The organism is Neisseria sp. DTU_2020_1000833_1_SI_GRL_NUU_006 (assembly GCA_032388755.1).
Lineage (GTDB): Bacteria > Pseudomonadota > Gammaproteobacteria > Burkholderiales > Neisseriaceae > Neisseria > Neisseria sicca_C.
Window position 1 is genome coordinate 1,381,744 of sequence record CP135593.1, and the last position, 57,671, is coordinate 1,439,414.

53 protein-coding genes, 1 tRNA gene and 2 pseudogenes (2 of these 56 only partly in view) are annotated in these 57,671 nt (G+C 51.9%); 23 read left to right on the forward strand and 33 right to left on the reverse strand.

The window, feature by feature from the left end; genetic code table 11:
- The 8 genes from RSJ68_06715 to sodC all read right to left on the reverse strand — a co-directional run.
- Nucleotides 1-1,757 carry the 5' portion of a 2-oxoglutarate dehydrogenase E1 component gene (locus RSJ68_06715; GenBank protein ID WNU96166.1) on the reverse strand. 1,072 nt of this gene lie to the left of the window's left edge, so 1,757 of the gene's 2,829 nt are visible here — the first part of the coding sequence; it begins with the start codon at nt 1,755-1,757; its stop codon lies beyond the left edge, outside the window.
- 207 nt (nt 1,758-1,964) lie between these two features.
- A complete protein-coding gene (gene gltA, locus RSJ68_06720; protein ID WNU96167.1) occupies nt 1,965-3,248 on the reverse strand; it encodes a citrate synthase in 1,284 nt (427 codons plus the stop codon).
- Nucleotides 3,249-3,365: 117 nt separating this feature from the next.
- Nucleotides 3,366-3,614, reverse strand: coding sequence for a succinate dehydrogenase assembly factor 2 (locus RSJ68_06725; protein ID WNU96168.1), 249 nt, complete (start codon nt 3,612-3,614; stop codon nt 3,366-3,368).
- A 3-nt stretch (nt 3,615-3,617) separates the two neighbouring features.
- The gene (locus RSJ68_06730; GenBank protein ID WNU96169.1) at nt 3,618-4,325 is read right to left on the reverse strand and encodes a succinate dehydrogenase iron-sulfur subunit; all 708 of its coding nucleotides are present in this window, start codon (nt 4,323-4,325) and stop codon (nt 3,618-3,620) included.
- Nucleotides 4,326-4,449: 124 nt separating this feature from the next.
- Nucleotides 4,450-6,213: a succinate dehydrogenase flavoprotein subunit gene (gene sdhA / locus RSJ68_06735; GenBank protein ID WNU96170.1), complete on the reverse strand. Its 1,764-nt coding sequence runs from the start codon at nt 6,211-6,213 to the stop codon at nt 4,450-4,452.
- A gap of 2 nt (nt 6,214-6,215) precedes the next feature.
- Nucleotides 6,216-6,557, reverse strand: coding sequence for a succinate dehydrogenase, hydrophobic membrane anchor protein (gene sdhD, locus RSJ68_06740; protein WNU96171.1), 342 nt, complete (start codon nt 6,555-6,557; stop codon nt 6,216-6,218).
- Nucleotides 6,551-6,928 carry a succinate dehydrogenase, cytochrome b556 subunit gene (gene sdhC, locus RSJ68_06745; protein ID WNU96172.1) on the reverse strand — a complete coding sequence of 126 codons (378 nt, stop codon included), beginning with the start codon at nt 6,926-6,928 and terminating at the stop codon, nt 6,551-6,553. The genes sdhD and sdhC overlap by 7 nt, the downstream gene beginning before the upstream one ends.
- Before the next feature lie 653 nt (nt 6,929-7,581).
- Complete coding sequence (sodC, locus tag RSJ68_06750; protein WNU96173.1) at nt 7,582-8,151, reverse strand: superoxide dismutase [Cu-Zn] SodC; 570 nt, start codon at nt 8,149-8,151, stop codon at nt 7,582-7,584.
- 295 nt (nt 8,152-8,446) lie between these two features.
- Between sodC and RSJ68_06755 the strand changes: the two genes are divergently transcribed.
- Nucleotides 8,447-8,845 carry a YkvA family protein gene (locus RSJ68_06755; protein WNU96174.1) on the forward strand — a complete coding sequence of 133 codons (399 nt, stop codon included), beginning with the start codon at nt 8,447-8,449 and terminating at the stop codon, nt 8,843-8,845.
- Between the two features lie 67 nt (nt 8,846-8,912).
- Here RSJ68_06755 and RSJ68_06760 read toward each other — a convergent pair whose 3' ends face one another.
- The 8 genes from RSJ68_06760 to RSJ68_06795 all read right to left on the reverse strand — a co-directional run bounded on the left by RSJ68_06760 (nt 8,913) and on the right by RSJ68_06795 (nt 15,934).
- Nucleotides 8,913-9,425, reverse strand: coding sequence for a prokaryotic membrane lipolipid attachment site family protein (locus tag RSJ68_06760; GenBank protein ID WNU96175.1), 513 nt, complete (start codon nt 9,423-9,425; stop codon nt 8,913-8,915).
- 201 nt (nt 9,426-9,626) lie between these two features.
- On the reverse strand, nt 9,627-10,559 hold the full coding sequence (cysK, locus tag RSJ68_06765) for a cysteine synthase A (protein ID WNU96176.1): 933 nt from the start codon (nt 10,557-10,559) through the stop codon (nt 9,627-9,629).
- A 114-nt stretch (nt 10,560-10,673) separates the two neighbouring features.
- Nucleotides 10,674-11,282 carry a hypothetical protein gene (locus tag RSJ68_06770; protein ID WNU96177.1) on the reverse strand — a complete coding sequence of 203 codons (609 nt, stop codon included), beginning with the start codon at nt 11,280-11,282 and terminating at the stop codon, nt 10,674-10,676.
- The gene (gene dapF / locus RSJ68_06775) at nt 11,279-12,130 is read right to left on the reverse strand and encodes a diaminopimelate epimerase (GenBank protein WNU96178.1); all 852 of its coding nucleotides are present in this window, start codon (nt 12,128-12,130) and stop codon (nt 11,279-11,281) included. The genes RSJ68_06770 and dapF overlap by 4 nt, the downstream gene beginning before the upstream one ends.
- A gap of 122 nt (nt 12,131-12,252) precedes the next feature.
- A complete protein-coding gene (locus RSJ68_06780) occupies nt 12,253-12,915 on the reverse strand; it encodes a TetR/AcrR family transcriptional regulator (protein ID WNU96179.1) in 663 nt (220 codons plus the stop codon).
- A gap of 11 nt (nt 12,916-12,926) precedes the next feature.
- Nucleotides 12,927-13,967: a UDP-N-acetylmuramate dehydrogenase gene (gene murB, locus RSJ68_06785; GenBank protein WNU96180.1), complete on the reverse strand. Its 1,041-nt coding sequence runs from the start codon at nt 13,965-13,967 to the stop codon at nt 12,927-12,929.
- 76 nt (nt 13,968-14,043) lie between these two features.
- On the reverse strand, nt 14,044-15,423 hold the full coding sequence (norM, locus tag RSJ68_06790; protein WNU96181.1) for a multidrug efflux MATE transporter NorM: 1,380 nt from the start codon (nt 15,421-15,423) through the stop codon (nt 14,044-14,046).
- 172 nt (nt 15,424-15,595) lie between these two features.
- Nucleotides 15,596-15,934 (reverse strand): P-II family nitrogen regulator, encoded by a 339-nt coding sequence (locus tag RSJ68_06795; protein ID WNU96182.1) that lies wholly within the window; start codon nt 15,932-15,934, stop codon nt 15,596-15,598.
- Between the two features lie 349 nt (nt 15,935-16,283).
- Here RSJ68_06795 and purL point away from each other — a divergent pair, with 349 nt between their 5' ends.
- The 3 genes and pseudogenes from purL to RSJ68_06810 all read left to right on the forward strand — a co-directional run bounded on the left by purL (nt 16,284) and on the right by RSJ68_06810 (nt 21,594).
- Entirely contained in the window at nt 16,284-20,210 is a 3,927-nt protein-coding gene (purL, locus tag RSJ68_06800) for a phosphoribosylformylglycinamidine synthase (protein WNU96183.1), read from the forward strand.
- 303 nt (nt 20,211-20,513) lie between these two features.
- Nucleotides 20,514-21,320 carry an HNH endonuclease gene (locus tag RSJ68_06805; protein ID WNU96184.1) on the forward strand — a complete coding sequence of 269 codons (807 nt, stop codon included), beginning with the start codon at nt 20,514-20,516 and terminating at the stop codon, nt 21,318-21,320.
- 160 nt (nt 21,321-21,480) lie between these two features.
- Nucleotides 21,481-21,594, forward strand: a pseudogene (locus tag RSJ68_06810) (IS5/IS1182 family transposase).
- A gap of 147 nt (nt 21,595-21,741) precedes the next feature.
- Here the strand turns inward: RSJ68_06810 and pyrC are convergent.
- From pyrC to RSJ68_06825, 3 genes are all read right to left on the reverse strand, one after another.
- Nucleotides 21,742-22,776, reverse strand: a complete 1,035-nt coding sequence (gene pyrC, locus RSJ68_06815; GenBank protein WNU96185.1) for a dihydroorotase — start codon at nt 22,774-22,776, stop codon at nt 21,742-21,744.
- Nucleotides 22,777-23,008: 232 nt separating this feature from the next.
- On the reverse strand, nt 23,009-23,611 hold the full coding sequence (locus RSJ68_06820) for a hypothetical protein (protein WNU96186.1): 603 nt from the start codon (nt 23,609-23,611) through the stop codon (nt 23,009-23,011).
- Nucleotides 23,612-23,624: 13 nt separating this feature from the next.
- A complete protein-coding gene (locus RSJ68_06825) occupies nt 23,625-23,849 on the reverse strand; it encodes a sulfurtransferase TusA family protein (GenBank protein WNU96187.1) in 225 nt (74 codons plus the stop codon).
- A 108-nt stretch (nt 23,850-23,957) separates the two neighbouring features.
- Between RSJ68_06825 and RSJ68_06830 the strand changes: the two genes are divergently transcribed.
- On the forward strand, nt 23,958-24,569 hold the full coding sequence (locus tag RSJ68_06830) for a CNP1-like family protein (GenBank protein WNU98365.1): 612 nt from the start codon (nt 23,958-23,960) through the stop codon (nt 24,567-24,569).
- 70 nt (nt 24,570-24,639) lie between these two features.
- Here the strand turns inward: RSJ68_06830 and RSJ68_06835 are convergent, their stop codons facing one another.
- Genes RSJ68_06835 through RSJ68_06845 form a run of 3 tightly spaced genes read right to left on the reverse strand, consistent with a single transcriptional unit; the run spans nt 24,640 to nt 26,774 of the window.
- Entirely contained in the window at nt 24,640-25,416 is a 777-nt protein-coding gene (locus RSJ68_06835; protein ID WNU96188.1) for a TatD family hydrolase, read from the reverse strand.
- A 4-nt stretch (nt 25,417-25,420) separates the two neighbouring features.
- Complete coding sequence (locus RSJ68_06840; protein WNU96189.1) at nt 25,421-25,777, reverse strand: PilZ domain-containing protein; 357 nt, start codon at nt 25,775-25,777, stop codon at nt 25,421-25,423.
- Between the two features lie 19 nt (nt 25,778-25,796).
- On the reverse strand, nt 25,797-26,774 hold the full coding sequence (locus RSJ68_06845; protein WNU98366.1) for a DNA polymerase III subunit delta': 978 nt from the start codon (nt 26,772-26,774) through the stop codon (nt 25,797-25,799).
- A 285-nt stretch (nt 26,775-27,059) separates the two neighbouring features.
- Between RSJ68_06845 and RSJ68_06850 the strand changes: the two genes are divergently transcribed.
- The 8 genes and pseudogenes from RSJ68_06850 (at nt 27,060) to RSJ68_06885 (ending at nt 32,094) form a co-directional block, all read left to right on the forward strand.
- Entirely contained in the window at nt 27,060-27,290 is a 231-nt protein-coding gene (locus tag RSJ68_06850; GenBank protein ID WNU96190.1) for an NGO_0222 family membrane protein, read from the forward strand.
- A 154-nt stretch (nt 27,291-27,444) separates the two neighbouring features.
- Nucleotides 27,445-28,065: a DUF1269 domain-containing protein gene (locus RSJ68_06855; GenBank protein ID WNU96191.1), complete on the forward strand. Its 621-nt coding sequence runs from the start codon at nt 27,445-27,447 to the stop codon at nt 28,063-28,065.
- Nucleotides 28,066-28,195: 130 nt separating this feature from the next.
- Nucleotides 28,196-28,409: pseudogene (locus tag RSJ68_06860) on the forward strand (HI_0552 family protein).
- 139 nt (nt 28,410-28,548) lie between these two features.
- Nucleotides 28,549-28,779: an NGO_0222 family membrane protein gene (locus RSJ68_06865; GenBank protein ID WNU96192.1), complete on the forward strand. Its 231-nt coding sequence runs from the start codon at nt 28,549-28,551 to the stop codon at nt 28,777-28,779.
- 9 nt (nt 28,780-28,788) lie between these two features.
- Nucleotides 28,789-29,382 carry an RdgB/HAM1 family non-canonical purine NTP pyrophosphatase gene (rdgB, locus tag RSJ68_06870; GenBank protein ID WNU96193.1) on the forward strand — a complete coding sequence of 198 codons (594 nt, stop codon included), beginning with the start codon at nt 28,789-28,791 and terminating at the stop codon, nt 29,380-29,382.
- Between the two features lie 57 nt (nt 29,383-29,439).
- On the forward strand, nt 29,440-30,615 hold the full coding sequence (gene hemW / locus RSJ68_06875) for a radical SAM family heme chaperone HemW (protein WNU96194.1): 1,176 nt from the start codon (nt 29,440-29,442) through the stop codon (nt 30,613-30,615).
- Nucleotides 30,616-30,793: 178 nt separating this feature from the next.
- Entirely contained in the window at nt 30,794-31,183 is a 390-nt protein-coding gene (locus tag RSJ68_06880) for a RidA family protein (GenBank protein ID WNU96195.1), read from the forward strand.
- Between the two features lie 80 nt (nt 31,184-31,263).
- Nucleotides 31,264-32,094, forward strand: coding sequence for a symmetrical bis(5'-nucleosyl)-tetraphosphatase (locus RSJ68_06885; protein ID WNU96196.1), 831 nt, complete (start codon nt 31,264-31,266; stop codon nt 32,092-32,094).
- Nucleotides 32,095-32,295: 201 nt separating this feature from the next.
- On the opposite strand, the gene tal is transcribed toward RSJ68_06885, so the two are convergent.
- Nucleotides 32,296-33,351: a transaldolase gene (tal, locus tag RSJ68_06890; GenBank protein WNU96197.1), complete on the reverse strand. Its 1,056-nt coding sequence runs from the start codon at nt 33,349-33,351 to the stop codon at nt 32,296-32,298.
- Between the two features lie 135 nt (nt 33,352-33,486).
- Between tal and RSJ68_06895 the strand changes: the two genes are divergently transcribed.
- The gene (locus tag RSJ68_06895) at nt 33,487-34,461 is read left to right on the forward strand and encodes a KpsF/GutQ family sugar-phosphate isomerase (GenBank protein ID WNU96198.1); all 975 of its coding nucleotides are present in this window, start codon (nt 33,487-33,489) and stop codon (nt 34,459-34,461) included.
- An 88-nt stretch (nt 34,462-34,549) separates the two neighbouring features.
- A complete protein-coding gene (locus tag RSJ68_06900) occupies nt 34,550-35,809 on the forward strand; it encodes an RsmB/NOP family class I SAM-dependent RNA methyltransferase (GenBank protein WNU96199.1) in 1,260 nt (419 codons plus the stop codon).
- A 455-nt stretch (nt 35,810-36,264) separates the two neighbouring features.
- Here RSJ68_06900 and RSJ68_06905 read toward each other — a convergent pair whose 3' ends face one another.
- From RSJ68_06905 to RSJ68_06925, 5 genes are all read right to left on the reverse strand, one after another.
- On the reverse strand, nt 36,265-36,876 hold the full coding sequence (locus RSJ68_06905; GenBank protein ID WNU96200.1) for an SMC-Scp complex subunit ScpB: 612 nt from the start codon (nt 36,874-36,876) through the stop codon (nt 36,265-36,267).
- Nucleotides 36,877-37,076: 200 nt separating this feature from the next.
- Nucleotides 37,077-37,697, reverse strand: a complete 621-nt coding sequence (locus RSJ68_06910; protein ID WNU96201.1) for an HI_0552 family protein — start codon at nt 37,695-37,697, stop codon at nt 37,077-37,079.
- A 119-nt stretch (nt 37,698-37,816) separates the two neighbouring features.
- The gene (locus RSJ68_06915; GenBank protein ID WNU96202.1) at nt 37,817-38,326 is read right to left on the reverse strand and encodes a hemerythrin domain-containing protein; all 510 of its coding nucleotides are present in this window, start codon (nt 38,324-38,326) and stop codon (nt 37,817-37,819) included.
- 93 nt (nt 38,327-38,419) lie between these two features.
- Nucleotides 38,420-38,995, reverse strand: coding sequence for an azurin (gene azu, locus RSJ68_06920; GenBank protein ID WNU96203.1), 576 nt, complete (start codon nt 38,993-38,995; stop codon nt 38,420-38,422).
- Between the two features lie 286 nt (nt 38,996-39,281).
- Nucleotides 39,282-39,704, reverse strand: a complete 423-nt coding sequence (locus tag RSJ68_06925) for a DciA family protein (GenBank protein WNU96204.1) — start codon at nt 39,702-39,704, stop codon at nt 39,282-39,284.
- A 157-nt stretch (nt 39,705-39,861) separates the two neighbouring features.
- Here RSJ68_06925 and secA point away from each other — a divergent pair, with 157 nt between their 5' ends.
- Nucleotides 39,862-42,615 carry a preprotein translocase subunit SecA gene (gene secA / locus RSJ68_06930; protein ID WNU96205.1) on the forward strand — a complete coding sequence of 918 codons (2,754 nt, stop codon included), beginning with the start codon at nt 39,862-39,864 and terminating at the stop codon, nt 42,613-42,615.
- 410 nt (nt 42,616-43,025) lie between these two features.
- On the opposite strand, the gene RSJ68_06935 is transcribed toward secA, so the two are convergent.
- The 4 genes from RSJ68_06935 to serC form a co-directional block, all read right to left on the reverse strand.
- The gene (locus tag RSJ68_06935) at nt 43,026-45,329 is read right to left on the reverse strand and encodes a glutamine--tRNA ligase (protein WNU96206.1); all 2,304 of its coding nucleotides are present in this window, start codon (nt 45,327-45,329) and stop codon (nt 43,026-43,028) included.
- Nucleotides 45,330-45,438: 109 nt separating this feature from the next.
- Entirely contained in the window at nt 45,439-46,215 is a 777-nt protein-coding gene (locus RSJ68_06940) for a DeoR/GlpR family DNA-binding transcription regulator (protein ID WNU96207.1), read from the reverse strand.
- Nucleotides 46,216-46,376: 161 nt separating this feature from the next.
- Nucleotides 46,377-46,934, reverse strand: a complete 558-nt coding sequence (locus tag RSJ68_06945; protein WNU96208.1) for a nitroreductase family protein — start codon at nt 46,932-46,934, stop codon at nt 46,377-46,379.
- 230 nt (nt 46,935-47,164) lie between these two features.
- Nucleotides 47,165-48,271, reverse strand: a complete 1,107-nt coding sequence (serC, locus tag RSJ68_06950) for a phosphoserine transaminase (protein WNU96209.1) — start codon at nt 48,269-48,271, stop codon at nt 47,165-47,167.
- Nucleotides 48,272-48,625: 354 nt separating this feature from the next.
- Here serC and rimP point away from each other — a divergent pair, with 354 nt between their 5' ends.
- Genes rimP through infB form a run of 3 tightly spaced genes read left to right on the forward strand, consistent with a single transcriptional unit; the run spans nt 48,626 to nt 53,503 of the window.
- Nucleotides 48,626-49,057, forward strand: a complete 432-nt coding sequence (gene rimP, locus RSJ68_06955; protein WNU96210.1) for a ribosome maturation factor RimP — start codon at nt 48,626-48,628, stop codon at nt 49,055-49,057.
- Nucleotides 49,058-49,082: 25 nt separating this feature from the next.
- Entirely contained in the window at nt 49,083-50,585 is a 1,503-nt protein-coding gene (gene nusA / locus RSJ68_06960) for a transcription termination factor NusA (protein ID WNU96211.1), read from the forward strand.
- 11 nt (nt 50,586-50,596) lie between these two features.
- Nucleotides 50,597-53,503, forward strand: a complete 2,907-nt coding sequence (gene infB / locus RSJ68_06965) for a translation initiation factor IF-2 (GenBank protein ID WNU96212.1) — start codon at nt 50,597-50,599, stop codon at nt 53,501-53,503.
- Between the two features lie 391 nt (nt 53,504-53,894).
- On the opposite strand, the gene RSJ68_06970 is transcribed toward infB, so the two are convergent.
- A tRNA-Leu gene (locus RSJ68_06970) sits at nt 53,895-53,979 on the reverse strand.
- 289 nt (nt 53,980-54,268) lie between these two features.
- Between RSJ68_06970 and RSJ68_06975 the strand changes: the two genes are divergently transcribed.
- From RSJ68_06975 to hisD, 4 genes are all read left to right on the forward strand, one after another.
- Nucleotides 54,269-54,985: an SCO family protein gene (locus RSJ68_06975; GenBank protein WNU96213.1), complete on the forward strand. Its 717-nt coding sequence runs from the start codon at nt 54,269-54,271 to the stop codon at nt 54,983-54,985.
- 280 nt (nt 54,986-55,265) lie between these two features.
- Nucleotides 55,266-55,919: an ATP phosphoribosyltransferase gene (gene hisG / locus RSJ68_06980; GenBank protein WNU96214.1), complete on the forward strand. Its 654-nt coding sequence runs from the start codon at nt 55,266-55,268 to the stop codon at nt 55,917-55,919.
- Nucleotides 55,920-56,022: 103 nt separating this feature from the next.
- Entirely contained in the window at nt 56,023-56,910 is an 888-nt protein-coding gene (locus RSJ68_06985) for an endonuclease (GenBank protein WNU96215.1), read from the forward strand.
- On the forward strand, nt 56,907-57,671 hold the 5' portion of the coding sequence (gene hisD, locus RSJ68_06990) for a histidinol dehydrogenase (GenBank protein WNU96216.1). Its footprint extends 528 nt past the window's final position; only the first 765 of its 1,293 coding nucleotides appear in the window; the start codon lies at nt 56,907-56,909; the stop codon falls past the right edge of the window. The genes RSJ68_06985 and hisD overlap by 4 nt, the downstream gene beginning before the upstream one ends.

A 57,671-nucleotide genomic window follows, 5' to 3' on the forward strand; every position in this document is an offset into this window, starting at 1 on the left:
CCTTTGCGCGCTTCGAGCACGCGTTTGGCTGTCGGATGCAGTGCAAAGCCTTCGGGAACGGCGGTAAATTTCTCGGCAAGACGCTCGATGTCGGCAGCAGGCAGGCCGGTTTCCACGTCTTCGCGCCAGTCTTTGCCTTGGTATTTGCTCCAGTCGATTTGCGTGCGTTGGAAATTGCTCAACGTCGTTTGCTCAACGTGTTCGCCTTTATCCAAAGCATCGCGGTAGGCTTGGATATAGCCGTCGGCTTCCGCCTGCGTTACCACGCCTTCTGCAATCAGTTGTTCGGTGTACAAAGCACGCGCACCGGGGTGTTGCGATACTTTTTTGTACATCATCGGCTGGGTCAGGGTCGGATCGTCGCCCTCGTTGTGACCCCATTTGCGGTAGCAGACGACATCGATCACGATATCTTTTTTGAATTTCTTACGGTAGTCCAAAGCGGCTTGGATGGCGAAGCAAACGCGTTCAGGATCGTCGCCGTTGACATGGATGACCGGGGCGGAAACCATTTTCGCCACGTCGGTACAATGCACGGTCGAACGGGTGTCGCGGGTATCGGAGGTGGTGAAGCCGATTTGGTTGTTGATGACGATGTGGACCGTACCGCCGGTGGTATAGCCGCGCGTTTTGGACAGATTGAACGTCGCTTGGTTGACGCCCAAGCCGACAAATGCAGAGTCGCCGTGAATCAATACGGGCAATACTTTGTCGCGGCCGTTTTCGCCCAGACGTTTTTGTTTGGCGCGTGCAGAACCTTCAACGACAGGATTGACGATTTCCAAGTGAGACGGGTTGAACGCCAAAGAAACGTGCATCGGACCGTTCGGCGTAGCGATGTCGGAGCTGAAACCCATGTGGTATTTTACGTCGCCGCTAGGCAGCTTGATTTCGGCACGGCCTTCAAATTCGGCAAACAAATCGCCCGGTTTCTTGCCCAAAATGTTGACCAAGACATTCAGACGACCTCGGTGTGCCATACCGATGATGACTTCTTCGACACCGTCTTTACCTGCGTTTTGAATCAGGTAATTCAGACCGGCAATCACGCTCTCGCCGCCTTCTACGCCGAAGCGTTTCTGACCGACGTATTTGGTATGCAGATAACGCTCCAAAGTCTCGGCAGCGGTCATTTCTTTCAGGATGCGGCGTTTCTGTTCGGCACTGTAACTCGGGGTGGACAGCACATCCTCAAAATAATTGCGCAACCAGCGGCGCTCTTCGGTATTGGGAATGTAGATGTATTCCAATGCGAGGTGGCCACAGTAGGTTTGCTTGAGGTTGCTGATGATTTGGGACAGAGGCAGTTTGCTTTGGCCGGAAAAATCGCCCTCGCCCATATTGAACTGAACCGCCATATCGGCATCATTCAGTCCGTGGAATTTGGGATCGAGGGCTTCAATGTTGCGTGGAGGGATACGTTTGAGCGGGTCAAGCTGTGCGGCGCCCACACCTTGAATACGGTAAGCAGAAATCAACCGCAGTACGCCGACCTGTTTCTTCATCATGGCTTCGTCCATACCGCCGGCAATAGCCGCTGTCGATTTGGTTTTTGCCAAATTGGCGAAGGATTCACGGATCGGCGCATGGGCGATATCAACATCCGCCGCACCGGGCTGCTTGCTTAAGTCGGTGAAATACTGCTTCCATTTTTCATCGACCGAATTGGGGTTTTCCAGGAAATTCTCATACAACTCCTCGATGTAGGGAGCATTTGAACCGAACAGATAAGAAAAATTGAGTTTTTCATCCATCATGACGCGAGCTCTTTTCTTTAAAATATAAACAAAGGGTAGAATTCCATGTGTTTCAACGGAATCCATGCCGTTTGAAATGACACTTCATTCTACCCTATTTCCAGCCAAATTACTTGTATCTGTTTCGTTTGCTGCAGACAAACTTATTTAAAAAAACTATTCGGCTTTCTCAAATGAAGTTCCGACAACATATTAATATACTGATTTTCAGCGTTTATCCGCCGGCACATAATCGCGGCGTTCCGCACCGGTATAAAGTTGGCGCGGACGGCCGATTTTCAGCGAAGGATCGCCGATCATTTCATGCCAGTGAGAAATCCAGCCCACGCTGCGCGACAGGGCGAAGATGACGGTAAACATTTCGGTCGGAATGCCCAGCGCGGACAGGACAATACCGGAGTAGAAGTCGACGTTGGGGTACAGCTTGCGCTCTACGAAGAACGGGTCTTTCAGAGCAATTTGTTCCAATTCCATTGCCAGCTTGAATTTCGGACTGTCTTCCAAGCCCAATTCTTTCAGTACTTCATAACAGGTTTCACGCATGATGCTGGCGCGCGGATCCATATTGCGGTACACACGGTGTCCGAAGCCCATCAGGCGGTATTTACGCTGTTTCACGCCTTCCATATATTCGGCAACACGGGACACATCGCCGATTTCGTCCAACATTTTCAAGACAGCTTCGTTCGCGCCGCCGTGGGACGCACCCCACAGACAGGCAATACCGGCAGCGATACAGGCAAACGGGTTCGCACCTGAAGAACCTGCCAGACGGACGGTCGAAGTCGATGCGTTTTGCTCGTGGTCGGCATGAAGGATAAAGATGCGGTCGAGCGCGCGTGCCAATACAGGATTGGGTTTGTAGTCTTCACATGGTGTGGCAAACATCATGTGCATGAAATTTTCGGAATAAGAGAGGTTGTTTCTCGGATAATTGAACGGTAGACCGTTGGAATAGCGGTAGCACATTGCTGCAATCGTCGGAATTTTGGAAATCAGGCGGTAAATCGCGATTTTTCGGTGTTCGGGGTTCGTAATGTCCAGACTGTCTTGATAGAACGCAGACAATGCACCGACCACGCCGACCATCATCGCCATCGGATGCGCATCGCGACGGAAGCCACGGAAGAACCAAGTCAGCTGTTCATGCACCATCGTATGACGGCGGACGGTATTGTCAAATTCTGCCTTTTGCTCAAGCGTCGGCAGTTCGCCGTAAATCAGCAGGTAGCAGACTTCCAAATAATCGGATTTTTCGGCGAGTTGTTCGATGGGATAACCACGGTAATACAGCAGACCTTTGTCGCCGTCGATATAAGTGATTTTGGATTCGCAGCTTGCTGTTGAAACAAACCCGGGGTCGAATGAGAATAAGCCTGTGTTTTTCGTCAGTGCGCGGATATCGACCACGTCATGACCGATGCTCGCTTCCAATACGGGCAGTTCTAAATCCTCTTGATTGGGTACGTTGAGTTTAATTGATTTGGACATATTTATCGCTCCTTTGTAGGTTGGGGCTTTCGTTGCTGCCTATGCAGCACGGTCTTTATTTTCAGACGACCTCCGTATCCTAGAAATCCGCCGAAAGGCAGGCGGATTTCCAATACGTCAAGCTCGTCTGATTTTTTCAAGCATAGGGATAAGGTGTTCCTTGTCTGTCGCCGAATGTCCGTTGATCAGGGCAAGAAGCTCCTGATCTTGAAACTCAAGGATTTCGGAAAACTCGGACAGCTCTTTATCGCTCAAATGCTCGAATTCTTTTTCCATAAACCTGCCGAAAATCAAATCTAACTCCAATAATCCCCGGCGGGTTTGAAAACGGATTTTCCGTTTGGCAATATCGTCAAAAACCATCATTTCTTAAACGGCTCGTTTCAACATAATTTCTTTAATCTTACCGATGGCACGGGTCGGATTCAAGTGTTTAGGACATACGTCCACGCAGTTCATGATGGTATGGCAACGGAACAGACGATACGGGTCGTTCAAATTGTCCAAACGCTCATTAGTAATGGTATCGCGGCTGTCTGCAATGAAGCGGTAGGCGTTCAGCAAACCGGACGGACCGACGAATTTGTCAGGATTCCACCAGAACGACGGACAGGCAGTCGAACAGCAAGCACACAAAATACATTCATACAAGCCGTCCAGCTCTTTACGCTCTTCTTGAGTTTGCAGGCGCTCTTTGTCGGCATCGATCGGATTATCGTTGACGACATAAGGTTTGATGGAATGGTATTGTTTGAAGAACTGAGTCATGTCCACAATCAGGTCGCGGATGACGGGCAGACCGGGCAGCGGGCGGATTTTGACCGGCTGTTTCAGGCTGCGTAAATCGGTCAGACACGCCAAGCCGTTTTTGCCATTGATGTTCATACCGTCAGAACCGCAAATACCTTCGCGGCAAGAACGGCGGAAAGACAGGGTGTCGTCTTGCGCTTTCAGGCGCACCAGCGCGTCCAAAAGTTTGACGTCGGTAGGTTCCAGTTCCAACTCGTAACGTTGCATATATGGTTTGGCATCAACGTCCGGATTGTAACGGTAAATTTCAAAACTCATTTTTTCCATGAGAAGTGTTCCTTTTCTCATAAACCGCCTGATGGTTTTATGTTATGGGTTCAGGCTGTTCAGTGTGGTGGTGTATTTGATTTTCAGACGACCCCTTGTGATACGGAGGTCGTCTGAAAACGCATCAGTAAACGCGCTTGGCCGGTTTGATGTATTCCACGCTCAAAGGCTGGGTGTGTACCGGTTTGTAGGACAAGGTATTGGTATCCGAATGGTACAGCGTGTGTTTCATCCAGTTTTCGTCATCGCGCTCAGGATGGTCGTCTGAAGCGTGCGCACCGCGCGATTCTTTACGTGCTTCGGCAGACACCAAAGTCGCTTTTGCCACTTCAATCAGGTTGTCCAATTCCAAAGCTTCGATACGCGCGGTATTCCACACTTTGCTCTTGTCTTTGATTTCAGTACGTTTCACGCGCTCGGCAATCGCCATAATTTCTCGAACGCCTTTGCTCAGAATCTCATCGGTACGGAACACGCCGGCGTGCAGTTGGACGGAGCGTTGCAGTTCGCGGCGCAGCGCATCAACGTTTTCGCCGCCGGTTTGGTTATCCAAGCGTTCGATACGTTGGCGGGTCAACTCGCCCGCATCCGCAGGCAGAGGTTTCCAATCGCTTTGCTCTTTGATGAATTTAATCATGCTGTCGCCGGCAGCTTTACCGAACACCACCAAGTCAAGCAGGGAGTTAGTACCCAAACGGTTCGCACCGTGTACGGAAGCACAAGCGCACTCGCCCGCAGCATACAGACCTTTCACCGGCACTTCATATTCGTCGCCTTGCGGAACAACGACTTCGCCGTGATAGTTGGTCGGAATACCGCCCATCATGTAGTGGGTAGTCGGCACAACGGGAATCGGGTCTTTAATCGGGTCGATACCGGCAAACTGAATGGAAATCTCGCGGATGCCCGGCAGTTTTTCCATAATTTTTTCGGCACCGATATGGTCGATTTTCAGCAATACATGGTCTTTGTTTTTACCGCAGCCGCGACCTTCGTAGATTTCCATCGCCATCGCGCGGGAAACCACGTCGCGTGAAGCCAAGTCTTTTACGGTCGGTGCATAGCGTTCCATAAAGCGTTCGCCGTCGGCATTCAACAGAATACCGCCCTCACCGCGCACACCTTCGGTAATCAACACGCCTGCACCTGCCACGCCGGTCGGGTGGAATTGCCAGAACTCCATATCTTCCAACGGAATGCCTGCACGGGCGCAAATACCCAAACCGTCGCCGGTGTTCATATAGGCATTGGTGGAAGACGCATAAATACGGCCGCCGCCGCCGGTAGCAAACATCACGGCTTTAGCGTGGAAAATATAAACTTCACCGGTTTCCATTTCCATGGCGGTAACGCCGACGACGTCGCCGTTCTCATCACGAATCAAATCTTGCGCCGTCCATTCCACAAAGAATTGCGTATTAGCACGGACGTTTTGTTGGTACAGGGTATGCAGCATCGCATGACCGGTACGGTCAGCAACTGCGCAGGCACGTTCTACCGCGCGCTTGCCGTGTTCGGCAGTATGGCCGCCGAAAGGGCGTTGATAAATTTTGCCGCTTTCCACGCGGTCAAAAGGCATACCCATGTGTTCCAACTCAATCACCGCTTCAGGCGCGGCGCGACACATAAACTCAATCGCATCTTGGTCGCCCAGCCAGTCGGAACCTTTCACGGTATCGTACATGTGCCAGTCCCAACGGTCCTCCTGCACATTACCCAAAGAGGCGGAAATACCGCCCTGCGCCGCTACAGTATGCGAACGGGTCGGAAACACTTTAGATAAAACGGCACAATTCAGACCGGACTTGGATAATTGGAGGGCTGCGCGTAAACCTGCACCACCACCGCCGACAATCACGGCATCAAACTTGCGAACAGGAAAACCCATACTTACCCCCAAATTACTTTAATTGAATACACCAAGCAGCCGACCAACCAAACGATGGTGGCAACCTGCAAAAACAAACGCACGCCGAAGGGTTTGATATAGTCCATCCACAAATCGCGGATACCCACCCAAGCATGCAAAAATACAGCGATAAAGCTGACCTGAGTGAACACTTTCACCCAAACTTGATCGAAAAATGCCTGCCATGCCGAATATTCTTTAGGCAGGGTAAACAGAATCACTAAAAGTGCAACGGTATAGATCAACATGATAACCGCAGTCGCACGCTGCATCGCCCAATCGCGCAAACCGTAATGCGCACCGGTCAATTTACGTTCTACCATAACAACGCTCCCAAAACGACGGTCAGCACCAATGCGGCAGCAAACACCAATTTGGCGGTATTACGCGCAGTATTCAGCTCAAGGCCTTTGTGTGCATCCAAAAGCAAGAAACGGACACCGGCGAGCAGATGGTGCAGATAAGCCCATAACACGCCAATTAAAATCAACTTGACCAAAGGATTGGAAACGATAGCACGGTAAGTTTCAAACGCCGACTCGCGGCTCAACGTACCGGACAGGAGATACAGCAAAACGGGAAGCATCACAAATAACGCTACCCCACTAATGCGGTGCAAGATGGAGACAATCCCCGGTATCGGCAAGCGAATATTGGGAATCTCCAAAAAGACAGGACGCGGTTTGACGGACATAGCCAGTTCCTCTGTATTTTTTATCAGCTCAAAACCAATAACTCAAATTACATCGAGTTACATAAACCATAATTTACCTGTTTTATCCGATTTTGAACAGTCTAATTTATAAACAATCTAATAAATTTTACCAAAAAACATCATAAACTGTACCAATAACAATAAACATCTCTATTAATACTTAAACCAACATTTTTTCCACTACCGCTTAATCAGTTTCGCACAATCTCACACCATCAAAATAGTATTAATATCCTGTTTCTTGTGATAAAAATATGAATTAATATCATTTACCAACGCATCCACAAGCAAAACAACCATAACCTTATGGGATAACACGTTGCATTCAAAACAAAATTTCAACAGGCAACTTTTCAGACGACCTTCTTATTTTTCTATTACAAAACTGCAATATTTTAGTGAATAAAGATTTGCGTCATACGTCATATCGATGGTGTGATTTCTACTAATGCCTTCAAAAAGACAGCGCTGCAACCATAGCGGAATGATACGGGCTTCAGACAAACAGCTGATTGACGCTATTCATAAATTAAATGACACAGCTGAAGTTCTGAAGTAGATCTCATTGCAAATAAAAGTGCGGTTAAAACGTTCAACATTTTTAACCGCACTTTTTGTTTCTAACAATCAACCTATTTAATCACGCCACACGCCATACGCGCACCGCCACCACCAAGCGGAGCAGGATGATCGGAATGATTGTCGCCACCAACGTGGATCATAATAGAATGACCACGAACTTCATTAAGGTGTTTGATGCGTGGCGCAAGAACCGGATTGGTGGCTGTACCGTCGTGTAATACGGTTAATGCAGGCAAATCGCCTAAGTGGGCATCATCTTGCCATGGGAAACCGTGTTTTTTGGTTTCTTTCGGATCCCAGTGGCCGCCGGCGCCCAAGCCTGCAGTCAGTTTACCATCTTTTTCTTTCGGCTCACAGCTTGGGTTTTGATGAATGTGAAAGCCATGCAGTCCAGCTTCTAATCCGCTCAAGTTTGGCGTAAAGACCAAACCGTACTTGGATTCGGTAATCGTTACAGTGCCTACATCTTTATTACCATTAACCGGGTCAAGTTGTTGCACTTTCACTTTAATAGAAGCACCAGCAGGTGTCATATGGTCATGTTTGTGTTCATGCGCGTTGACGATTCCTGCAGCACAGATTGCACTGATGCCAACAGCTAATAGCGTTTTAAATTTCATTTATATCTCCTTTTTTGCCAAATTTATGTCAAAAACTCCTTTGTATTCTAAACAATATGGGGAGTAAATCGAGTATTTTTAAGATGTTATTAGCTATCAAAGCCATTTGATTTTTCTATCTTTTCCATTAATCGAAATAATATTTATTTATAATATGAAACAGCTACGATAAAGAAGTAGTCAACCATAATTTTTGCCTCGTTTAGGCAAAACTGACATTTCTTTGCCTTACTCCGCTTTATACTGTGCCCGCATTACGGCAAACCCTTTCCACTCAATTATTGCGAGGCTTGTTATGAAACATTCCGAAGAAAAACAATACACCCAATCTTCCGATCCGGAAAACTTTATCCCAAAATTCAGAAGGCGCAATTTGGACAAAACGGGCTTTCTCAACAAACTCGCTCGTTTTGCAGGTCGATTGGGTGAACCCATCGTCCGTCAGTTGTATGCGCTGTATTATCTTTGGGACTCCCCACATACGCCTAGACGCGCCAAGATGATTATTGTCGGCGCATTGGTTTACTTCCTCAGTCCTATCGACAGCATCCCCGATTTGCTGGGTCCTTTGGGATTCAGCGACGACATTGCCGTCATTACTTTGGTGTATAGCCAGATGAAAACCTACCTGACCGAAGACATTAAAGAACGGGCAAAAGTAGCAACTGCAAAGCTACTGCGTAAGACATCATAAATATCCACATCCAAAACAAAAGGTCGTCTGAAAATTTTCAGACGACCTTTTGTTTGAAATGTGAAACTTATTTCAACGGAGTCATATTCATCACTTCCATCAGGAAGTTGGTAAACGCCGGATTGGAAGGCTTGTTGCCCATATTTTTCCAACGTTGCTGCCAACCGCGCAAAGCGTTTTGGATATACAGCTTGGATTGTTCGGTATTGATTTCGCCTCGTTGGCTGTCAACGGCAGAACGCAGATAAACCTCATATACGCTGTCATCCACGACATTACGGCCGACAAGCTGGATACGGAACTTGTTCAGATATTGGGCAGCTTGAACTTTGGTCATTTTTCCTTGGCTGACCTGATAGCTCAAACGCGTCGCCTCATCGCGGATTTTTGAAACATCACTCCAATGCGAAGAAGCCAAACTGAACGCCGCAGATTTTTCGCCCTTAGTCGTTTTAACATTAGGCTTAACATTAGTCGGACGGACAGGCACTTCTTGCAAGCTTGGGACATAAATGGTCTCACAACCGGCAAGTGCCGCCAACGCAAATAAGATGGGGATATATTTTTTCATGTCTACCATTATAATCAGGATTATCCAGATAACCAAATTCTATATCAATCTGACTTTTTCTGTTGACTGAATTACAACAACTTTCGCCTTACATTCCAATCTTTACACGATATGGTGGTTTAAATCCATTTTTACGCCACATCATGCCGCAAGACCGCAAAAAAGACCGCCGAAGCGGTCTTTTTTATCACTTATCTTCTCCCAACCCTATTATGCCAAATCGGCAAACAGAGGCGTAGAAAGATAGCGTTCGCCATAAGAAGGCAGCAGCACGACAATCAGTTTGCCTTCGTTTTCAGGCTGTTTGGCAAGCTGCAGCGCGCTCCATACTGCCGCACCGGAAGAAATACCGACCAAAATACCTTCTTTTTCCGCCATCGCACGGGCGGTTTCAAATGCCGCCTCGTTCGGAACTTGGGAAACGCTGTCATATACTTTGGTATTCAACACGGTAGGGATAAAGCCGGCGCCAATACCTTGAATCGGGTGCGGACCTTTTTCACCACCGCTCAAAACCGGAGAAGCTTCAGGCTCGACGGCAACGACTTTGACTTCGGGTTTGTATTTTTTCAACACTTCGCCCACGCCGGTAACCGTACCGCCCGTACCGACACCCGCCACAAAAATATCGACTTTACCGTCAGTATCGCGCCAAATTTCTTCGGCGGTCGTTTCGCGGTGGATTTGCGGGTTCGCCTCGTTATCGAATTGGCGCGGCATGAAATAAGTATCGGGATGTTCGTCCACCAAGGCTTGTGCTTTTGCAATCGCCCCTGCCATACCTTCGGACGCAGGAGTCAAAATCAATTCCGCACCGAACGCACGAAGCAGCATTTTGCGTTCTTTACTCATGCTTTCAGGCATCGTGATTGCCAGCTTGTAGCCGCGCGCCGCGCACACCATTGCCAAACCGATACCCGTATTGCCGCTGGTCGCTTCCACAATTACGGTATCCTTACCGATTTTGCCCGCTTTTTCGGCGGCTTCAACCATCGCTTCGGCGATGCGGTCTTTCACGCTGCTGCCGGGATTGAAAAATTCCAGTTTGACGGCGATTTCGGCTTTCAAACCTTCAGTCAGACGGTTTAATTTGACCAAAGGGGTGTTGCCGATCAGCTCGGTGATGCTGTTTGCAATCTTCATTTTCTACTCCAGATTTTGATGTGATATGACCTGTATATTAAAGACAGGTCGTCTGAAAAACCAATATCGAATGTTTCTTTATTTATAACTTTTGGTTGTTTGGCTTGATGCGCCCTAATGAAGTCCGATTTCTCCGACTATCGCCCCCGTGACTAAAGTCTGCATGACCAAAGCCATCAGCCAGCCCAGTCTGAGTTGCGCTTTACTGAACACCGCCGGCGACTGCTTGGCAATACTTCTGCGGTGCAGATAAAAAACCGCCATCATGACAAACTGCAAAACAAACCAATAAACAGGCTTGAGCGCGTACAGTTTCAACAAAGCCGGAAACGTAAAAGCCAAAGAACGGCCCGGCATCAGAAAATACAATATCGCGGCAATCGACACAAAAGCCAAAGTCATCAATACATTGCTGACGGCAAACACGCTCAAAAACGGATGCTGCAAATCCGCCTGCCAAAAACCAGTATCCGCCTGCTTTTTCCAATGAAAAGCAAAGAAAAACACACTGGCAAAAGTCAGATAAAAATGCGGGACAAACAACGGACCGACATGGGTAATCCCCCACATTCCCGGCAAAAGCTGCGATCCCAAAGTCGACACGCCCAGCCACAAAACAACCGAAGCCCAAAACCACTGGAACATTTCAGCGCGGAAAATCAATCCAAAAAACACCAGCCCATAAGCAACAACGGCGAGAAAATCCAAATTCGTCCAAATCATGAATACTGCAACTCGCCTTCAAAAACCGTTTGAACAGGCCCGGTCATCAAAACGTCCTCACCATGCGACCAAGTAATAAACAAATCCCCGCCCGGCAGCGAAACCTTCACAGGCACGCCTTCCGCCAACAGCCCCAACCGGACGCCCGCAACCACAGCCGCACAAGCCCCCGTACCGCAAGCCTGCGTTTCACCCACGCCGCGTTCAAATACGCGCAGGCGGATAGATTCCCTATCGACAATCTGCATAAAGCCGACGTTGACACGTTCTGGAAACTGTTCGTGCGACTCAATCGCTTCACCCCAATGAGCCACGGGCGCAGTCTGAACATCCTCCACCACAATCACAGCATGAGGATTGCCCATATTCACACAACTGATCTGCACCGTTTCCAAACCGACCATCACCATATGCGTCAAAGCATCATCTGCTTCGTCAGGAACCGGTACAAACGGAATTTCAGACGACGTAAAGCGCGGTTTGCCCATATTCACGGTCACCAAACCGTTGTCCAACAGCTTGGGAATAATCACGCCCTTAGCCGTTTCAACCAAAATTTCCTTTTTATCGGTCAAGCCTTTATCCGTCACAAATCGGGCAAAACAGCGCGCACCGTTGCCACACTGCTCCACCTCGCTGCCATCCGCATTGAATATACGATAACGGAAATCCACCGCATCGGAAGAAGGCTTTTCCACCAACAGCAACTGATCGAAGCCCACCCCTCTAAAACGGTCGGACCATTCAGCAAGCGGCGCAGTCAGCGGATCAAAATCCTGCCCGATACCGTTTACCACCATAAAATCATTGCCCAAACCGTGCATTTTGGTAAATTTCAAGGTTTTCATCAGTTTTCCTGTTTGTAATCGAATTGAGATGTTTTTTAGATATTGGCAACTAGGCATGGATACTCAGGCAGAGATTTGCCGCATCATCTTTTTTCAGACGACCTTTAACCTTGCCCCAATGATTATGATGTCAAAATATCGGCTGCCGCTGTAATTCTTCGGTCGTATTCCTCGCGGTGTTCCGGCAAGAGGTAGGGGCGCAGGAGGCTTAAGGTACGGCGGATGCCGCGTGCTTTGGAGTCTTCGGTCAGCTTGGTACGCCCGCGTAGGGAGCTGTCGAAGTCGAACCAGTATTTCGTGACCATCCACATATTGACGGCGAGGTCGTTCATGGCGGTTTGGTCGGCTTGGATGATGTGCAGGCCGTTGAGCTGGGTGAGCAGGTTGACCAAGAGCGGGGAGACTTTGGCTTGGGTGAAGGTATTGTGTTCGCCCAATAGTTCGGCACTGCGCGCAAGCAGGGTGTTCACGTCGCTGAAAAGGAAGCGGTATTCCCACATGACGTCGTAAATGCCCGCCATATAGTTGATGGAGTCTTCCACATCGGACGGCAACACGGCTTCATTCAGGTATGCCAGCAGGGCTTCGCTGTAACGTTTGAATAGTTGGACGATGATTTCGTCTTTGTTGCGGAAGTGGTAATAAAGATTGCCCGGACTGATGCCCAAATGCGCCGCGATATGGTTGGTGCTGATGTTGCGCTCGCCTTCCTCGTTGAAGAGCGTCAGGCTGGCGTCGATGATGCGGGTGTAAGTATTGGTTTTTGCAATGCGGGTCACGGGCATACTCCTTGGATTTACAGGCTGTACGAAGCGGGCAGCCAATTGGGTTCGGCGTGTAATTCTACCTGAAATCGAGTAAATACTGTATCGCAGACATGTTGCGCCAGTTGCCGGACGTCGTCTGAAGAAGCATTGTTTTTGTTCACCAAAACCAAAGCCTGCCTGTCGTGTACCGCCGCGCCGCCGATTTGGAAGCCTTTCAGACGACATTGGTCGATCAGCCAGCCTGCCGCAAGCTTGACCGAACCATCGGGCTGCGGATAGCGCGGCATATCGGGATGCTGCTGCAACAGGGAAGCAGCTTTTTCTGCACTGACGACGGGATTTTTAAAGAAACTGCCGACATTACCAAGTACGTTAGGATTAGGTAGTTTACTGTTGCGGATTGCACACACTGCATCGGAAACGTCTTTCGCCGTCGGCATTCTGCCCGCGCTCAGTTCGGCAACGGCGGCCGCCAAATCGCCGTAACCCAAATTCGGCTCGAAACGCTCTTTCAGGGAGAACACGACCGAAACAATCACATAACGCCCTTTGCCTTCCTGCTTGAACAGGCTTTCGCGGTAGGCGAAGCGGCAGTCGGCATTGGAAAGCTCGACAAAGGTTTCCGTATCCAAATCGAAACAGCGCACGCTGTGAATCACGTCTTTAGCCTCCACACCGTATGCACCGATGTTCTGAACGGGCGACGCGCCGACCGTACCCGGAATCAGGCTCAGGTTTTCCAGACCGTTCAAGCCCAGCGCGACAGTGTGCAGGACAAAATCGTGCCAAATTTCGCCTGCTTGCGCTTCGATGTAAACGAGGCCGTCTGAACGCGCAATCTCGCGTATGCCTTTGTTTTCCATATGTACGACCAGTCCGGCGTAATCCTGCATTAAAAGGATGTTGCTGCCGCCGCCGAGCCATAAAACGGTATTGCGGTCGAACTCGGGCAGTCGGACGACGTCACGCAACTCGTCAGCGTGTTCGAGCGCGATAAAGGCTTGGGCTTGGGCGCGAAGACCGAAAGTGTTGTAGGGGGTGAGGTCGGTTTGGTATTGGATGGGTTGCATGGGTTTAAACTTTAAAATAGGTATTGTTAGTGGCGGGCTTTAGCCCATTGTTTCGATATTTTAATCGGCGGAGTTTTCAGACGACCTTATGCGATCTGACCATCTCCCTGCTGCACAATTCCAAACACCACACCAAGGCGACGGCGGCGATGGTGAGCGAGGCAATCAATGCCGTCCAGAAGCCGTAAATGCCCATATCGAAACGGTAGGCGAGCAGATAGCCCGGCAGCAGGCCGCAGCCCCAGAAGGCGGCGGCGTGGATAAACATCGGCACCTTGGTGACTTTATAACCGCGTAGGGCGTAGGACGCGATGCATTGGGTGAAGTCTGCCGGTTGGAACAAGCCGGCGAACAGCAGGACGGTGGCGGCGATGCTTAAAACCGCCGGATCATCGTTGTACATGCTTGCCAGCGGAGAACGGAATAATACCAAGGAAAACACGGTAATCACGGCGAGCACCCAGCCCGACACCAGCGACACGCCGGAAATATAACGCGCCCGCGAAAATTCGCGCCGTCCTAATGAAAAGCCGATGCGTACCGTCCCCGCCGAGCCGACGCTTTGCGGAATCATATAGAGAATCCCCGACAAACTGATGCCGACCTGCTGCGCCGCCACATAATCCTCGCCGAAAGGCGCAATCAAAAAAACGATAAACGAAAATGCGCTGGCTTCCAAAAAATAAGACAGTCCGATGGGTGCGCCGATTTTCCAAATCTGTTTGAACACCATCAAATCCGGTTTGCCGAATTTCGCCGTCAGTCCGAACGGGCGGAAGAATTTTTCCTTGGCGATATAAATCCACAACGCCAGCGCGCTGAACCAAAACACCGCCATCGTCGCCAGTCCGCAGCCTGCGCCGCCCAAAGCGGGCATGCCGAATTTGCCGTAAACAAAAATATAGTTCAGCGGCACGTTCAACACAAACGCCGCGAAGCTGACCAACATAATCAGGCGCGGGCGGTTCAGGCTGGAAGCGTAGGCGTGCAGGGCGCGGTGTACCATTGCCGCCGGCATCGCCAGACTGGTAAACAACATATACTGCGCCATCGTGCCTTCCACATAATCGCTCAAGGTCAGCCAGTTGCGGAACGGCGTAATCGCCGCCCACATCAATACCATGCCGAAAATCCCCAAAAACAGCCCGAACCAAATCCCCTGCCGCCCCGTTTCGCCCACTTCACCGGTTTTACCCGCGCCGTAAAGCTGAGCAATCATCGGGTTCAGCGCCGCCATAATGCCCATAAACGTAATATAAACCGTAGCAAACGCGCTGCTGCCCAAAGCCACCGCTGCCAAGTCCTCCTTACCCGCACCGCCCGCCATCACGGTATCGACGAAACCGATGCCCACCTGCGCGACCTGCGCCAACAGCATGGGCAGAGCAAGGGCGGTCAGCAGGCGGACTTCTTTCAGGAAGACGGAAAAGGAAAAGCGGTTGAGGTCGAGCAGCATAAGTGTTTGTAGAACTTTAAAAAAAGCGGAAATAAAGAAACAGGTCGTCTGAAAACAGACGGCCTGTTCCGTATGGGATTTGAAAACGGAATTATATTGGAAACAACGATTGATGGACAGCCAGAAAGCCTTTCAGACGACCTTAAACACCCCCAATGTCGTCTAAAAACCGTCAAATCGCCGCTTCGGAGCGTTCGCCCGTACGGATGCGGATGGCTTCTTCCACAGGCAGCACGAAGATTTTGCCGTCGCCGATTTTGCCGGAACGGGCGTTTTCGATGATAACGTCAATCACTCTTTCGACATCTTCATCGGCAATAATCAATTCAACTTTAACTTTGGGCAGAAAATCGACGGCATATTCCGCGCCGCGGTAGATTTCCGTATGCCCTTTCTGACGGCCAAATCCTTTAACTTCGCTGACGGTCATGCCGGTGATGCCGATTTCGGTAAGGGCTTCGCGCACGTCGTCGAGTTTGAAGGGTTTGATGATGGCTTCGATTTTTTTCATGGCACACTCCGATTAGATAGGAACAAACGGCAAATATAACAGAAGCAGCAGGGAAACGATAAGCGGTACGTTTCACTCAGCGATGCGGGCATGACGGTATTTGACATAAAGACATACGGAAACAGTTGCTTCCTTCTACTTCCTTCAATTTTTCACATACCCGACTTGCGACGGAAATCAGAAAAACAGATAAAACCCTTATCCCTTAATATTTTCAGACGACCCCTACGTTTCCCCCAGCCACAGGTCGTCTGAAAAATTGTCAACATTTTCACCCAAATTACCAAGCAACCCAGACCCATTCGGCGTATAATACAGCCTTTCCCAACCGCATTTTGAGAGCTGAATCATGTCTGTTGTTTTGCCCTTGCGCGGCGTTACCGCCCTTTCCGATTTCCGTGTTGAAAAACTCTTGCAAAAAGCGGCCGCACTCGGTCTGCCCGAAGTAAAACTGAAAAGCGAATTTTGGTATTTTGTCGGCAGCGAGAAAGCACTGGATGCTGCGACTGTTGAAAAACTGCAAGCCTTGTTGGCGGCGCAAAGCGTTGAAGAAACGCCCGAAGCGCGCGAGGGCTTGCATTTATTTTTGGTAACGCCCCGTTTGGGTACGATTTCGCCGTGGGCTTCCAAGGCAACCAATATCGCGGAAAACTGCGGTTTGGAAGGCATAGAGCGCATTGAGCGCGGCATGGCGGTGTGGCTGGAAGGTCGTCTGAACGACGATGAGAAACAGCAATGGGCGGCTTTGCTGCACGACCGCATGACCGAATCCGTACTGCCTGATTTTGAGACGGCCTCCAAATTATTCCACCATCTCGAATCCGAAACCTTCTCTACCGTCGATGTTTTGGGCGGCGGTAAAGAGGCTTTGGTCAAAGCCAATACCGAAATGGGTTTGGCACTCTCTGCCGACGAAATCGATTATCTGGTTGAAAACTATCAGGCTTTGCAGCGCAATCCGTCCGATGTGGAGCTGATGATGTTCGCGCAGGCAAACAGCGAACACTGCCGCCACAAAATCTTCAACGCCGATTTCATCCTCAACGGAGAAAAACAGCCGAAATCGCTCTTCGGCATGATTCGCGACACGCACAACGCGCATCCCGAAGGCACGGTTGTCGCCTATAAAGACAATTCGTCCGTGATCGAAGGCACGAAAATCGAGCGTTTCTATCCGAATGCGGCGGAAAACCAAGGCTACCGTTTCCACGAGGAAGACACGCATATCATTATGAAAGTGGAAACGCACAACCATCCGACCGCCATTGCGCCGTTTGCAGGCGCGGCGACGGGCGCGGGCGGCGAAATTCGCGACGAAGGCGCAACAGGCAAAGGCTCACGTCCGAAAGCAGGCTTGACCGGCTTTACCGTCTCCAACCTGAATATCCCTGGCTTGGAGCAGCCTTGGGAACAAGCCTACGGCAAACCAGGCCATATTGCTTCTCCTTTAGACATCATGATTGAAGGCCCGATCGGCGGCGCAGCGTTCAACAATGAATTCGGCCGTCCAAATCTCTTGGGCTACTTCCGCACTTTTGAAGAAAAATTTGACGGTCAGGTTCGCGGCTATCACAAACCGATTATGATTGCCGGCGGTTTGGGTAGCATTCAGGCACAACAAACTCACAAAGACGAAATCCCTGAAGGCGCATTGCTGATCCAACTGGGCGGCCCGGGTATGCTCATCGGCTTGGGTGGCGGCGCGGCTTCTTCGATGAATACCGGCACAAACGACGCCTCTTTGGACTTCAACTCCGTGCAACGCGGCAACCCTGAAATCGAACGCCGCGCGCAGGAAGTCATCGACCGCTGCTGGCAGCTCGGCGACAAAAACCCGATTATCTCCATCCACGACGTCGGCGCGGGCGGCCTGTCCAACGCCTTCCCCGAACTCGTCAACGATGCCGGACGCGGCGCGGTATTCAAACTGCGCGAAGTGCCGCTGGAAGAACACGGTCTTAACCCGTTGCAAATCTGGTGTAACGAATCACAAGAGCGTTATGTATTGTCGATTTTGGAAAAAGATTTGGAGATCTTCCGCGCCATATGCGAACGCGAACGCTGCCCGTTTGCCGTGGTCGGCACGGCGACCGACGACGGCCATTTGAAAGTGCGCGACGACTTGTTCTCCAACAACCCCGTCGATTTGCCACTGAACGTCTTGCTCGGCAAACCGCCCAAAACCACGCGCAGCGACAAAACCGTGAGGTCGTCTGAAAAACCGTTTAACGCGGGCAATATCGACATCACTGAAGCCGCCTACCGCGTTCTGCGCCTGCCTACCGTAGCCGCTAAAAACTTCCTGATTACCATCGGCGACCGCAGCGTCGGCGGCATGACCCACCGCGACCAAATGGTCGGCAAATACCAAACCCCCGTAGCCGACTGCGCCGTAACCATGATGGGTTTCAACACCTATCGCGGCGAAGCGATGTCTATGGGCGAAAAACCGACCGTCGCCCTGTTTGATGCGCCTGCTTCGGGCAGAATGTGCGTCGGCGAAGCCATCACCAACATCGCGGCGGTCAACATCGGCGACATCGGCAACATCAAGCTTTCCGCCAACTGGATGGCGGCATGCGGCAACGAAGGCGAAGACGAAAAACTTTACCGCACCGTCGAAGCCGTCTCCCAAGCCTGTCAGGCATTGGATCTGAGCATCCCCGTAGGCAAAGACAGCCTGTCAATGAAAACCGTGTGGCAGGACGGCGAAGAGAAAAAATCTGTCGTCTCGCCGTTGAGCCTGATTATCTCCGCGTTCGCGCCAGTTCAAGACGTACGCAAAACCGTTACGCCCGTATTAAAAGACAATGCCAATTCATTCACTATTCTGCTGATGATTGACTTAGGCAACAACAAGTGCCGTATGGGTGGGTCTGCACTGGCTCAAGTGTATAACCGAAGCGGTGGCGAAGCACCTGATATTGATGCAGGCCATCTGAAAGCGTTTTATCAGTTAATTCAGCAACTCGTTCAAGAAGATAAGTTGCTGGCCTACCACGACCGCAGCGACGGCGGTTTGTTTGTGACTCTGGCAGAAATGGCATTTGCTTCTCGCCGTGGCATGAATCTCGACCTGCTGACAATGGTAAGTAAAAATATTAACGTTCAAAACGAGTATTACTCGTCTCAAGAATGGCAAAAATTTGTCCTAACTACCCTGTTTAACGAAGAATTAGGAGCCGTTATTGCTGTTCACGCTGCCGACCACGAATATATTTTCAATTTGTGCGAGAAACTGAATCTCACGCTGCACTATTTGGGAGAGTTTGCCGACAGCGGCCATATGGTCATCAATGCAGGAGAAGAAATTTTCAATCAATCCCTTACCGACCTGCAACGCGCATGGCAGGAAACCAGCCACGCCATTCAACGTCTGCGCGACAACCCTGCCTGCGCCGACAGTGAGTTTGCCCTGATTGGCGACAACGAACGCAGCGCATTGTTTGCCGACGTGAAGTTTGATGTAAACGAAGACATCGCCGCGCCTTTCGTCAACAGCGGCGCGAAACCCAAAATCGCCATCCTGCGCGAACAGGGCGTAAACGGCCAAATCGAAATGGCCGCCGCGTTTACCCGTGCTGGTTTCGATGCCTACGACGTGCATATGTCCGACCTGATGGCAGGCCGCTTCAACCTTGCCGACTTCAAAATGCTGGCGGCGTGCGGCGGTTTCAGCTACGGCGACGTACTCGGCGCGGGCGAAGGCTGGGCGAAATCCATCCTGTTCCACCCCGCCTTACGCGACCAGTTCGCCGCCTTCTTCGCCGACCAGGACACGCTGACATTGGGCGTGTGCAACGGCTGCCAAATGGTCAGCAACCTCGCCGAAATCATCCCCGGCACGGCAGGCTGGCCGAAGTTCAAACGCAACCTGAGCGAACAGTTCGAAGCGCGCCTGAGCATGGTTCACGTCCCCAAATCAGCCTCCCTGATCCTGAACGAAATGCAAGGCTCCAGCCTGCCCGTCGTCGTCAGCCACGGCGAAGGCCGCGCTGACTTCGCGCTTCACGGCGGCAAAATTTCAGACGGCCTCGGCATCGCGCTGCAATACGTCGACGGACAAAACCAGGTTACCCAAACCTACCCGCTCAACCCCAACGGCTCGCCGCAAGGCATCGCCGGCGTTACCAACGCCGACGGCCGCGTTACCATCATGATGCCCCACCCCGAACGCGTGTACCGCGCCGCGCAAATGAGCTGGAAACCGGAAGACTGGACGGAACTGTCCGGCTGGTACCGCCTCTTCGCCGGAGCAAGGAAGGCTTTGGGTTAACCCGCAGGCTGATTTGATTCGGCTTTAAAGAAAAGGTCGTCTGAAAACGATTTAGCGGATTCTGCTATATTCGTTTTCAGACGACCTTTATATGTTCTTTTGCGTATAAGAACGAGCCGACCGCCGTCATTCCCGCGCAGGCGGGAGTCCAGACCTCTGTATTTCAGAAATACTTAAAGATTACTGTAAATCCAAACTTCTGGATTCCCGCCTGCGCGGGAATGACGACCTAGATTTTTTTGTCCCGAACCTATATATACAAACAAATTTAATTGAATTTATAGAAAAGATTTGGAGAATCTTATGTCTGACATAGTAATTTTTAAAAACATGCCGAATGATGATGAATTTATTGAATGGATTGATGAAAACCCAAAGGGATTTGTATTAAATATACATCGACGTCAAGACCCTTCTAATATTCATGAAAGTCATCCTCGGATACATTTTGCTAATTGTAGCCAACTGAATAAAAAGCCGGGAAGCAGTACAACTGGAGACTATTTCAAAGTTTGCTCAAACTCAATTGAAGAACTTGAACAATGGAGCTGGGTCAAATATCAAAAAGGGCTAAATCCATGCAGAATCTGTAAGGAAAAAGGATTACCGGTAGAACAGCTCACAGGAATACAAAATTTTCAGGTAACTTCTGCCCTATCCTTAAAATCTGATATATACAAACTCGAAAAACGTTTAGCCTCCGAGACCAATTCAAACAAGCGAACCGAAATTGAAACTTTGATCAAAGCCCGTTTAGGGCAAGGCAGATTCCGGCAAAAACTACTCGAACTGTATCCGAACTGCCCGCTAACAGGTCTAGATGTTCAGTCTTTACTTATTGCCAGCCATATTAAACCTTGGAGCAAGTGCAACAATGAAGAGCGTCTAGACCCCTCCAATGGTCTGATGCTCGCACCCAATATCGACGCATTATTCGATAGCGGTCTGATTACGTTTGAGACCGACGGTACGATAAAAATCAGTCCGAAAATCGATCTGAAAAATCAAAAGCGGCTTGGGATTTCTTCCGATATGAAATTGAAAATTCGACCGAAAAGCAAAAAATATTTCGAGTATCACCGCAACCACGTTTTCCAAAAAGAAGAATAGATAGTGTTGAACAGTCCGTTGATTTAAGGTCGTCTGAAAACGATTTAGCGAACCACTCTATACCTGTTTTCAGACAACCTTTTTGCGTTCTTTTGTATACGAATACTAACCAATTACCGTCATTCCCGCGCAGGCGGGAATCCAGACCTCTGCATTTCAGAAATATAGTGGATTAAATTTAAATCAGGACAAGGCGACGAAGCCGCAGACAGTACAAATAGTACGGCAAGGCGAGGCAACGCCGTACTGGTTTAAAGTTAATCCACTATACTTAAAGATTACTGTAAATCCAAACCTCAAGATTCCCACCTGCGCGGGAATGACGATGATTGAATATTTCCCATTTGAATTCACCATCAAACCAAAATGCCTGCCCTTTTTCGGGCAGGCATTTTCATACGTCAGTTCAATCAGGTTCGGCTCAATATTTGACTGTCCAGCCTATCTCGCCGCCCGCGCGCATTGGGACGAGTTCGCCGTCGCCGTAGGGGACGCTTGCGGGGACGGTTTGGCTTTGTTTGACGAGGGTGATCGTGTCGGCGTTTTCGGGAATGCCGTAGAACCTTGCGCCGTTTTTCGAGGCGAAGGCTTCGAGTTTGTCCAATGCGCCTGCTTTTTCAAACACTTCGGCGTAAAGCTCGATGGCGGTCATGGCGCTGAACATACCGGCGCAGCCGCAGGCGTTTTCTTTGGCGGACTTGGCGTGCGGCGCGGAGTCGGTGCCGAGGAAGAATTTATGCGCCTTCTCACCGGTAACGGCGGCAACCAATGCCTGACGGTGGGTTTCGCGTTTGAGTACGGGCAGGCAGAAATGATGGGGGCGTACGCCGCCGACCAAGAGGTCGTTGCGGTTGAGCAGGAGGTGTTGCGGGGTAACTGAGGCGGCAACGTTGTCGCCTGCTTCCAAAACCAGGCGGGCGGCTTCGGCGGTGGTGATGTGTTCGAACACGACTTTGAGATTCGGCACTTGCGCCAAAACGGGTTTCATCACGCGCTCGATAAAGGCGGCTTCGCGGTCGAAAATGTCGATTTCGGAGTCGGTTACTTCGCCGTGAACGAGGAACAGGATGCCTTGTTTTGCCATTTCTTCCAAAACGGGAATGAGTTTGAACAGGTCGGTTACGCCGGAATCGGAATTGGTCGTTGCGCCTGCGGGGTAGAGTTTGAAGGCGACGATGCCGGCGGCTTTGGCTTCGCGCACCAGCTCGGGCGTGGCTTGGTCGGTCAGGTAGAGCGTCATCAACGGCTCAAACGCGCTGCCTTCGGGCAATGCCGCCATGATGCGCGCTTTGTAGGCAAGCGCGTCGGCTACGCTGACGACGGGCGGCTTGAGGTTGGGCATGATGACGGCGCGCCCCATCTGGCGGGCGGTATAGGGGGCAACGGCTTTGAGCGCGTCGCCGTCGCGCAGGTGCAGGTGCATATCGTCGGGGCGGATGATGGTCAGGGTTTGCATGGGTATTCCTTTTTAGATTTTTAGGTTTCAGACGACCCCTTGATGTTTCCTAGGGGCTGTCAACATTTAATTTTCCCAGTGGATTTTTGTTCACAAAGCGGAAGATTCAAGGCGGAAACCGCAACAAGGTTGGACACCTTGTGAGGATTTCCAACGTGGAAGATGCCGCTTTGAGGATAAAAAGACACGGAAACTATTGAATGGCGACAGCCCCAAAGCTCGTCTGAAAAGGCTATTGCACAAGGACAGGTTTGCCGTTGTAGGACTGATGCGTCAGGTAAAACACCGCCTGCACGGGCAACTGGTCGGATGGGGTGGTTTTGACGGTCAGCAGGGTTTCTTCCGAGCTGCCCGGCGTGCGCCACGCGTAGGACAACTGACGGATCGGACTCGGCGATTCGGAGGCTTGGTCGGTACGCAATTCGTTGTTCAAACCCTTCGGCGGGTTTTCGACCAATACCATAAACTGCTTGCGTATCAAGGTTTCGTCCGCACGCGTCGTCTTCACGCTGCAACTGTCGCCGGTCAGGCTCAAATAATAATCCGCGCCGTCCTGCGTTTTCTTCCAAACGGCAAGCGCATCCGGCTCGACGAAGCCTGCGGGCAGCCTGCCGATTTCTTCCGCGTTCAAAGCCGTCAACTTTTCATTATCGGCAAAAGAGCGCACTTTATCGGCAGCCCCGTCAAAAGCGACGCAGCCTTGACGGAACAATTCCGCCGCTGCGTTCGCACGATCCGCCATCTGCTCGGGCGGCACTTCCTCCCTGCCGCACGCCGTCAATAAAACGGAGAAAACAGCAAGCGTCAAAAGTCTTGAAATCGGACGTTTCGCCATTTTCAGACGACCTCTATTTGTGTTTCACGACCAGCGTGAACACGCCGTCTTCTTCGCGCGATTCGAGCAAAACATGCCCGGTCTGGCGGCAGAAAGCCTCAAAATCGCCGGGCGCGCCGCCGTCGGTCGCCAACACGGTCAGGACTTCGCCTGCCTCCATTTGCGCCAACGCTTTTTTGGTTTTCAAAATCGGCAAAGGGCATCTGAGCCCCTTCAGGTCTAAGGTGTGTGCGTTCATAGTTTCCGATGTTCCGTTAACAGGATTAACATGAATTATACCGTACTTACTTGCACCCCACCCCGCCGAACCCATAAAATAAAGCCGTTTTTCACTTTGGAGCACACCATGCGCCGTCTCGCCCTCCTGACCCTCTGCCTCGCCGCCACGGCAGTCAACGCCGCCGGATTCAGCGAAAAAGATACCCCCTTCAACACACGCTACAAAGAAAGCCCCGAAGAAGCCGCAGCCCGCGAGTTCGCCGAACAAAAAACTGCGCTCCCGCCCCTGCCCGACACCCAATCCGGCGACTGGTTCGACCTCTACGTCAGCGAAGACTACGGCAAGCAGCCCAAAATCCTCCTCAGCAGCCTGCAAATCATGCCCTCTCCCGACGGCAGCATCCGCTACATCCTCAACGTCCGTTCCGACAAAGGTCATGACAACCTGACCGTCGAAGGCCTCTTCTGCGCCCGCTCTTCCTTCACATACGGCAAAGACAAACGCTCGTCTTATAAAGTGTTCGGCTACGGCGACACCGTCAACCGCCGCTGGATCGAGCCGCGCAAAGCCGAATGGAAACCCATAGGCTCGACCTTCAACAAAAACGACGCGATGCGTGCCGTTCTCTACCAAGCATTCTGTACCGACGGCGTACCGACCACCACCGAAGGCCTGGTCAAACGCCTCAAAGAACGCGCCGGACGCTACGCGCCGAAGATGGTGCGGCACGACAAATAAGCCGTTTGACGGTTTCAAACATCAAAAAGGTCGTCTGAAACATTTTCAGACGACCTTTGTTCCATTCGAATCAAACACGGATGTCAGGTACTTTGTTGAACAGACGATAGAAATTGTCGCTGGTGTAAGCAGCAAGCGTTTCTACGGGTTCGCCGCGCAGTTTCGCCACAAATTCGGCAGTGTAACGGACATAGGAAGGTTCGTTAGGCTTACCGCGTTTGGGAACCGGAGCGAGAAACGGGGCATCGGTTTCAACCAGCATTCGATCTACAGGGACGTATTTGGCAGCTTCCTGAATTTGCGGGGCATTTTTGAAGGTAACAATGCCGGAGAAGGAAATGTATAGCCCTAAATCCAAAGCGGCTTTGGCGAAAGCGGTATCTTCGGTGAAGCAGTGGATAACGCCCGAGTTGGTTTGACCTTCTTTCAGAATCGCCAAAGTATCGGCGGCGGCATCTCGGGTATGGACAATCACGGGCAAACCGCTTTCGTTGGCGGCTTGGATGTGTTCAGCGAAGCGGCGGTGCTGCCATGCCAAATCGCCTTTGCACCAGTAATAATCCAAGCCCGTTTCGCCTATGCCGACGACTTTCGGGTGTTTTGCCGCTTCAACCATTTCGGCAACGGTAAATTCTTCGGCTTCTTGGCTGTCGGGGTGGACGCCTATGGTGCAGTAAATCTGTTCATTAGCTTGGGCAATGTCGAAGACTTCGGCGAAACTCTGTTTGCTTACGCTGATGGCAAGCGCCTGCTTGACGCTTTGTTCTTCCATATTGGCAAGCACTTCAGGCAGGCGGTTGCTCAAGCCTTCGAAATTGAGGTGGCAGTGCGAATCGATTAAATGCATGATTTTAAAGCGTAAAGGTAACGCGGTCTCTGCGCAGTTTAGGTCCCAGCTCGCCTTCAATCAGGGTTTTCGCCTGAAGGCAGCTCTCGTGTTCGGAAAATGCCAGTCCAACGCCTTTAGGACGGTGGGCGGAAGTACGGGCAGGATTGATCCAGACGACTTTGGTAGGCAGGAAGCGTTTGGGGTAATCGGCGATTTCAACGGCGAGCAGGATGTCTTCGCCTAATGAAAATACGTCTTCGGTCGGAACGAAAAGTCCGCCGTGTTCGAGAAACGGCATATAGCAGTTGTAGAGCAGAGTCGGGTCTTTAAGCTGCAACGCCATCATTTTCGCCGGAATGTCTTTATTGTTGTTTACCATTTTGTTTTACCTTATCTGATTATTTGTTTTGCCAAAATTCGAGATATTCAGTCAGCAGATACTCAAGCTGCATTTTAACACTCAAGGTGTGGTATCCGTAAGGGCTGAGTGCGTTCAGACGACCCGTCAGCGCAAACAGGCGGCGCGGATCGGTTTTGGAAGCCGTCTGCGACAATGCCTGCGCGTAATCGGGATAATAAAGCGGCGGCATTTGTTGTTGCGCCAAGCCGACATCCAACAGCCATTTCTGCATCCAATCGATGAAGACTGCCAACGGCTGTTTGTGTTTGTCAAACGCAGCGGCGTAGTCGAGTATCGTCAACAGTCGCGGGGCGGCAAGCAAAGTGAGCAGTTCTTCGCGCAAGTCATCCATTTCGGGCGTACGGGCAAACAACGGCGCGCCGCTGTGGAAAGCCAGCAGAGATTCCGCATCACCTACACCCTCTTTCCGAAGATATGCCAAAGCTTCATCGCGCGAAGGTGCGGGCAAAACCATCTGGCGGCAACGGCTTTTAATGGTCGGAAGAAGCTTATCACGCGCATGCGTAACCATCAAAAAAACAACATGTTGCGGCGGTTCTTCCAAAGCTTTGAGCAATCCGTTTGCCGCCTGCACGTTCATACTTTCAGCAGGATGCACCAATACCACCCGCAATCCGCCGCGCACAGCCGTCAGATAAATATTTTCCACAATATCGCGCACGGCATCGATTTTAATCTGCAACAATTTTCGCCCGACCGCACCGTCTTCGGGAATTTCAGGAGTGAGTTCGTAAAAATCGGGATGGCTGTTTTGCAAAAACAAATGACATGAAGCGCATACGCCGCAAGGCTGATGATCTTCCCGAGGCGATTCGCACAGCAAAGCTTGTGCCACAAACCGCGCAAACGCTGTCTTACCGGTGTTTTCCTTGCCGGTAAACAGCCAAGCGTTCGGACGGTTTTCCCAATGGTCGGCAAGCTGCCGCCACTGGTCTTGATGCCACGGATAAATCATATTAGAAAGTACAAGCTTTTGAACAAAAGCGTGATTATACAGGGAAATGTTAGAGGTCGTCTGAAAAGCGGCTTCCGTTTCAGACGACCTTGCCGGATGTGCATCATTTTTAAGCAACATGATTTTTTGTTTGTATATCAATCGTCAAACCGATTTATACACAGGCTGTTCACACAGTTTGCCTGACAAAATGTGTATCACAACAAAATCCGCGGGATACTTTTTTCAAATTTCAAACAACAGCCTGCGCTATAATCCGCCTCATTCACCTTCACCTTTTCAATCATGAACCGACAAAAAACCTACCTGCTGCTGACCGCCCTTTTCACCCTGATTTTCATCGCGCTCATCATGCTCGGCGGCTACCTGCTTTCCATCCAAAGCAAACAATTCGCCGTCGCCGCCTTCCTGTTCGCATTCGGCGCCGTCTTCGCCCAAATCGGCAGCCTCGCCCTCTACATCCGCCACAAAGCCCGCGCACAAATCATGCGTGAGCAACAAACCGAATCCCATTAAGGCTGGGTATTGTTCGTTATCCGTTTGCCGGTTCTACAGGCTTTACATAGGTAAAGTTCTGTTTGCCGCATTGCTCCCCCCCCCCTTGCAATTTACACTGACACCGCATACAACTTGTATGTTCTTAAATCTTTCAACCCACGGGAGTAGACTTATGAAACAAAACATCATCGTTGCCTTATTCAACATCTCCAGCGAAGCTTATCAAGCCTTTTCTGAATTGAAAGCTTACTCGCAGACAACAGATGCTTTGGTGGCACAAGCCGTTTTGATTAAAAAGGAAAATGGTCTGATTATCCCAGCAGAAAGCACCGACTTTACCGCCAATACGGTCGAAGGCACATGGACGGGCGGCCTCATTGGTTCACTGGTCGGCATTCTCGGCGGTCCTATCGGTGTTCTGTTGGGTGGAGCTACTGGCGCACTCATCGGCAGTGATGCAGGCACTGCCCAAACATTGGGAGAGGGGTTGTTGCTGGAAAATACAGCCAAAAAACTGGATAACGGCAGTACTGCAATCATTATTTTGGCGCAAGAATCCGACGAAGCTGTATTGGATGCCTTCTTCCACCGTTTCAAAACCGTTATTCTCCGGCAAGATGCAGCCGTTGCCCAACAGGACGTATTGGCAGCAATAGAAGCGCAGGAAGAAGTGGCACGTCAGGCACACGAAGCGTGGAAAAAACAGCGCAAAGCCGAGCGCAAAGAGAAAGTGGAAGCCTTCAAGGCCGACATCAAACAAAAATTCGACAAATTGGCAGCCAAGTTGAAATAACACTGCCACCAACCCAAGGTATGTAACCGCTCAAATTTTCCGTTTCGGATGCATGCCAAACCGGTTTGAGGCTACCTGAAAATCTATTTTTCAGGTAGCCTCTCCCTTTTTCATGCCCCGCCAAACCATCATGCTCACCCCGCAAAGCTGCGACCTATTCCAACGCCCATTTTTCCAGTTCGCCCAAATCCGCCAATACCAGCCCGAAACCGAAGCGCAAACCAAGCAAGGCCGACTACAAAGCCGCGTGGCAAGTGTGGCGCACGTTGGTTTTACAGGTAGCCTCACAACTGGGCGCGGGCTTTGCCCCGCCGCATATCGAACGCTGGTGCAACGGCTGGCAGCGCGACCTGGCTAGTCGAAACCCTGCACCGCCTGCTGCCAGTGTACGAAGCCTGCCACAATGTGCGGCTGTGAGCGGAAGCAAGCTTCCCCCATCTGCCGTTAAGGCTACCTGAAATCTAAAAGAAACAAACAAAACCAATGACCAAACGCCGAACCTTCCTCATTCTGACCGTCCTCTTCACCCTGCTCTTCATCGCATTGGTAACGTTGGGCGCCTACCTGCTTTCCATCCAAAGCAAACAATTCGCCGTCGCCGCCTTCCTATTCGCCTTCGGCGCCGTCTTCGCCCAAATCGGCAGCCTCGCCCTCTACATCCGCCATAAAGCCCGCGCACAAATCATGTGCGAACAACAAACCGAACCCCATTAAGGAAAACCCATGTTCGACAAAATCGTCCTCGCCAGCGGCAACGCAGGCAAACTCAAAGAATTTTCCCGCCTCTTCGCCGATTTGAACATCGAAGTCCTGCCGCAATCCCAGTTCGACACGCCCGAATGCCCCGAGCCGTACCGCACCTTCGTCGAAAATGCGCTCGCCAAAGCCCGCCACGCCGCCAAACACAGCGGCCTGCCCGCGCTCGCCGACGACTCCGGTATCTGCGCCGCCGCATTAAACGGCGCACCCGGTATCCTCTCCGCCCGCTATGCCGGAGCAAACCCCAAATCCGATGCTGCCAACAACAAACGCCTTTCAGACGACCTCGCCGACAAAGCCGACAAAAGCTGTTATTATGCCTGCGTCCTTGTCCTCGTCCGCCACGAAAACGACCCGCAGCCCATCATCGCCGAAGGCATCTGGCACGGACAATGGCAGACAGAAGCCGCAGGCACCAACGGCTTCGGCTACGACCCGCATTTCTACCTGCCCGAACACAACTGCACCGCCGCCGAGCTTGCCCCCGAAATCAAAAACGCCGAAAGCCACAGGGGACAGGCGTTGCGGGAATTATTGAGAAAAATTGAAGCCCTATAAATCAATCGATAGGCCGTCTGAAAAAATTTCAGACGACCTCAATCCCCAAAACACACCATGACCCAAATCACCTTCCCCCAAGCGGGACAGCTTACCGCCCTGCCGCCCTTGTCGCTCTACATCCACATCCCGTGGTGCATCAAAAAATGCCCGTATTGCGACTTCAATTCCCACAGTCTGAAAAACGGATTGCCCGAAGCCGCCTATATCGACGCACTGCTGACCGATTTGCAGCTCGAATTGCCCAATATTTGGGGCAGGCCGGTGGAAACGATATTTTTCGGCGGCGGTACGCCCAGCCTGTTTCAGGCGGAATCGATTGACCGTTTGTTGAGCGGCGTGCGTTCGTTGTTGCGTTTGCAGCCGGAGGCGGAAATTACTTTGGAAGCCAATCCGGGGACGTTTGAAATCGAGAAGTTTCAAGGGTTTAAAGATGCGGGTATCACGCGGCTTTCTATTGGCGTGCAGAGTTTTAACGACGATATGCTCTCAAGGCTGGGGCGCGTCCACAACGGCAAAGAAGCCTTAACCGCCATAGCTACCGCCTTGAAATTATTTGATAAAGTCAATATCGACTTGATGTATGCCCTGCCGAACCAGACCGTTCAGACGGCCTTGGATGACGTGCAAACCGCCATCGCCACGGGCGCGGCCCACATCAGCGCGTATCATCTGACCATGGAGCCGAACACGCCGTTCGGCCATACGCCGCCGAAAGGTTTACCGCAAGACGAAGCAGCATTGGACATCGAAGACGCGGTACACGGCGCGCTGGAGGACTCTGGTTTTATCCACTACGAAACATCGGCTTTTGCAAAACCCGCCATGCAGTGCCGCCACAATTTGAACTACTGGCAGTTCGGCGATTATTTGGGCATAGGTGCGGGCGCGCACGGCAAAATCTCCTACCCCGACCGCATCGAGCGCACCGTCCGCCGCCGCCATCCCAACGACTACCTCGCCTTAATGCAAAGTCAGCCAAGTGTTGCCGTCGAACGCAAAACCGTCGCCGCCGAAGATTTGCCGTTCGAATTCATGATGAACGCCCTGCGCCTGACCGACGGCGTACCCGCCGCAATGTTGCAGGAACGCACAGGCGTACCCGCCGCCAAAATCATGGCGCAAATCGAAACGGCAAGACAAAAAGGTTTGTTGGCAACCGATCCGACCGTGTTCCGCCCGACCGAACGGGGACGGTTGTTTTTAAACGATTTGTTGCAATGCTTTTTGTAAGATTGGATTTTTTCAGACGACCTTGATACACCAAACCGTAACATCCGCAGACTGCCGCTTCATTAAGGTCGTCTGAAAATATCCATACCCTACACAATCACTCGGTTTTATACGATAATCGACACCGTTTTCATCAAAGTTCCCATCTTTCAGACGACCCCGACAACAGGAGAAAATCATGTCCAAAACCATCATCCACACTGACAAAGCCCCTGCCGCCATCGGCGCATACAGCCAAGCCGTACGCGCGGGCGACACCGTTTACATGAGCGGTCAAATCCCCCTCGATCCCGCCACCATGACCGTTGTCGGCAACGGCGACTTCCGCACCGAAGCCCGCCAAGTCTTTAAAAACCTGCAAGCCGTTGCCGAAGCCGCGGGCGGCACGCTGGGCGACATCGTCAAACTCAACGCCTACCTGACCGACCTCGCCAACTTCGCCGTCTTCAACGAAGTCATGGCAGAATTCATCCAAGAACCCTTCCCTGCCCGCGCCGCCGTCGGTGTCGCCTCCCTGCCCAAAGGTGTACAGGTCGAAGCCGAAGCCGTGCTGGTACTGAACGCATAAAACACGCAACCCGTTTTCAGACGACCTTCCACAAGCCAAAGGTCGTCTGAAACACCACACACAATCGGACAATAACAACAATGGCACACTACGCAATCGGCGATATTCAAGGCTGCTTCGACGAATTCACCCTTCTGCTCGACAAAATCAACTTCAACCACGGCACAGACACCCTCTGGCTCGTCGGCGACATCGTCAACCGCGGCCCCAAATCCCTCGAAGTCCTCCAATTCTGCATGGAACACGAAAGCAGCGTCCGCATGGTTCTCGGCAACCATGACCTGCACCTGCTTGCCGTCGGCTACGGCGAAGGCACGGTCAAGCGCAGCGACACCATCACCCCCATCCTCCAACATCCCGACAGCAAAAAAATGCTCGAATGGCTGCGCTTCCAGCCCCTGCTGATCAAAGGCGTGCGCCATGTTATGGTTCACGCCGGCATCCTGCCCCAGTGGACCATCGCCCGCGCCGAACTGCTTGCCAGCGAAACCGAAGCCGAACTGCGCGGCAAAAAATACAAAAAGTTTTTCTCCAAAATGTACGGCAACAAACCCGCCGAATGGCGCGACGATCTGACCGGCTACGACCGCCTGCGCATGATTCTCAACGTCTTCACCCGAATGCGCGCGCTGACGCTGAAAAACGAACTCGATTACGACTACAAATCCACCCTCAAAAAAATGCCCCCGAACCTGCGCCCTTGGTTCAAAGCCCCCGACAGGCAAAACCTCAGCCACACCATCGTCTTCGGACACTGGTCTTCGCTGGGCTTTATGAACACCGACAACATCCTCTCCCTCGACACCGGCGCGCTTTGGGGTGGTGAACTGACCGCCATCAACCTTGCCGACCACAGCATCACCCAAGTCCCCTCCCTTGGTGGTTTGGACTGGAAAACGGCTTTGAAATAATTCATATAGTGGATTAACAAAAATCAGGACAAGGCGACGAAGCCGCAGACAGTACAGATAGTACGGCAAGGCGAGGCAACGCCGTACTGGTTTAAAGTTAATCCACTATAAAAATGAAAAAGGTCGTCTGAAAACCAAAATTCAGGTTTTCAGACGACCTTTTATATCGACGAACCGCAAGCCTTACCTGCGGTTTGACAATCAAGCCAGCGGGGCGAGCAGTTTGTCAAAGGCTTCTTCAAACTGTTTCAAACCGTCTTCCTGCAAGCGGTTGGCGAGGGTTTCTACGTCTATGCCGAGTGCGGCGGTTTCGGCAAGCTGCGCTTGTGCTTCTTCTACGCCTTCGGTCAGCGTGGATTTGGCTGTACCGTGGTCGATGAAGGCTTTGAGGGTGGCATCGGGGACGGTGTTGACGGTGTGCGCGCCGATCAGGCTGTCAACGTAGAGCGTGTCGGGATAGGCGGGGTTTTTGACGCCTGTGGATGCCCATAAGAGCTGCACGCGGTTTGCGCCTTTGGCTTCCAGCGCGGCAAATTCGGGGCTGCCGAAGTATTGCGCCCAGTCTTGGTAGGCGGCTTTGGCAAGGGCGATGGCGATTTTGCCTTTGAGGTGGTCGGGCAGCGTGGCGTCAAGCGCGCCGTCCACGCGGGAGATGAAGAAGCTGGCAACGGCTTGGATATGGGCAACGCTTTGCCCGGCTGCCAAGCGTTTGGCGATGCCGCGCGCGTAGGCTGCGTAGGCTTTGAGGGTTTGGGCGCGTGAGAACAGCAGGGTCAGGTTCACGCTGATGCCGTCGGCGATAAGAGTTTCGAGTGCTTCGATGCCTGCGTCGGTGGCGGGGACTTTAATCATGGCGTTTTTACGCGCGATGGCGGCATGGAGGCGGCGGGCTTCGTCTACCGTGCCTTGCGCGTCTTTGGCAAGCTCGGGGGAGACTTCGAGGCTGACGAAACCGGTTTTGCCGCCGGTGGATTCGTGTTCGGCAAGGCAAACGTCGCAGGCTGCCTGTACGTCGGCAATCGCCATGGTTTCGTAGCGTTTTTTGGGGCTGAGGTCTTGTTGTTTGAGGGCGGTGACCTCGTCGGCGTAAAGCGCATCGCCGGCGAAGGCTTTTTGGAAGATGGCGGGATTGGAAGTGACGCCGCACACGCCTTGTTTCAGCATTTGCGCCAATTCGCCGCTTTGTACGAGCGAGCGGGAAAGGTTGTCCAGCCAGATTTGTTGTCCTAATGCTTTAACGTCCGATAAAATAGTCATCTCTGATTCCTTTAAATATAGGTTATTTGCGAAGCAGGTAGTAATGCTACCCCTATTCGGAAAATTTGGATAGTTTATTAGGGCATTTAATGATGTCCAAAACGATATAAAACGAACACAAAAAGGCATGAAATTATGGCAGGAAACGGTCAATATCTTGATTGGGCGCGCGAAGTGTTGCACACCGAAGCGGAAGGCTTGCGCGAAATTGCGGCGGAATTGGACGAAAACTTCGTCCTTGCGGCAGACGCGCTGCTGCACTGCAAAGGCAGGGTCGTCATCACAGGCATGGGCAAGTCGGGACATATCGGGCGCAAAATAGCGGCGACCATGGCTTCGACGGGCACACCCGCGTTTTTCGTCCATCCTGCGGAAGCGGCACACGGCGACTTGGGCATGATTGTGGACAACGACGTCGTCGTCGCAATTTCCAATTCCGGCGAAAGCGACGAAATCGCCGCCATCATCCCTGCGCTCAAACGCAAAAACATTACCCTCATCTGCATTACCGCCCGCCCCGATTCGACCATGGCGAGCCATGCCGACATCCACATCACAGCGTCAGTTTCCAAAGAAGCCTGCCCGCTGGGACTTGCCCCGACAACCAGCACCACCGCCGTCATGGCTTTGGGCGACGCATTGGCAGTTGTCCTTTTGCGCGCACGCGCGTTCACGCCCGACGATTTCGCCTTGAGCCACCCCGCCGGCAGCCTCGGCAAACGCCTGCTTCTACGCGTTGCGGACATCATGCACCAAGACGACGCGCTGCCCGCCGTCCGACTTGGCACACCCTTGAAAGAAGCCATCGTCAGCATGAGCGAAAAAGGCTTGGGCATGCTGGCGGTAACAGACGATCAAGGTCGTCTGAAAGGCGTGTTCACCGACGGCGATTTGCGCCGCCTGTTCCAACAGCGCGACCGTTTTGACGGACTGACCGTCGATGAAATCATGCATCCCTCCCCCAAAACCATTCCCGCCGAACGCCTCGCCACCGAAGCCCTGAAAGTCATGCAGGCAAACCATGTGAACGGGCTTTTGGTAACCGACGCCGACGGCGTGCTGACCGGCGCGCTGAATATGCACGATTTACTGATGGCGCGGATTGTGTAGTCCAAGCAGGTCGTCTGAAACCCGATTCAACGTTTTCAGACGACCTTTCCAGTATAATCCAAGCCTTTCCCCCGATTGCGAACCCACCATGACCCCGATCCAACTCGACCATACCGCCAAAGTTCTGGCTGAAATGCTGACTTTCAAACAGCCTGCCGATGCCGTTCTGTCCGCCTACTTCCGCGAACACAAAAAACTCGGCAGGCAAGACCGCCACGAAATCGCCGAAACCGCCTTCGCCGCCCTGCGCCATTATCAAAAAATCAGTGCCGTCCTGCGCCGCCCGCATGCCCAGCCGCGCAAAGCCGCGCTTGCTGCACTCGTCCTCGGCAGAAGCACCAACATCAGCCAAATCAAAGACCTGCTTGACGAAGAAGAAACCGAGTTCCTCAGCAGCCTGAAAGCGCGCAAAACCGAATTTTCAGTCGACCTCCATACCGCCGCCGAATTGCCGCAATGGCTGGTGGAGCAACTGCAAAAACATTTTAGCGACGGAGAAATCCTCGCCTTCGGCCGCAGCATCAACCAAGCCGCGCCGCTCGACATCCGCGTCAACACGATCAAAGGCAGACGCGACAAAGTACTGCCCCTGCTTCAAGCCGAAAGCCCCGATGCAGAAGCCACGCCCTATTCCCCTTGGGGCATCCGCCTGAAAAACAAAATTGCCCTCAACAAACACGAATTGTTTTTAGACGGTACGCTTGAAGTCCAAGACGAAGGCAGCCAGCTCCTCGCCCTGCTCGTCGGTGCCAAACGCGGCGAAATCATCGTCGATTTCTGCGCCGGCGCAGGCGGCAAAACCCTCGCCGTCGGCGCGCAAATGGCAAACAAAGGCAGAATCTACGCCTTCGACATCGCCGAAAAACGCCTTGCCAACCTCAAGCCCCGCATGACCCGCGCCGGACTGACCAACATCCACCCCGAACGCATCAGCAACGAACACGACAGCCGCATCGCCCGCCTCACCGGCAAAGCCGACCGCGTCTTAGTCGATGCCCCCTGCTCCGGCTTAGGCACGCTGCGCCGCAATCCCGACCTCAAATACCGCCAGTCGCCCGAAACCGTCGCCAAACTTTTGGAACAGCAACACAGCATCCTCGATGCCGCCGCCAAACTGGTCAAACCGCAAGGCAGGCTGGTTTACGCCACTTGCAGCGTGTTGCCCGAAGAAAACGAAATGCAGGTCGAACGCTTTTTGGAAGAACACCCGGAATACGAACTCCTCGACTGCGCCGACCTGCTCGCCGGTTTGAAAATCGATTTGAACACCGGCAAGTACCTGCGCCTCGATTCGGCAAAACACCAAACCGACGGATTCTTCGCCGCCGTTTTGCAACGCAAGGAATAAATGTTCAAACAAGGCGTAAACACACGAAAGTCGTCTGAAAAACCGGATTCGGGTTTTCAGACGACCTTTCTCAATTCAGCCGAGCCGTAGCTTGAACTTTGCCCGCAAATCAGCCAATCAAATTTAGAATCGGACAATCAAGTTTTTCACGGGAAAACCTAAACTACATTTTTCGGCTATCGCAAACATAGTTAACTTTGAATGCAGCATGTCATGCAATTCCGTCATTCCCGCGCAGGCGGGAATCCATCGTAAAGCTTGATAAACCTTGATTTGAAGAACAGTTCCTGAATTTCAAAAATGGATTCCCGCCTGCACGGGAATGACGGCTGACGACGGATCTCGTATTAAAACCAATACCTCAGGTCGGCATTCATGCCCGACCTGCAAATGGCAAAGCAGCGCCCAAGACACGAAAGGTCGTCTGAAAACCCTTTCAGACGACCCCTCCCAATTCAGTTGACCAACCTGCCCGAATTTTCAGACTCTTCCGCAGGCCCTTTCTCATCGCCTGTCGGCGGCGTTTCCACCAAATCGGGCAACACCAATTCACCCAACTCGGTCAATGGCGGCAGTTCTTCCAAACTGTCCAACTGCAAATCGCTCAAAAATGTTTCCGTCGTCGCCCACAATGCAGGCCGCCCGACCGAATCACGATGCCCGATCACTTCAATCCAGCCCCTGTCCTGCAAAGTCTGCATCACGTTCTGCGACACCGCCACGCCGCGTATGCCCTCAATGTCGCCTCGCGTCACCGGCTGCTGGTAGGCAATAATCGCCAGCGTTTCCATTACGGCGCGGGAATAGCGCGGCGCACGCTGCTCCTGAAGGCTGCCCAGCCGCTCGAATGCCGCCTGAGCAATCTGAAACCGCCAGCCCTCGTGCGTATGCACCAGTTGCAACGCCCTGCCCTGCCAACGTGTTTTCAACTGCGCCAATACATCGATTAATTTGTCCTGCGACAGCGGCGGCACACACAATTCGCGCATGGATTTTTCGTTTAGGGGTTCGGTTTGGGTCAAAAGCGCGGCTTCGATGAGCGCGTCGGGAGGGAGTTTTTCGTTCATGATTTAAGATTGTTGTTCGATATAACAAGTTTTCAGACGACCGCCAAGTGCTTAAAGGTCGTCTGAAAAACGGAAACAGCAGGATAGGTTTGACAGGTCAAATTTAAATGAAGTACCTGTTTCGGCCTCCCATCTGCGCGGGATTGACGATGTGTGTTTTTCCTATTTTAACCTGCGGCACATTCGGACAGAAACCGTCTTTATCCCCCATGACAGGCTTCATAAAGCGGCAGCAAATCTTCCACCGTTTCGACTATCCATTTTGCTACATCCTGTTTGCCCAAATCGTCGCGTTCAATGTGTTTGCCGATACAGAAAAAGTCTTCGTTGTTTTGCAGCTTTCGGTCGGATTCGCTTTGTTGTGCGACGGTGCGGTAGTCGTCATATTCGCTTTCCGCGCCGTGCCACATATCGAATGCGGCGTATTTTTCAGTATCGAAATCATCCAGCCAGCGGTTGTATTCCGGCAGTGCAATCGGCGACACGTCGGCTTTGTAGCAGTGCCAGTCCAAGCTGACGCTCAGACGGCGGCGGTTCAATAAAATCGATAAAATCGCGGCGGAGTTTTTGTATTGGGCGTATTTGAAGTAGGCGAAGAAATGGGCGCGAACCTGCCAGCCGTTACACCAGCGTTCGATATGCGGCGGTGCGAAAGGTTCGCCCAAATCTGCGGCGACCTGCTGTATCAGCTGCTGCCATATCTGCCAGTTTTCCTTGTAGTCGGCTTTGATTTGCGGAATGCTTTCGGGCTGGTATTTTTTGAGCTGGGCAAACTGAAAAAACGGGATATTGAACAAATCGCAGCTTTTTGGCGTCAGCATAGTTTGCTTCCTTTTCAGACGACGTGGTTGTGTTACGGGTGATATTGAGGTCGTCTGAAACTCTGTTTTCAAGTTTTCAGACGACCTTTGTTTGAAGAAACGGCAATCTGTAAACGGCCTTATCTGCGTCGGCGCGCCGCCATGATTTCGCCGATTTCGGTCAGCTTCTCTTTGGGGATAAACGTTTTGCCCATGTCGAACAAAGGCTCTTCAATCGCTAGATGAACATCGTAACCTGCCACAAAGCGTTTGAACGCTTCTGCATCTGGAATATAGGCATTGTCTGCTTCGAGTTTGGCAAATTCGGCAGCCACGGCGTCCCAGTTGCCATGCAGGCTCACATGCTGGCGCAAAAGCTCGTCCACGCTTTCTTGGGCTTGCGGCGCGTATTGCAGCAGGAGCGGGAAGAAGTTTTCTTCTTCGTCTTCATGGTGCAGCGGTGCGGCAACGTTGAAATACTGGGCGATTTGGCGGATGGTTTGCAAAACAATCTGATTGCAGCCGTTTTCGGCGATATAGTCCGACAGCATGGCGACCTGGCCGCAGAAACGGCGCACTTTGCCGTGGCAGGCATACAGCATTTCTATCGGTTCGGCAAAGGTAACGCTTTTGGTTTCAAACGGATTCATGTTTGTGTTCTCAATGGGTACTTTTCAGACGACCATTTTATAACAAAACAGCCTGCATAAAGCAGGCTGTCTGTATTTTGAAGCTTGGACGGATTAGTCGACCAAAGTCACTTTGCCGTTCATCAAAGCACCGTGTCCCGGGAAGGTGCAGGCAAATTTGTATTCGCCGCCCGCCAGTTTGGCAGGATCCAGAGTCAGGGAAGCTTCTTCGCCGCCGCCGACCAGTTTGGTGTGGGCAACAACGCGTGCATCGTCAGGTTTCACGTAGTCGGTTGCAGCAGCGCCGGCACCGTCTTTGAAAATACCGTCCATGTCTTCGGCTTTACCGATGACGATGTTGTGACCCATGCTTTCTTTAGGTTGGGTACCGGTGTGTTTCAGGGTAACGGTGAATTCTTTACAAGCTTTGCTGACTTGGATTTCTTTAGTGTTGAACTGCATAGCGTCGTTGGCTTCGACAGTAGTCGCGCAGTTGCCGGCGGCAGGTGCTGCGGCAGAATCGGCAGGCGCTGCTTCGGAAGCAGGAGCAGCATCGGCAGGTGCAGCAGTTTCCGCAGGAGCGGCTTCAGAAGCGGCAGGCGCTGCATTCTCAGCAGGTTTTGCAGGTTCTTGCGAGCAGGCAGCCAAACCGATAACGGCGGCAGAAATCAGGGCTAAATATGCTTTCATTTGTATCTCCTAATGATGAGAGTCTGTTAAATTTTACAAAACAAAACTTGCGAATATATTAATAAACCCATATTCGGGTTTACTATCTACAAGCGGAACCAAAGAAATAATGAAGCCGTATTCTGCTACAACAACCCAAACAAGTCCAAGATTCCATAGCAAATTTACATCAGTTTACCTAAAAAAGAATGACTACTATTCAGGTATTATTCCTTTAGTATTAGACCTTCTCATTCGAACGAATGAAATTTAACTTATATTAACAATTTAAATAATAATTCCCAACTCAACGGCTGTGTTTGCGCACCAACTCCGCCAGCGCGGCAGCCAATTCAGGATGCTTGTCTTCCAATTTTGCCGCCGCCGCATCAAAACTCTCCAATGCCGCCCCGCTCAAATGCAGGCTGTTGACTTTGGGTTGTGCCGGCGGCTTCGGCACGACTTTGACCGCCACATCCCGAATCCCCGCGTTCAATTCCTGAAGCTGCGGCACAAGTGCGGGCAATATCATTTTCAGGCGCGAAGCCGCCATACCGTTTGCCGCCAGCAACACCAACCTGCCCTCTTCGATGCAGGCAGTTTGAAAGTGCGGGTGCAGGTTTGCCGGCAGGATGCGTTTGACTGCCGCATCCAGCCTGCGCCATTGTTGCGACTGCTGCAACAAACCGGCCAACCGCGCATCCCGCTTGCCCAATTGTTCCAAATTCATATGTTTCAGACGACCTTTTCAAAGTGTACGGTTGTATTATCAAGATTGAAATCCGGTAAAACTGCCTTTATTTCAAACGGCATGACTGCCTTGCCGCGAGGCTTGTGTTAAAATCCCCGTTTCGCCATTATTTTATATCAGGCGCAGGAACTATTTCATGCTGACAAACATTGCTAAGAAAATCTTCGGCAGCCGCAATGACCGGCTGCTCAAACAATACCGTAAATCCGTTGCCAAAATCAACGCACTCGAAGAACAAATGAAAGCCTTGAGCGATGCGGATTTACAGGCTAAAACAGCCGAATTCAAACAACGTCTTGCCAACGGTCAGACTTTGGACGACATTTTGGTCGAAGCCTTCGCCGTCTGCCGCGAAGCGTCCCGCCGCGTACTCGGTATGCGCCACTTCGACGTCCAGCTTATCGGCGGTATGGTGCTGCACGACGGCAAAATCGCCGAAATGCGTACCGGCGAAGGTAAAACCTTGGTCGCCACCCTTGCCGTCTATCTCAACGCCCTGTCCGGCAAAGGCGTACACGTCGTTACCGTCAACGACTATCTTGCCTCGCGCGACGCGGGCATCATGGCACCGCTCTACAACTTCCTCGGCTTAACCGTCGGCGTCATCATCGCCGATATGCAGCCGTTTGACCGTCAAAACGCCTACGGCTCCGACATCACCTACGGTACAAACAACGAATTTGGCTTCGACTACCTGCGCGACAACATGGTGACCGACCAATACGACAAAGTTCAGCGCGAATTGAACTTTGCCGTAGTGGACGAAGTGGACTCCATTCTGATTGACGAAGCGCGCACCCCGCTGATTATCTCCGGACAGGCGGATGACAACATCCAGCTGTACCAAATCATGAACAGCCTTCCCGCGCACCTCATCCGCCAAGAAACCGAAGAAGGCGAAGGCGATTACTGGGTCGATGAAAAAGCACACCAAGTCATCTTGAGCGAAGCGGGTCACGAACACGCCGAGCAAATCCTGATTCAAATGGGTTTGCTGCAAGAAAACGACTCCCTCTACTCCGCCGCCAACATCGCCCTGATGCACCACCTCATGGCAGCATTACGCGCGCATACGTTATTCCATAAAGACCAACACTACGTCATCCAAGACGGCGAAATTGTCATCGTGGATGAATTTACAGGTCGTCTGATGTCCGGCCGCCGCTGGTCCGAAGGTCTGCACCAAGCCGTCGAAGCCAAAGAAGGCGTGGAAATCAAACGCGAAAACCAAACCCTCGCCTCCATCACCTTCCAAAACTACTTCCGCCTGTACACCAAACTTTCCGGCATGACCGGTACCGCCGATACCGAGGCTTTCGAGTTCCAAAGCATCTACAACCTCGAAACCGTCATCATCCCGACCAACCGCCCCGTACAACGTAAAGACTTCAACGACCAGATTTTCCGTTCTGCCGAAGAAAAATTCGAAGCCGTCGTCAAAGACATCGAAGAATGCCACAAACGCGGACAGCCCGTCCTCGTCGGTACCACCAGCATCGAAAACTCCGAGCTGGTTTCCCGTCTTCTGCAAAAAGCCGGACTGCCGCACAACGTCCTCAACGCCAAAGAACACGAACGCGAAGCCCTGATCGTTGCCCAAGCCGGTAAAGTCGGCGCCATTACCGTCGCCACCAACATGGCGGGGCGCGGTACCGACATCGTCCTCGGCGGCAACCTCAAGCACCAAATCGAAGCCATCCAGTCCAACGAAAACCTGAGCGACGAAGAAAAAGCCGCACAAATCGCCGCCCTTGAAAACGGCTGGCAGGCAGAACACGACCAAGTGGTCGCGGCAGGCGGCCTGCACATCATCGGCACCGAACGCCACGAAAGCCGCCGCATCGACAACCAATTGCGCGGACGCGCAGGCCGTCAGGGCGACCCCGGCTCCAGCCGCTTCTACCTCTCGTTTGAAGACCCGCTGCTGCGCCTCTTCGCGCTCGACCGTGCCGCCGCCATCCTCAACCGCCTTGCGCCGGAACGCGGTATCGCCATCGAACACGGCATGCTGACCCGCCAAATCGAAGGCGCGCAACGCAAAGTCGAAGGCCGCAACTTCGACATGCGCAAACAAGTATTGGAATACGACGACGTTGCCAACGACCAACGTAAAGTCATCTACCACCAACGCAACGAAATCCTCAACAGCAAAGACGTCAGCGACCTGACTAAAGGTATCCGCGAAGAAGTCATCAGCGATTTGGTCGATTTGTACATACCGCCCGACAGCATGGAAGAGCAATGGGACATCCCCGCACTCGAAAGCCAGCTTGCCGCCGAATTCCGCCTGCACGAAGACATCCAAGCATGGCTCAAAGCAGACACCACTTTGGACAATCAGGACATCAAAGAGCGTCTGATTAAACGTGTGGAAGAAGAATACGCAGCCAAAGTCGAGCTGGTCGGTAAAAAACCGATGGCGGATTTCGAACGCAACGTCATGCTGCAAGTCATCGACCTGCAATGGCGCGAACACCTTGCCGCCATGGACTACCTGCGCCAAGGCATCCACCTGCGCAGCTATGCACAGAAAAATCCGAAACAGGAATACAAACGCGAAGCCTTCGCCATGTTTGAAAACCTGTGGCGCGGCATCAAGCATCAAACCGCCGCCCTCTTGACCTCCGTCCAAATCGAGCGCAACACCGATGTAGAAGAAATTGCCGAACCCGCACCCGTCGGCATCCAAACCATCCACTCCGAAGCGCCCGACATGGAAGAACTGCTCGGACAATCCCAAACCAATTTGGTTACCGAAGCGTTCGATCCCGACGGAACGGATTTCAGCCCCGAGGCACTTGCCGCCCAAGGCCAAGTCGTCCACCGCAACGACCCCTGCCCTTGCGGAAGCGGCCTGAAATACAAACAATGCCACGGCAAACTGAGCTGATGACAGCTTAAACAAAAGGTCGTCTGAAACTTTTCAGACGACCTTTCCATTTTGGCAGGTTCATTTATATTCATTTATATCAAGACAAAACAATGAAATCGCATACAGTACGGATAGAACAAAATCCATTGACTTTATGCTTTCAACCATTATAAAAATCATCCGCCTTGAGTTCAAGTAAAGCGACACAGTACCGTTTTGCCCACACATACTGCCTACTCTGAGAAAAGATAACTTCAACTATCTCATCTAAAGAAGCACTGTCCACCGCAGCAATTTTATCTCTCGATGGCATTCGGAACCATAAACGATGCCATAGCAAACTGGTCTGTTCCCTTAGGCCAAAAGGTCGTCTGAAAACCCGATTCCAAGTTTTCAGACGACCTTCCAGTATTGCTGTTGCCAACAGATTACTTGGGCTGCCAAGAGTCTTTCAGCGTGACCGTGCGGTTGAACACGGGCTGCTCGGGGCGGTGGTCTTTGCGGTCGGTCACGAAATAGCCCAAACGTTCAAACTGCCAACGGCTTTCGGCGGGCAGGTTTTTGGCTGCGGGTTCGGCGTAGGCGGTGATTTCCTTAATGGATTCTGGGTTGAGGAAATCGGTAAACGGCAGGTATTCGCCGTCTTCGCCGCGCACGGCATCGGGACGCTCGACGGTAAAGAGGCGGCCATACAGGCGGACTTTGATTTCGGCGGCGTGTTCGGCGGAAACCCAGTGAATCACGCCTTTGACTTTTCTGCCTTCGGGATTTTTGCCCAAGGTGTCATGGTCGATGCTGCATTTGAGTTCGACCACATTGCCTGCCGCGTCTTTTACGACTTCATCGCACTTGATGACATAGCCGTGACGCAGGCGTACTTCGCCGCCCGGGGTCAGGCGTTTGAAGCCTTTGGGCGGATTTTCGGCAAAGTCGTCTGCCTCGATGTAGATGGTTTGGGACACGGGGATTTCACGCTCGCCCATTTCTTCGTGATTGGGGTGGAACGCGGCGCGGCGGCTTTGGGTTTTGCCGGCTTCAAAGTTGGTCAGGGTCACTTTGAGCGGGTTCAAGACTGCCATCAGGCGCGGGGCGGAGTTTTCCAGCTCTTCGCGAATCGCGCCTTCCAACACGCTCATATCGACGATGTTTTCAGATTTGGAAATACCGGCACGTTTGGCAAACAGACGCAGGCCTTCGGGCGTGTAGCCGCGGCGGCGCATACCGGAAATGGTGGGCATACGCGGGTCGTCCCAGCCGGCAACGTGGCCGTCTGAAACCAGTTGGTTCAGCTTGCGTTTGGAGGTGATGGAATACAAAAGCTCTAAACGGGAAAACTCGTATTGGCGCGGTGGCAAAAAAAATAACTTACTACGCAATTTGTTAATTTCATTGATCAGCACATTAAATGAAAACAAAATTTCAAAATCACGTCGAATATTCCCTGAAAAAGAGGATCTCCATTGCTCATACTCATGCTCATACTCAACAAATAATCCATCAGAGTCTTGTCCTAATCGTGGAATATATACCTGATGCATTAAAACATTATACATTTCAGTAGATTCAGCTTGATGAAATTTCTCAATCTCAGTTAATAATTCTTTTTGTAAGCTGTTGATTCTCTGATCTTCATAGTTATCACTACTTAGTAAGCGCAACTTATTTCCATTTGAAATTAAATTATTAAGTGTATCAGAGACATCTTCATCCAAGTTCTTAAGTTCTGATAAGTTCAAAGAATCAACATAATTTTTATTATTTTTCCTATATTTTTCTATGCACTCAGATAAATCATAATAAATAGTACACACAAGATTTAGAATCGCTCTAAACAATTTTTTAATTAGTTCAACATATACTCTATCATCATTAACATTCTTGAATTTTTCAGGTTTCTTTTCATTGAAAAAACTTCTAAGAGAGTTAATTTCCGACATAATCCTATCTATATTATCTAGAATTTTTCTCATTAAAACAGTTGGTGGAATATTATTGAGCACCCAGTCGTACAGCGGGCGGTGGGCTTCAAATTCGAGCGTACACAAGGAATGCGTGATGCCTTCGATGGCGTCGGAAATGCAATGCGTGTAGTCGTACATCGGGTAGATGCACCATTTGTCGCCGGTGTTGTGGTGATGGGCGCGGCGGATGCGGTAGATGACGGGGTCGCGCATATTGATGTTGCCTGATGCCATGTCGATTTTCAGGCGCAGGGTTTTGCTGCCGTCGGGGAATTCGCCGTTTTTCATGCGCGTGAACAGGTCGAGGTTTTCTTCGACGCTGCGGTCGCGGTAAGGACTGTTTTTGCCCGCTTCGGTCAGCGTACCGCGATATTCACGCATTTCTTCGGGCGTCAAATCATCAACATACGCTTTGCCGTCTTTGATTAAACCGACGGCGTAGTCGTAAAGCTGGTCGAAATAATTGGAAGCGAAACGCGGCTCGCCCGCCCAATGAAAGCCCAACCACTCAACGTCTTCTTTGATGGCGTTGACGTATTCGTCGTTTTCTTTTTCAGGGTTGGTATCGTCGAAACGCAGGTTGCACAAGCCGTCGTAAATATATGCCAAACCGAAGTTCAGGCAGATGGATTTGGCGTGGCCGATGTGCAGGTAGCCGTTGGGTTCGGGCGGGAAGCGGGTTTGGATGGCTTCGTGTTTGCCGCTTTTTAAGTCTTCTTCGATGATGGTGCGGATGAAATGGTTGTCCGCGAATTGGTCTTTATTGAGCATAATGGTTCTTTATTGGGAAGGGATTGGGTTTCAGACGACATATTTATAAAAAGTCGTCTGAAAAGGGCTTTATTGTACCCGACTTGACTCTATCGTTATAGTGGCGCACTCAAAGCGGCACAGGTTCGGCAACCAGCCATTCTACGCCCGCATCGCCCAAAACCTTCTGCATGGCGGCTTCCGGTACGCGGTCGGTAAATACTTTGTCAAACGAGCCGATGTCGCCCAGTCTGACCAAGGCATTGCTGTTGAATTTGCTGTGGTCCACGCCCAAATACCTGACCCGCGCATTGGTCATCATCGCCTGCATGACGCTGACTTCTTTATAGTCATAGTCCAAAAGCGAGCCGTCGTTTTCCACGCCGTGCGTACTCATGACGGCATAATCGACTTTAAACTGATTGATAAAATCGACCGTCGCCACGCCCGTAATCCCGCCGTCCAAGGGGCGCACGACGCCGGAAGTGATGATGACGGTATAGTCGGTGCGCGCGGACGTGATGGAGGCGACGTAAATATTGTTGGTGATAATCCGCAGGTTTTTACGCTGCTTGACCAACTCGGCGGCAACGGCTTCCATCGTCGTGCCTATACTGATAAACAGCGACGAATTGTCGGGAATGTGGGCAGCAATCAGGCGGGCGATGGCGTTTTTTTCATTTTGGCAGTGTTTTCGCTTGCCTTGCGCCACGCCGCCGGAAATATCGCCGACCGACGCTCCGCCGTGGTAACGCTTCAACTGCCGCGTTTCGCTCAATTCCTGTATGTCGCGGCGTATGGTCTGCGGGGTAACGTCCAAGGCTTCCGCAAGCTGCTCGACCGTCATGAAATGCTGCTCGCGCACGAGCGTGAGGATATGTTCGTGTCTCTGTATTTTCGGTTTCATCTGGATTCGTTTCCATTCGTTCCGGTTCGTTTGAATTCGGATTGTACGCCTTTTGCCCAAAGCCGGAAAAGGCAGCCGTCTATTTGGCTTTTGCTAAAACCAAAGGTCGTCTGAAAACCTGAATCGTGGTTTTCAGACGACCTGTTTATATTGCAAACCGTTTACCAAGTCGTTACGAATTGTTCCAAATCGGTATTTTTCGCACCGCCCCCCTCTTCCACAGGAGAGCCGACCATCATCAGCCCGATAATCTTGTCTTTATCCGAACAGCCGAATGCTTCGCGCAAGAGCGGGCTGTTGACCCACATTCCCGTAATCCACACGTTGTCGAAGCCCTGCGCGGAAGCGGCAAGCTGCAACCCGTAGGCGGCACAGCCCGCGCTCAACATCTGTTCCCATTCGGGTTTGGGCTTCGCCACTTCGCGATTAGGCGCAAAAGTTACGCCGATAACCATCGGAGCCATACTGCCCACCCGCTCAGCCTTTCTCATAACATCGTCGCCAAAATTCAATTCGGTAACGGTCCGGCACAAAATTTCGCGGAAACGTTGCAATCCTTCCGCGCTTTGAATGACAGTGAAGCGGAACGGACGCATATTGCCGTGATCGGGAACCTGCGTAGCGGCTTGAAGCATCGCTTCCAGTTGTTCTGCGTTCGGCGCGGGAGCAGTCAGTTTTTTAGATGAACGACGTGTGGTGAGAAGTTGTAAAGCGTCCATTTTTTTCTTTCGAACCAGTTAAAACAGCGGATTTTATAGCACAAAGCGAATTGAAACACCATGTTTGAAAATGCGGCTGAAAGGCAGAGCAATGCGACAGGTGCCAACATCATTACATAAATTTACTCTATATAAATAGAAGCCGTTAATCTGCCGCCTCCAATATAGAGGTCGTCTGAAAACAAGCGCGGCAAATTTTCAGATGACCTTTATATATAGAAATAAAACCCTTAGCCGTAACGCCGTTGGAAATCGCTCATAAAGTCCGCCAAAGCCTGTACGCCTTCGAGCGGCATGGCGTTGTAGATGCTGGCGCGCATACCGCCGACGGTTTTGTAGCCTTTGAGCAGGCACAAGCCTTGCAGTTCGGCTTCGAGGACAAAGCGGCGGTCGAGTTCGGCTGAGGCGGTTTGGAAGACGACGTTCATTTTCGAGCGGGCATCGGGGCGGATTCGGTTGATGTAGAAGCCGCCGCTGCCGTCGATGGCGTCGTAAAGCGTTTGGGCTTTGATGTTGTTGACGGCTTCGATTTTCTTCACGCCGCCTTGCGTCAGCAGCCAGCGGAACACTAAACCGGACATATAAATGGCGTAGGTGGACGGGGTGTTGTACATGCCGTCGCGGTTGAGGTGGGAGCGGTAGTTGAAGACGTCGGGAATGCTGTCGGGGCGGCGGTCGAGCAGGTCTTCGCGGATGATGACGACGGTTGCGCCGGCGGGACCGATGTTTTTTTGTGCGCCCGCGTAAATCAGCCCGTAGTCGGAAACGTCAAACTCGCGCGAGAGGATTTCGCTGGACATATCGCAAACGAGCGGCGGCAGGTCGTCTGAAAGTTTGGGAACGGTTTGGTATTGCAGACCGTTGACGGTTTCATTGATGGCGAAGTGGACGAAGGCGGAGTTTTTGTCTATGTCCCAAGTTTCGACGGGTGGCAGGGCGGTATAGTCGAATTGTTCGCCGCCGTGCGCAGCCAGTCGGATTTCGGCATCGGTCAAGCGGCTCATTTGTTCGTAGGCGATGCGGCTCCAGTTGCCCGTTACCACTGCGTCGGCAGACGGGAAGCCATGTGCCAGGTTCATCGCAACCATGTTGAATTGCGTGGTCGCGCCGCCTTGCAGGAATAGGATTTTGTAGTTGGAAGGAATGTTCAGCAGCGTACGCAAGTCTTGTTCGGCGTGATGGAGGATGCTGAGGAACATTTCCGAACGGTGGCTCATTGCCATAACGGGGAAGCCTGTGCCGTTGTAGTCGAGCATTTCTTGCTGCGCGGTACGCAATACGGCTTCGGGCAGGACGGCGGGACCTGCGGAAAAGTTGTAGATGGGGCGGGCGGACATGGCAATGCCTTTTTGTTTCGATGATAACAGCTTTGGATTTTAGAATGACGGCGTGCTTCGTGCAAGCCGTATGGCAGGAAAATGGGGTCGTCTGAAAAAGAAATGTTGAAAATAAAATGATGATTATCAATGGGTAAGATTTAATGGCGATTTTTCAGACGACCGTTTTTGTCAACAATTTTAAGCTTGGTTTTATGCTGTCAAGCATATTCATTCTATGAGGTCGTCTGAAAAAAGCCGCGATAAATCAACGCTTTTCTTTTGAGTGGAAAGCGGTTATAATAAGCCAATTTTTCAATTTTGACGAAAAATGGCCACGGGGCCATTTTTTTGTTTATGTACTCCGGGAGATTCATGGATATTCAAACAATTCTCGAAAAAACCCTGCCGGGTTTGGGCTACGAACTGGTCGATTTCGAGCTGACTGCGCAAGGCACGCTGCGCGTGTTCATCGATAAGGAAGGCGGTATCACCGTCGAAGACTGCGCGACCGTCAGCAATCATTTGAGCCGCGTGTTCATGGTGGAAGACATCGATTATAAAAATCTGGAAATTTCCAGCCCCGGCCTTGACCGGCCTCTGAAAAAAGCCGCCGATTTCGTGCGCTTTGCGGGACAACAGGCAAAAATCAAAACCCGCCTGCCGGTTGACGGACAAAAGAATTTTATCGGCCACATCGAGGGTTGTGAAAACGATACCGTAACGCTCTCTTTCGACGGCAAAACCGCGCAAATCGGCTTGGATAATATCGATAAAGCCCGCCTGCGCCCCGAATTTAAATTTTAAAACTTGATATTGGAGATTCTAAAAAATGAGTCGCGAAATGTTGCAACTTGCCGAAGCGTTGGCAAGCGAGAAAAACGTTGAAGCGGAAGTGGTGTTCCAAGCATTGGAATTTGCCCTTTCTACCGCAGCCAAGAAAAAAGCCGACCGCGAGCACATGGATGTGCGCGTCGAAATCGACCGCGATACCGGCGAATATCATACTTACCGCCGCTGGTTGATTGTTGCCGACGAGGATTACACCTATCCCGACTTGGAAAAAACCATCGAAGAAATCCAAGAAGAAATTCCGGGTACCGACATTCAAATCGGCGATTACTACGAAGAAACGCTGCCGAACGAAGGCTTTGGCCGCCAAGCCGCGCAAACCGCCAAACAAATCATCCTGCAACGCATCCGCGATGCCGAGCGCGAGCAAAATCTGAACGAATTCTTGGCCGTTAAAGAAGACATCGTTTCCGGTACGGTAAAACGCGTAGAGCGCCACGGCATCATCGTCGAAGTCGTTCCGGGCAAGCTGGACGCGCTGATTCCGCGCGAACAAATGATTCCGCGTGAAAACTTCCGCGGTGGCGACCGTATCCGCGCGCTGTTTTTGCGTGTGGACGAAATCGGCAACACCGGCCGCAAACAAGTCATCCTCAGCCGTACTTCGGGCGATTTCCTTGCGAAGCTTTACGAAATGGAAGTCCCTGAAATTGCAGACGGCTTGTTGGAAATCCGTGAAGTGGCGCGCGATCCGGGTCAACGTGCGAAAGTGGCGGTCAAAGCCAACGACCAACGCATCGATCCGCAAGGCACCTGTATCGGCGTGCGCGGCTCCCGTGTGAATGCCGTCAGCAACGAATTGGCAGGCGAGCGCATTGATGTGGTGCTGTGGTCGTCTGAAACTGCCGAGTTCGTGATGAACGCGCTGTCTCCTGCCGAAGTCAGCCGCATCGTGATTGACGAAGACAAACACGCGGTTGATGTGATCGTTGCCGAAGACCAGCTTGCGCTCGCTATCGGCCGCGGCGGTCAAAACGTGCGCTTGGCATCCGATTTGACAGGTTGGCAGTTGAACATCATGACTGTCGAAGAAGCGGACGAACGCACCGCTGCCGAAGACGCAGCCATCCGCGACCTCTTCACCGCGCATCTGAACATCGACGACGAAACCGCCGATATTTTAGTTGAAGAAGGTTTTGCCACGCTGGAAGAAGTCGCTTACGTTCCGGCTGCCGAATTGCTTGCCATCGAAGGCTTTGACGAAGAAATCGTCGAAACCCTGCGTAACCGCGCGCGTGATGCGATTCTGACCATGGCGATTGCGTCCGAAGAGAAGCTGGAAGAAGTTTCAGACGACATGCGCAATCTGGACGGCGTAGATTCCGATATGCTCCGCAAACTGGCGGAAGCCGGCGTAACCACCCGCGACGACCTGGCGGAACTGGCCGTTGACGAACTGATTGAAATAACCGGTGTAGATGAAGAAGCGGCGAAAAAAGTGATTCTTGCCGCCCGCGAACACTGGTTTACTGAAGAGAACTAATGGGGGTACAGATGAGTAACACAACCGTAGAACAATTTGCCGCCGAACTGAAACGCCCCGTCGATGATTTGCTGAAACAACTGAAAGAAGCCGGTGTCAATAAAAGCAGCGGCAGCGATTCCCTGACGCTGGACGACAAACAACTGCTGAACGCCTATCTGAAAAAGAAAAACGGCAATGACGGCGGAACCATCAGTATCCGCCGCAAAAAAACCGAAGTCAGCACTGTCAGCGGCGTCAAAGTCGAACGCAAACGCGGCCGTTCCGTAACGATTCCTTCACCGGAAGAGCTTGCCGCTGAAGCTAAAGCCAAAGCAGTAGCTGAAGCGCAAAAAGCCGAGCAGGTTGAAGCGAAAGACCAAGCCGCAGAACAGGCGAAAGCCGAAGCTGAGGCCGCCGCCCGTGCCGAAGCGCGCGCGAAAGCCGAAGCGGAAGCTGCGAAGTTGAAGGCTGCCAAAGCGGCAAAAGCCGAGCCGAAAGCCAAAGCGGAAGAAGCGAAACCTGTTGAAGTGGCTGAAAAACCTGCCGACGTGAAAGCAGCTGAAAGCAAAGCCGACGATAAACCGGCAGAACCTGCTGCACAAGCAGTTCAGGCTGAAGACAAACCTGCTCAAAGGTCGTCTGAAAAACCTGCCGAAGGCAAAGCCAAGCCTAAACAAGACAAAGGCAATAAAGGCAAAGACGCGAAAAAAGCAACCAAACCCGCTGCCCCTGCCGCTCCGCAACCTGTGGTCAGCGCGGAAGAGCAAGCGCAACGCGACGAAGAAGCACGCCGCGCCGCCGCTTTACGCGCCCATCAAGAAGCCTTGTTGAAAGAAAAACAAGAACGTCAGGCGCGCCGCGAAGCCATGAAACAACAGGCTGATCAGCAAGCCAAGCCCGCAGCCGAAGCCAAAGCTGCCGAGCAGCGCAAGCCTGCCGAAAAAGCCAAAGCCGCGCCCGCAGAAGGCAAAGCCGCCAATCCTGCCCGTGCGAAAAAAGAAGACCGCCACAACCGCGACGATGACAACCAAGGCCGCAACGCCAAAGGTAAAGGCGGCAAAGGCGGACGCGACCGCAATGCGCGCAACGGCGACGACGAGCGCGTACGCAGCGGTAAAAAAGGCAAGAAACTCAAACTCGAGCCGAACCAACACGCCTTCCAAGCACCGACCGAGCCTGTCGTTCACGAAGTCTTGGTTCCCGAAACCATTACCGTTGCCGATTTGGCGCACAAAATGGCAGTCAAAGGCGTGGAAGTGGTCAAAGCCCTGATGAAAATGGGCATGATGGTCACCATCAACCAATCCATCGACCAAGACACCGCCCTGATTGTGGTGGAAGAACTTGGCCACATCGGCAAACCTGCTGCCGCCGACGATCCCGAAGCATTCTTGGATGAAGGCGTGGAAGCTGTGGAAGCCGAAGCATTGCCGCGTCCGCCGGTCGTTACCGTGATGGGTCACGTCGACCACGGTAAAACCTCACTGCTGGACTACATCCGCCGCGCCAAAGTGGTACAAGGCGAAGCAGGCGGCATTACCCAGCACATCGGCGCATACCACGTTGAAACCCCGCGCGGCGTGATTACCTTCTTGGATACCCCGGGTCACGAAGCGTTTACCGCCATGCGCGCGCGCGGTGCGAAAGCAACCGACATCGTGATTCTCGTGGTCGCAGCTGACGACGGCGTGATGCCGCAAACCATCGAAGCCATTGCCCACGCTAAAGCAGCGGGCGTACCGATGGTGGTTGCCGTCAACAAAATCGATAAAGAAGCTGCCAACCCCGAGCGCATCCGCCAAGAGTTAACCGCGCACGAAGTCGTGCCGGACGAATGGGGTGGTGATGTACAATTTATCGACGTTTCCGCCAAAAAAGGCATTAATATCGACGCGTTGCTCGAAGCCGTATTGCTTGAAGCCGAAGTTTTGGAACTGACCGCCCCTGTCGATGCACCTGCCAAAGGCATCATCGTTGAGGCACGTTTGGACAAAGGCCGCGGCGCGGTTGCCACCCTCTTGGTGCAAAGCGGTACGCTGAAAAAAGGCGATATGCTGCTGGCCGGTACTGCGTTCGGTAAAATCCGCGCGATGGTTGATGAAAACGGTAAAGCCGTCAACGAAGCCGGCCCGTCTATTCCGGTCGAAATCCTCGGCTTGTCCGACGTACCGAACGCCGGTGAAGACGCAATGGTGTTGGCGGATGAGAAAAAAGCCCGCGAAATCGCGCTCTTCCGCCAAGGCAAATACCGCGACGTACGCCTTGCCAAACAGCAGGCGGCGAAGCTGGAAAATATGTTCAACAACATGGGCGAAAATCAAGCCCAATCCTTGTCAGTCATCATCAAAGCAGACGTACAAGGTTCTTACGAAGCTTTGGCGGGCAGCCTGAAAAAACTGTCTACCGACGAAGTGAAAGTGAACGTATTGCACAGCGGCGTGGGCGGCATTACCGAATCGGACGTTAACCTTGCCATCGCTTCAGGCGCGTTCATCATCGGCTTTAACGTGCGCGCAGATGCTTCTTCGCGCAAACTTGCTGAAAATGAAAACGTGGAAATCCGCTACTACAACATCATTTACGATGCCATCGACGACGTCAAAGCAGCCATGAGCGGCATGTTGGCGCCGGAAGAGAAAGAGCAGGTTACCGGTATGGTCGAAATCCGTCAGGTCATCAGCGTATCCAAAGTCGGCAATATTGCAGGCTGTATGGTTACCGACGGCGTGGTCAAGCGCGACTCCCATATTCGCCTTATCCGCAACAACGTGGTCATCCACACCGGCGAACTGTCTTCTTTGAAACGCTACAAAGACGATGTCAAAGAAGTCCGTATGGGCTTCGAGTGCGGCTTGATGATCAAAGGCTACAACGAAATTATGGAAGGCGACCAACTGGAATGCTTCGACATCGTCGAAGTCGCCCGCTCGCTGTAATTTGCCGTTGTAAATAAAAGGTCGTCTGAAAACCATGAAAAGTGGTTTTCAGACGACCTTTTCCATATCTGCCGCATCAGAAGACAAGAAAGACAAATTAAGTTGAAAAGCCTAACAATCTTTTGAAATTAAAAGATTTCATTTAGATACAACTCTAACCCGAGATTACTTTATTGACGGACATTCAGGGGCATTTTTAGGGATATATTTTCGGGGTTATTTCAGAAACCCCAAATCATACCCCTGAAAACGGTTACTTCAATTAGGATGGATTAGGCGGGATTAGATGATAAATGGACACCGAAACCAGCGGAAAGCCTTATCTGTCTTGGCTTTGGTTTACGGCGTTAGACTGTGATAGACAAAAAAATAACCGCTCTAAAAGCGGTTGTGGTGCCCAGGGTCGGACTCGAACCGACACACCTTGCGGAGGGGGATTTTGAGTCCCCTGCGTCTACCAATTTCGCCACCTGGGCTGGTGAAGAAGTCGCTATTATAGCGGCGTATTCGGGCTTGTAAAGCAAAATCTTTCCTTTTTTGCAGATATATTGCTTATATTTTTGATTTTTAAAAACATTAAATTTATTTTATTTTGTTCCCGACGCGCCCTACTCTTTCCACTTATATCAAACATCATTCATTTTCAGCCGAAAAATGGCATAAACCGCTATATTAAATGTTGCAAACGCGCTAAGATGGCGGCGTTCGTTTCATTTTTTATTTTCAGACGACGTTCACACACCATACCCGCATTGGAGAATTTTTATGATGCCTACTGCAATCCGTACCGCCATTTTGGGCGCATTCGCCCTTACCGCACTTGCTGCCTGCAAACCTGAAGCCAAAACGCCGGAACAAAATCCCGCGACTGCTTCAGCCGCTTCTTCAACAGCGTCCGCCCCAGCCGCAACGCCTGCTTCTTCTCCTGAAACGACGACCTCGCTTAATGCTGCTGCCGCTCCTAAACCGCAAGGTCCGGGAACGGATATGCGTAAAGAAGACATCGGCGGCGATTTCACGCTGACCGACGGCGACGGCAAGCCGTTCAGCTTAAGCGACCTGAAAGGCAAAGTCGTGATCCTGTCCTTCGGCTATACACACTGCCCCGACGTTTGCCCGACCGAATTGCTGACTTACAGCGACACATTGAAACAATTGGGCGATCAGGCGAAAGATGTGAAAGTAGTGTTCGTCAGCATCGACCCCGAGCGCGACACGCCTGAAGTCATCAGCAAATACGTCAAGCAGTTCAATCCTGAATTTATCGGTCTGACTGCGACAGGCGACCAAAGCCTGCCGGTCATCAAACAGCAATACCGCGTGGTTTCCTCCAAAGTGGTTCAGAAGGAAGACAGCGAAAACTATTTGGTTGACCACTCTTCCGGCGCGTATCTGATCGACAAAAACGGCGAAGTGGCGATTTTCTCGCCTTACGGCAGCGAACCGGCAACCATTGCCGCCGACATCAAGAAACTGCTTTGATCCACATGGGGTCGTCTGAATGCCGGTTGCGGTTTTCAGACGACCTTTTTCCCATCTGAAACATATAGTGGATTAACTAAATCAGGACAAGGCGACGAAGCCGCAGACAGTACAGATATTACGGAACCGATTCACTTGGTGCTTCAGCACCTTAGAGAATCGTTCTCTTTGAGCTAAGGCGAGGCAACGCCGTACTGGTTTAAAGTTAATCCACTATACAATGGAGAAAGTCAGACCGCCTGCTTGGTACGGGTTAAAAGTCTGACAGCACACAACAACAATGACTGAAAACACACTGACCATCGCCCTGTCCAAAGGACGCATCTTTGAAGAAACGTTGCCGCTTTTGGCAGCGGCGGGCATTGTTCCCGCCGAAGCTCCCGAGAAATCGCGCAAACTGATTATCGGCACCAACCATGAAAACATCCGACTCGTCATCGTCCGCGCCACCGACGTGCCGACTTACGTCCAATACGGCGCGGCAGACTTCGGCATCGCGGGTAAAGACGTTTTGATCGAACACGGCGGCAGCGGGCTTTACCAGCCGCTGGATTTGCACATCGCCGAATGCCGCATGATGGTCGCCGTGCGCAAAGGTTTCGACTACGCCGCCGCCTCGCAGCCCGGCAGCCGCCTGCGCATTGCGACGAAATACCCCAACATCGCCGCCGAGCATTTCGCCGGCAAAGGCGTACACGTTGACATCATCAAACTTTACGGCTCGATGGAGCTTGCGCCGCTGGTCGGCCTGAGCGACGCCATCGTCGATTTGGTCTCCACCGGCAACACGCTTAAGGCAAACGGTTTGGAAGCGGTCGAACACGTTGTCGATATTTCCAGCCGTCTGGTGGTCAACAAAGCCGCATTGAAAACGAAACACGCGCTGCTGGAGCCGATTATTCAGGCGTTCGGCAGCGCAGCGAAGGCGGGGTGAGCGTTCATTTGAATGAAGATGCGTTTTCAGACGACCCTAGCCGCTTCCGCCGACAGGTCGTCTGAAAATACCACCGGCAGTAAACTGTATAGGAGGATTTAAAATGGTTGCAAAAATAAAAAAATTTTCAGATTCAACCCTTTCCGTTTTGAATAACGGCGAGCGTCGATTTTACGTCTATTGTCTGACCGACCTGAAAAAAGACAAAATCCTCTACATCGGCAAAGGCTGCGACAACCGCATCTTCGAGCATGAACAAGCCGCCCGTTCGCAAGACGGCGACATTGACGTACCGGCACGCAAAGCCATCTCCAAATGTAAGAAACTCGGCCGCCATATCATCAGCTATCATCTGACCGAAGCCGAAGCGCAAGCCGCCGAAACTGCCCTGATTCATTTCGTCAAATCCGTTGTCGATAAAAAATTCAAAAACAAATCTGCCGGATGCGGCGCGGGCGGCATCAGCGCGGAAGAACTCGACGACCGCTTCAAATTCACGCCCTGCCCGCTCGAGGAATTCAATCCCGACGGACTCGTTCTCGCCGTCAAAATCCAAGACGCTTTGGACTTGGATGCCGACGAAGAAGCGAACTACAGCTTCGACAACCAAGACGATGCCAACCTCAAATCGCGTACGTTGGGCAACTGGGTTATCGGCAAAGATGCCGCATCAAAAGTGAAATACGTTATCGGCATTCACGCGGATCTACAAAACGCTGTTGTCAGCGCGTACGAAGTGGATGGCTTTGAAACAATGGTTGAGGAAACCAAAAATGGTAGAACACAAACCCGTTACCGTTTCCATACCGCCTCGTCCAGCAAAAAAGTGCTGTCCAAACTCGGTCTGCACCAAAAATGCCTGCCTGAATTGAAGTTCGGCGGAGCGGGCGAAAAAGCGTATATCAGACCTAAAACAGAGACAGAGACTGAACAAGAGAATATTCAGACGACCCCAAGTCCAAAAATAAAAAAGGAGAAAACCAAGTCATGAAAAAACTCAACACCCAATTGCCCTCTTTCCAAGCCGAACTCAAAGCCCTGCTTGCCTTTGAGACCGCGCAGAATCCCGAAATCGACCGCGTCGTTGCCGACATTTGCACCGACGTGCAAAAGCGCGGCGATGCGGCACTCATCGAATACACCAACCGCTTCGATGGCACGTCCGCCCAAACCATAGCCGACCTCATCCTGACGCAAGACGATTTGCAGGCCGCATTTGAGCGTGTGCAGCCCGAAATTCAAACCGCCTTGAAAACCGCCGCCGCACGGGTCGAAAGCTATCACCAACGCCAAAAAATGGAATCGTGGACCTACGAAGACGAAGACGGCACGCTCTTGGGACAACAAATTACACCGCTTGACCGCGTCGGCATTTACGTCCCCGGCGGCAAAGCGGCGTATCCAAGTTCCGTCATCATGAACGCCATGCCTGCCCATGTCGCAGGCGTGAAAGAAATCATCATGGTCGTCCCCACGCCCAAAGGCGAACGCAACGACATCGTACTTGCCGCCGCCTTCGTCGCGGGCGTCACTAAAGTCTTCACCGTCGGCGGCGCGCAGGCGGTTGCCGCCCTCGCCTACGGCACCGAGTCCGTACCGCAGGTCGATAAAATCACCGGTCCGGGCAACGCCTTCGTCGCCGCCGCCAAACGCCGCGTGTTCGGCGTGGTCGGCATCGACATGGTGGCGGGGCCGTCTGAAATCCTCGTCATCGCCGACGGCACCACGCCTGCCGACTGGGTGGCGATGGAT

Excerpts from the sequence above, each read along its gene's own strand:
- RSJ68_06840 (WNU96189.1), bottom strand. The coding sequence starts at position 25,777 with ATGGTAAACAACAATAAAGACATTCCGGCGAAAATGATGGCGTTGCAG.
- pyrC (WNU96185.1), bottom strand. The coding sequence starts at position 22,776 with ATGCAAACCCTGACCATCATCCGCCCCGACGATATGCACCTGCACCTG.
- tal (WNU96197.1), bottom strand. The coding sequence starts at position 33,351 with ATGACTATTTTATCGGACGTTAAAGCATTAGGACAACAAATCTGGCTG.
- RSJ68_06905 (WNU96200.1), bottom strand. The coding sequence starts at position 36,876 with ATGAACGAAAAACTCCCTCCCGACGCGCTCATCGAAGCCGCGCTTTTG.
- RSJ68_06725 (WNU96168.1), bottom strand. The coding sequence starts at position 3,614 with ATGATGGTTTTTGACGATATTGCCAAACGGAAAATCCGTTTTCAAACC.
- RSJ68_06760 (WNU96175.1), bottom strand. The coding sequence starts at position 9,425 with ATGGTAGACATGAAAAAATATATCCCCATCTTATTTGCGTTGGCGGCA.
- RSJ68_06845 (WNU98366.1), bottom strand. The coding sequence starts at position 26,774 with ATGATTTATCCGTGGCATCAAGACCAGTGGCGGCAGCTTGCCGACCAT.
- RSJ68_06835 (WNU96188.1), bottom strand. The coding sequence starts at position 25,416 with ATGCATTTAATCGATTCGCACTGCCACCTCAATTTCGAAGGCTTGAGC.
- dapF (WNU96178.1), bottom strand. The coding sequence starts at position 12,130 with ATGAAAACCTTGAAATTTACCAAAATGCACGGTTTGGGCAATGATTTT.
- RSJ68_06780 (WNU96179.1), bottom strand. The coding sequence starts at position 12,915 with ATGCCCGTGACCCGCATTGCAAAAACCAATACTTACACCCGCATCATC.
- RSJ68_06770 (WNU96177.1), bottom strand. The coding sequence starts at position 11,282 with ATGATTTGGACGAATTTGGATTTTCTCGCCGTTGTTGCTTATGGGCTG.
- RSJ68_06940 (WNU96207.1), bottom strand. The coding sequence starts at position 46,215 with ATGAAACCGAAAATACAGAGACACGAACATATCCTCACGCTCGTGCGC.
- RSJ68_06855 (WNU96191.1), top strand. The coding sequence starts at position 27,445 with ATGAAACAAAACATCATCGTTGCCTTATTCAACATCTCCAGCGAAGCT.
- sodC (WNU96173.1), bottom strand. The coding sequence starts at position 8,151 with ATGAAATTTAAAACGCTATTAGCTGTTGGCATCAGTGCAATCTGTGCT.
- RSJ68_06830 (WNU98365.1), top strand. The coding sequence starts at position 23,958 with ATGCGCCGTCTCGCCCTCCTGACCCTCTGCCTCGCCGCCACGGCAGTC.
- RSJ68_06910 (WNU96201.1), bottom strand. The coding sequence starts at position 37,697 with ATGCTGACGCCAAAAAGCTGCGATTTGTTCAATATCCCGTTTTTTCAG.
- nusA (WNU96211.1), top strand. The coding sequence starts at position 49,083 with ATGAGTCGCGAAATGTTGCAACTTGCCGAAGCGTTGGCAAGCGAGAAA.
- RSJ68_06730 (WNU96169.1), bottom strand. The coding sequence starts at position 4,325 with ATGGAAAAAATGAGTTTTGAAATTTACCGTTACAATCCGGACGTTGAT.
- hemW (WNU96194.1), top strand. The coding sequence starts at position 29,440 with ATGACCCAAATCACCTTCCCCCAAGCGGGACAGCTTACCGCCCTGCCG.
- RSJ68_06900 (WNU96199.1), top strand. The coding sequence starts at position 34,550 with ATGACCCCGATCCAACTCGACCATACCGCCAAAGTTCTGGCTGAAATG.
- gltA (WNU96167.1), bottom strand. The coding sequence starts at position 3,248 with ATGTCCAAATCAATTAAACTCAACGTACCCAATCAAGAGGATTTAGAA.
- RSJ68_06985 (WNU96215.1), top strand. The coding sequence starts at position 56,023 with ATGGTTGCAAAAATAAAAAAATTTTCAGATTCAACCCTTTCCGTTTTG.
- RSJ68_06825 (WNU96187.1), bottom strand. The coding sequence starts at position 23,849 with ATGAACGCACACACCTTAGACCTGAAGGGGCTCAGATGCCCTTTGCCG.
- azu (WNU96203.1), bottom strand. The coding sequence starts at position 38,995 with ATGAAAGCATATTTAGCCCTGATTTCTGCCGCCGTTATCGGTTTGGCT.
- RSJ68_06895 (WNU96198.1), top strand. The coding sequence starts at position 33,487 with ATGGCAGGAAACGGTCAATATCTTGATTGGGCGCGCGAAGTGTTGCAC.
- RSJ68_06915 (WNU96202.1), bottom strand. The coding sequence starts at position 38,326 with ATGAATCCGTTTGAAACCAAAAGCGTTACCTTTGCCGAACCGATAGAA.
- RSJ68_06885 (WNU96196.1), top strand. The coding sequence starts at position 31,264 with ATGGCACACTACGCAATCGGCGATATTCAAGGCTGCTTCGACGAATTC.
- rdgB (WNU96193.1), top strand. The coding sequence starts at position 28,789 with ATGTTCGACAAAATCGTCCTCGCCAGCGGCAACGCAGGCAAACTCAAA.
- RSJ68_06820 (WNU96186.1), bottom strand. The coding sequence starts at position 23,611 with ATGGCGAAACGTCCGATTTCAAGACTTTTGACGCTTGCTGTTTTCTCC.
- secA (WNU96205.1), top strand. The coding sequence starts at position 39,862 with ATGCTGACAAACATTGCTAAGAAAATCTTCGGCAGCCGCAATGACCGG.
- RSJ68_06805 (WNU96184.1), top strand. The coding sequence starts at position 20,514 with ATGTCTGACATAGTAATTTTTAAAAACATGCCGAATGATGATGAATTT.
- purL (WNU96183.1), top strand. The coding sequence starts at position 16,284 with ATGTCTGTTGTTTTGCCCTTGCGCGGCGTTACCGCCCTTTCCGATTTC.
- RSJ68_06935 (WNU96206.1), bottom strand. The coding sequence starts at position 45,329 with ATGCTCAATAAAGACCAATTCGCGGACAACCATTTCATCCGCACCATC.
- RSJ68_06850 (WNU96190.1), top strand. The coding sequence starts at position 27,060 with ATGAACCGACAAAAAACCTACCTGCTGCTGACCGCCCTTTTCACCCTG.
- RSJ68_06865 (WNU96192.1), top strand. The coding sequence starts at position 28,549 with ATGACCAAACGCCGAACCTTCCTCATTCTGACCGTCCTCTTCACCCTG.
- sdhA (WNU96170.1), bottom strand. The coding sequence starts at position 6,213 with ATGGGTTTTCCTGTTCGCAAGTTTGATGCCGTGATTGTCGGCGGTGGT.
- RSJ68_06925 (WNU96204.1), bottom strand. The coding sequence starts at position 39,704 with ATGAATTTGGAACAATTGGGCAAGCGGGATGCGCGGTTGGCCGGTTTG.
- serC (WNU96209.1), bottom strand. The coding sequence starts at position 48,271 with ATGTCCGCCCGCCCCATCTACAACTTTTCCGCAGGTCCCGCCGTCCTG.
- hisG (WNU96214.1), top strand. The coding sequence starts at position 55,266 with ATGACTGAAAACACACTGACCATCGCCCTGTCCAAAGGACGCATCTTT.
- norM (WNU96181.1), bottom strand. The coding sequence starts at position 15,423 with ATGCTGCTCGACCTCAACCGCTTTTCCTTTTCCGTCTTCCTGAAAGAA.
- murB (WNU96180.1), bottom strand. The coding sequence starts at position 13,967 with ATGCAACCCATCCAATACCAAACCGACCTCACCCCCTACAACACTTTC.
- RSJ68_06795 (WNU96182.1), bottom strand. The coding sequence starts at position 15,934 with ATGAAAAAAATCGAAGCCATCATCAAACCCTTCAAACTCGACGACGTG.
- RSJ68_06755 (WNU96174.1), top strand. The coding sequence starts at position 8,447 with ATGAAACATTCCGAAGAAAAACAATACACCCAATCTTCCGATCCGGAA.
- infB (WNU96212.1), top strand. The coding sequence starts at position 50,597 with ATGAGTAACACAACCGTAGAACAATTTGCCGCCGAACTGAAACGCCCC.
- sdhD (WNU96171.1), bottom strand. The coding sequence starts at position 6,557 with ATGGTAGAACGTAAATTGACCGGTGCGCATTACGGTTTGCGCGATTGG.
- cysK (WNU96176.1), bottom strand. The coding sequence starts at position 10,559 with ATGAAGATTGCAAACAGCATCACCGAGCTGATCGGCAACACCCCTTTG.
- RSJ68_06975 (WNU96213.1), top strand. The coding sequence starts at position 54,269 with ATGATGCCTACTGCAATCCGTACCGCCATTTTGGGCGCATTCGCCCTT.
- rimP (WNU96210.1), top strand. The coding sequence starts at position 48,626 with ATGGATATTCAAACAATTCTCGAAAAAACCCTGCCGGGTTTGGGCTAC.
- sdhC (WNU96172.1), bottom strand. The coding sequence starts at position 6,928 with ATGTCCGTCAAACCGCGTCCTGTCTTTTTGGAGATTCCCAATATTCGC.
- RSJ68_06945 (WNU96208.1), bottom strand. The coding sequence starts at position 46,934 with ATGGACGCTTTACAACTTCTCACCACACGTCGTTCATCTAAAAAACTG.
- RSJ68_06880 (WNU96195.1), top strand. The coding sequence starts at position 30,794 with ATGTCCAAAACCATCATCCACACTGACAAAGCCCCTGCCGCCATCGGC.